We start from the raw sequence: 57,328 nt of genomic DNA, 5'->3' as shown, positions 1-57,328 counted from the left end.
CGGCGAGACCGACGACGACGAGTACCACGAGAACCGGCTCCTGCTCTGGATCGAGAAGCGCTTCCCGGCCACCAAGGAGTGGAACGGCACCCGCCTGACGGTGATCGAGAAAGGCAAGCGCCTCATCACGCCGATGCTCATCGTCATCCTCGCGCTCGGCACCACCGACCTGCTCTTCGCGCTCGACTCCATCCCGGCGATCTACGGCCTGACGAAGGAGCCCTTCCTCGTCCTGACGGCCAACATCTTCGCCCTCATGGGTCTGCGGCAGCTGTACTTCCTCATCGGCGGCCTGCTCAAGAAGCTCGTCTACCTCAGCATCGGGCTCGCTGTGCTGCTCGCCTTCATCGGCGTCAAGCTCGTCATGCACGCGCTGCACGAGAACAACCTGCCGTTCATCAACGGCGGGCAGCCCGTCGAGGGGGTCCCCGACATCCCGATCCTCGTCTCGCTCGGCGCGATCGTGCTCATCCTCGGCGTCACGACCATCGCGAGCCTGTGGAGGTCCAGCCGCGACGCCAAGCTCGAGGCGGCGCAGGCCGGTCCCCTCGGCAGCGGCCCCGACAGCAGCGTCGAGGGTGGGCCCGCCGGCAGCGTGGACAGCGCGGACCGCGCAGACCGCCCGGACGGCGCCGTCAGCGCCGGCGCCCCTGGCGACGCTCCGCGCGACGACGCGCCCTCGAGGGCGGCGACGCACGACGCGTCGTGACCTGACCTGACCTGACCTGACCTGATCTGGCTTGACCTGACCTGAACGGGTGCCGGTCGGACGTCGGGCGGCTAGGCGTGGTGCCCGGACAGCGGGGCGCGCATGGCGGCACGGTGCCGGCGCAGGCCCGCGACGACGAGCCGCTGCTGCCGGAGCAGCAGGCGCCGCTCCGGGTTGGTCACCAGGCGCCCGCCCAAGGGGACGAACGTCGGCAGGTGACGCAGTCGGTCCTCGATGGTGGTCAGCGCGCCGATGAGCTCGCGGATGCTCATGGCGGCCACGCTGGTCGCCGAGGACTCGCCGATGCTGGGCAGGGTGGGCGGGTCGAGCGGAAGGGTCATCAGGACTCCTGTGCCGAGCTGGGCACGGCCGGCGCTGAGCAAGGTGGGGGGAGCCGGCCGTCACGTCACATCCCGGTCGGGGTGGCGCTCGAGGTAGGTCGTGCCTGTGAAGGTACGTGCCCCCGGTGCCCGGCGACAGGGACCAAGGTCCCGAACCGGCCTCTAGCGCACCCGCGGCGCGACGACCCAGCCGACGAGGGCGGGCACGGCCATGACGACGAAGACGACGGCATACGCGCCCGGCACGGCCGAGCCCGCCGCCGCGAAGGCGATGGCCGACAGGGCGATGGCCGTGGCGGCCCCCGAGGAGTCCCCGATCTGCAGTGCGGAGCTGACGAGGCCCTGCTCGGTCGCGGAGGCCCGAGCCAGCGCCTGCGCGGTGACGCGCGGGTAGAGCGTCCCGATCCCGAGGCCCACGACGGGGAAGAGGGCGATGAGGACCCACGTAGGCGCTCCGAGCTCGACGGCGGCCGCGAGCGCGAGGAGGGAGAGCGTGATGGCGCCCAGCGACACGGAGGCGGTACGGCCGACCTCGAAGCGGCGATCCCAGCGGCCCTGCACCCACGACCCGGCGAACCACGTGACGCCCGTGGCCGTCAGGGCGACCCCGGCGAGGCTCGGGCTCAAGCCGTCGCGCTCCGTCAGCAGGCGCGGCAGGTAGACCTCGGCGCCGCTGAAGGCGGCGAAGGCCAGCGCGCGCAGGGCGATGTCGGTCGGCAGCCCGCGGGCCGCGCGCAGGGTCCCGCGAGGTGTGAGCGGCAGGAGGGTGAGTCCGACGACGACGAGCGCGACCACGCCCACCGCGATGCCCAGGGGGTCGAGGCGCTCGGCGGCTGCGTTGAGCCCGAGCACGGCGACCGCGAGGACGCCCGACGCCGCGATCGAGCGCGTGCGCCACGGCACGTCGACGACCTCCTGGCGCAGGCCGGTGAGGATGCGTCCGAGGAGCACGGCCGCCACGACGAGCACGACGAGGGCGAGGCCGAACACCCAACGCCACCCGATGGTCTGGGTGATGAGCCCGGCGACGAAGGGACCTGCGATGGAGGGAACGACCCAGGCCGCCGAGAAGCCTGCGAGGATCGCCGTGTGCAGGCGCTGCGGGTAGACGCGGGTGACGAGGACGTAGAGCGCCGTGCTCGTCATGCCGGCGCCGAGGCCCTGCACGACCCGTGCGGCGACGAGCATCCCCATCGAGGGCGCGAGCCCGGCGACGACGAGCCCGGTGGCGAAGAGCGCCAGCCCGAGCAGCAGCGGCGGGCGGGGACCGCGACGGTCGGCGAGGTTGCCGGACCAGACGATGCTGACGATGCCGGACGCGAGCGTCGCGGTGAAGGCCATCGCGTAGAGCGACGCGCCGTCGAGCTCCCGGGCGATGGTCGGCATGACGGTGGTGAGGGCGAGGGCCTCGAAGGCGTGGAGCGAGACGAGCGCCAGCACGCCGACCGTCGTGGCCCGCAGCGCCGGGGACATGATGCCGCCGCCCTCGTCGGGGACGGTCGAGGATGAGTCAGTGCGCATGGTGCCCGAGGTCATCCGGCGACGGTAGGACTTCGAGTCGACCTGAGGTCAAGCGCCAGTCGGTCGCCTGCATCAGCCCGGACCCATCCCGGCGTCCGCCGACTCGGGCCGGGACTGCGCGCCGAGCACGACCGCGCTGGCCAGCACGACGAGCGCCATGCCGGCCACCTGGGCGCGGTCGAGGACCTGGTGGAGCACCACGAGGCCGGCCAGCGCCGCGACGACGGGCTCGAGGCTGAGCAGGATGCCGAAGACGTGCTGGGCCAGGTGGCGCAGCGCGATGAGCTCCAGCGAGTAGGGCAGCACCGACGACAGGACGGCGATGCCGAGGCCCAGGGCGACGTCCCCGGGGGTCCACCGGTCCACCGAGGTCAGTCCCAGTGGCGCGACCGCGACGGTGGACACGATGAGCGCGAGCGCCAGCCCTTCGAGCCCCCCGAACGCGCGACCGGTGCGTTGGCTGAGGACGATGTAGGCCGCCCACATGACGCCCGCGAGCGCGGCGAACCCGACACCGACGACGTCGAGCCGGTCCCACGACGTGTGCAGCACCCCGGAGACGAGCAGCACGCCGACCGCGGCCGCCGCGACGGCGAGGACGTCCCGAGGACGTCGGCTCAACGCCGCCGCCAGCCCGAGCGGCCCGAGGAACTCGATGGTCACCGCGACGCCGATGGGCAGGTGTGCCAGGGAGGCGTAGAACGAGGTGTTCATCGCTGCCAGGGCCAGCCCGAACAGCACGACGGTGCCCCAGTCGGAGCGGCTGCGTCCACGCCACGAGGGCCGCGCGACGGCATACAGGATCACCATGGCGAAGAGCAGCCGCAGCAGCACCGAACCCGGCGCCCCGATGCGCGGGACGAGCGTGGCGGCGAAGGCTCCGCCGAACTGGACCGAGACGACGCCACCGAGGACGAGCAGGGGAGCGGTGCGGCGGTCGACGCTCACGGCATCGGCAGGCGCCCGGCGGCGACGAGGGTGGCGACGCGGTCGGCGGACAGGTCCTCCTCGACGAGCACGCCACCGGTCTCCGAGGCGTGGACCATGCGGCCGGGGCGCACGACGATGCCGACGTGGTGGATGCGCCGGCCGGGGCGCGCGAAGAAGTAGAGGTCGCCGGGACGGACCGACGCGATGTCGACGGGCGAGGCGAAGTCGGCCTGGGCGTAGGCGTCGCGCGCCACGACGACGCCCATGCGTCGCCACGTGTGCAGCACGAGCCCCGAGCAGTCGAAGCCGAGCGGCGAGATGCCCGACCACAGGTAGGGCAGGCCGATGTGGCGGCGGGCCTCGGCCACGGCAGGGTGCACCGCGTCGCCCGACGCAGAGACCGACGGGGACGCCGACGCCGTCGGCGTCCCGCCGAGCACCGGCGTCGGGTTGTCCAACGGTGAGACGTGGGGCGCGGGCGTCAGGTGCGCCGTAGGCACCCAGCCCGGGTAGCCGCGCTCGTCCTTGGGGGACCGCTGCCACGGGGCGACGACGTGCGACCACGAACCGGTTGCCTCGCCGTGGTGCGTCTGCGTCACGACCACGGGCTCACCGGCGAGCAGCTGCGTCTCGACCCGGCCGTGCAGCCCGAGCCGCCCGTCCCCCGACTCGTCGTGGGCTGCGTTCGCGTCGAGGGCGGCCAGCCACCCGACGTTGTCGGGCTCGGGTGCGACGGCCGGAGCGTCGACGGCTCGCGGGCTCTCGGGATCGGCCCAGACCGTCGTCACGGGGACACGGACGACGTGGGTCGCAGGGACGGTGGGGACGGCGACGGGCGAGCTCACGCCCGTCATCCTCGCACCACGACGCGCGCTGGCCGAGGCGGCCCACGCGGCGCGGCGCCGGCGCCGGCACCGGCGGGCGCCACTCGGGCGCGCGCCCACCCGTCGCCCGGCTTGTCTCTTCCCTCACGAATCGCCGCGGACCTGTCGCGGGTACTGGTCCGCGGGCGTCCGGAGCCGTAACGTCAGAGGTATGGAAGAGCGAGTCACCCTCGAGGGATTCGATCCCCCGACGAACCGACGTCACGGCCCCGACGGCGACCTCGTCGACGTCAAGGGGTGGCTCCATGCGCCGGTGGACTGGACCGGTGGGCCGCACCTCGAGCGCGCCTGGCGCGAGAAGCACGGGCGGTCCCGACTCGGCGTCGGCCTCGCGGTCGCCAACAACCCGAGGCGCCACATCCTCATGACGAACGTCCCGCCGGACATCGACTTCCTCCGCTCCGAGCTCGAGTCGCTCATCGCCGAGCTCGACAACGAGCCTGACGCGCAGTCCGACCTCGAGGACGCCCAGTAGGAGCGGCCGCAGCCGCAACCACAGACAGCACCGGCAGGTTCGATCGCGTCGGCGCCCCATGTGTCCGCTCTGTCCGGTGGCGCACCCCGGCCTCGCTCACCTCCAGCGGGTGAAGTGGCCCGACTTGCCCGCGCGGCAGGCGATCCGGCTCGTACGCTGAGGCCGTGGCCCGGCCCGCGATCATCACCGTGGACGACGACGCGCCCGTCTCGGCTGCGATCGCGAGAGACCTGCGCGCCCGCTACGGGGCCGAGCACCGCATCCTGCGGGCCTCCTCGGGCCCCGAGGCCCTCGACCTCGTCGCGCGGCTGGTGCTGCGCGGCCAACCGCTGGCCCTCGTCGCCTCCGACCAGCGGATGCCGTCGATGACCGGGATCGAGCTGCTCTCGCGGGTGCGGGCCGACGTCCCGGACGCCAAGCTCCTGCTGCTCACGGCGTACGCCGACACCGACGTCGCGATCTCGGCGATCAACGAGATCGGCCTCGACCACTACCTCCTGAAGCCCTGGGACCCTCCCGAGGAACGGCTCTACCCCGTCTGGACGACCTCCTCTCGGACTGGCACAACGCCCATCCCGAGCAGGGCAACGACGTCCGCGTCGTCGGCCACCGGTGGTCCGAGGGCAGCCACGTCGTCAAGACCTTCCTGACGAACAACCACGTGCCCTACGTCTGGCTCGACGTCGAGCGCGACGAGGAGGGCGCTCGGCTGCGCGACCTCGCCGGCGCCCGACCCGAGGACCTGCCGCTCGTGCTCGTCCCGGACGGCGAGACCCTGCGCGCCCCGACGCCGGTGGCCGTCGCGACGGCCCTGGGCCTGCGCACGCGCGCCGAGCGCGACCTCTACGACCTGTGCATCGTCGGCGGAGGTCCGGCCGGGCTCGCGGCCGCGGTCTACGCCGCGTCCGAGGGGCTCAGCACCGTCATCGTCGAGCACGACGCCCCCGGCGGGCAGGCCGGACAGAGCGCGGCCATCGAGAACTACCTCGGCTTCCCGCGGGGGCTCTCCGGCTCGGACCTCGCGCAGCGGGCCATCGCCCAGGCCAGGCGGTTCGGGGCGGAGATGGTCCTCGCGCGGGACGTCGTGGCCCTCGAGGCCCGTGGGCTCGCGCGCGCGGTGCGCCTCGACGGCGCCGAGGACATCGAGGCGCGCAGCGTCGTGCTGGCGACCGGTGTCTCGTACCGCCGGCTCGGGGCGCCGGGCCTCGACACCCTCGTCGGGCGCGGGGTCCAGTACGGCTCCAACGCCGGGCAGGCCGCCGCCTGCGCCGGTGACGAGGTCTACGTCGTCGGGGCGGCCAACTCCGCCGGACAGGCCGTCCTCAACCTCGCGCGCTACGCCGAGCGCGTCACGCTGGTCGTGCGCGGGGAGTCGCTCGAGGCCGGCATGTCGCAGTACCTCGTCGAGCGGATCCGGGCCGACCCTCGCATCCGGGTGCTGTGCACCACCGAGGTCGTGGGGGCGGACGGGGACGGCCACCTTGAGCGGCTGACGCTCTCGGACCGGCACACGGGTGCGTCGACGGAGGTCGACGCGGCCTGGCTCTTCGTCTACATCGGTGCCACGCCACGCACCGACTGGCTCGGCGCCGACATCGTGCGGGACGAGCACGGCTTCGTCGTGACGGGGCACGACCTCGTCACCGGCCCGCACGCCCGGGGCTGGACGCTGGCGCGGCCGCCCTTCGCCCTGGAGACGAGCCTGCCCGGCGTCTTCGCAGCAGGCGACGTCCGCTCCGACTCGATGAAGCGTGTCGCGTCGGCCGTCGGCGAGGGCTCGATGTCGGTCTACTTCGTCCACCGCTACCTCGCCACGATCTGACGGCCGACAGACGGGACCCGCGATGCTCGAGCTCTCCGACCTCCGGACGGTGCCGCTCTTCGACGGCCTGAGCGACGACCAGCTGGCGCAGCTGCTCGCCGCGGGCGCGGAGGTCGCGATCGCCCCCGGTGAGGTGATGTGGCTCGAGGGTGACCGGGCCGACCACTGGTGGGTCGTCGTCGACGGCACCCTCGACCTGTCCCGCCACGTCGGCCGGGAGGACGTCGTCGTCGGCCGGATGGACGTCCCCGGCCGGTGGGCCGGCGGCTTCCGGGCCTGGGACGAGCACGGCGTCTACCTCGCGACGGCTCGCGGCGTCACGCCGGGCCGGCTGCTGCGCGTCCCGGCCGAGCGGCTCCACGAGCTGGCCAACGACTGGTTCCCGTTCGCCGCCCACCTCGTCGCGGGCCTGTACGGCACGGCGCGGTCGATCGAGGCGACGGCCCGCCAACGCAGCGGGCTCGTGACGCTCGGGACGCTCGCGGCCGGACTGGCCCACGAGATCAACAACCCCGCGGCGGCCGCGGCCCGCTCGGCCGCCGAGCTCGAACGCGCCTGCGACGGGCTGCTCGAAGCCCTGCGGCAGATGGCGTCAAACGGCGTCTCGACGGCACAGTTCGCCCGGGTCGACGCCCTGCGTCGGGAGCTGCAGACGCCGACCACCCTGCCCGACCCGCTCGAGGCGGCCGACCGCGAGGACGAGCTGGGGGAGTGGCTCGACCACGCCGGCGTGCCCCGGCCGTGGGAGCTCGCGGCCTCCCTCGTCTCCGCCGGGGCCGACCTGGACTGGCTCGCCCGCGCGGCCGCGGCCAGCCCCGACGAGGGCCTCGCGGCCTCGCTCGGCTGGGTCGCGCGCACGATCGACGTGTCCTCGCTCCTCGCCGAGGTCCGCGAGTCCACGCGTCGCGTCTCCGAGCTCGTCGCCGGCATCAAGTCCTACTCCCAGATGGACCGCGCCTCCCACCAGCAGGTCGACCTCCGCGAGGGGCTCGAGAGCACGCTGCTCGTCATGGGTCCTCGCCTGCGGCCCGGGGTCACGGTCGTGCGCGACTGGGGGAGCGACGTGCCGCTCGTCGACGGGATGCCGGGCGAGCTCAACCAGGTCTGGACCAACCTCGTCGACAACGCCGTCGACGCCATGGACGGCGTCGGCACGCTCACGGTCACGACCCGCCGCGACGGGGACAGCGTGGTCGTCGAGATCGGCGACACGGGCGCCGGCATGAGCCCGGAGGTGCAGCAGCGCGCCTTCGAGGCCTTCTACACGACGAAGGACGTCGGACGCGGCACCGGGCTCGGCCTCGACATCGCCCACCGCATCGTCGTCGAGCGCCACGGCGGCTCGGTCGAGATCGAGTCCCGGCCGGGCGACACCCGACTGAGGGTGCGCCTGCCGATCCGCGCCGCGACGGCGCCGTCACGCTGACGCCCGGGCCGGCCCACGGCATACGCCATCGGTTCTGCTCGACTCCAGACCAGGTCACCGAGGGCGTATGCCGTGTGGCCCGGACCCGGCGTCACCAGCCGCGGGCGCGCCACTCGTCGAGGTGCGGCCGCTCGGCGCCCAGGGTCGAGTCGTCGCCGTGGCCGGGGTAGAACCACGTGTCGTCGTCGTAGACGTCGAAGACGCGGGTCGTGACGTCCTCGATGAGCGACGCGAAGCTCTGGCCGGGGTTCTTCGTGTTGCCGACGCCGCCGGGGAAGAGGCTGTCGCCCGTGAAGAGGTGGGTGTGCCCGTCGGGGTCGCCGTAGGCGAGGGCGATGGAGCCGGGGGTGTGGCCGCGCAGGTGCACGACATCGAGGGTCACGTCCCCGACGGTGACGGTGTCGCCGTGCGACACGCGCACGTCGACCGGGACGGGTAGGGCGTCGGCGTCGTCGGCGCCGGCCACCGTCCGCGCGCCCGTCGCGGCGACGACCTCGGCCAGGGCACCGACGTGGTCGTGGTGCTGGTGGGTCGTGACGACGGTGTCGAGGCCACCGCCCCCGGCGGACACGAGCTCGAGCAGACGCTCGGGCTCGGCGGCCGCGTCGACGAGCAGCTGAGCGCCGGTGGACCGGCAGGTGAGCAGGTAGGCGTTGTTGCCGAAGCCGCCGACCTCGAGCTTGCGAATCGTCAGCGCGGGCAGCTCGCGCACGCCGGCGGGGCCGCCGGCCGTGACGTGCCCGGTGTAGGTGTCGTCGTGGTGGTTCACGGTCAGCCTCCGAAGGGAAGGGTCGGGACGGGCCCGTCGACGTGGATGCCGTCGGTGCGTCCGCGGGCGAGCCACAGCAGCACGTCGGCGGCGGAGCCGGTCACGCGTGACGCACCGTCGCCGACGACGTGCTCCTCGCCCTCGGCGGTGACGACGTGCAGCGACGGGGGCGCGTCGTGGTGGGCGAGGCGGTTGACGGCGTCGCGCAGGAAGAGCGCCACGACGTCGGCGGGGGCGCTCGCGAAGGAGTAGCCCGCGTCGAGGTCGACGTGGTGGAAGACGAGCTCGCGCAGCCGCATGAAGGGCACCTTGCCGACGGCGATGGGGAAGCCACCCGGCGTCCGCTCGACCCGGACCTCGGCGTGCTCGGGGCGCAGCGCCTCCAGCCGGTCTGCCAGTCGGGCCGCGCTGTCGCGGATGTCGGTCGCGTGCTCGTGGGCCGACCGGCGGGCGCCGCGCTCGATGTCGGCGTCGCGCGACTCGACGTCGTCGTACATCGTGTCGGCGGCCCCGGTCAGGGCCACGTCGCACACCCGCACGAGGGCGTCGGCGTTGCGGGCGAGGTGCGCGAGCACGTGACCGCGCGACCAGCCCTCGCACAGCGACGGTGCGAGCACCGCGTCGTTGCGGAACGAGGCCGCCGTCGACAGGAGGCGCTCGGTCTCCGCCGCCACGAGGTCGGGTGTCACGTCAGCGTGCCGCATGCGTCGCCTCTCCGGTCGCCTTCGCCAGCGCCAGGGCGGCACCGACGAGTGTCAGGTGCGAGAACGCCTGGGGGAAGTTGCCCACCATGCGCTTCCCGATCGGGTCGTACTCCTCGGACAGCAGCCCCACGTCGTTGGTGAGGCTCACGAGCCGATCCATCAGTGCGGTGGCCTCCGTCGTCATACCCGCGTTGGCGTAGGCCGTCACGAGCCAGAACGAGCAGGCGAGGAAGGGGTGCTCGTCGCCGGCGAGCCCGTCGACGCCGGTGTCGGTGCGGTAGCGCATGACGAGCCCGTCCCGCATGAGGTCGGACTCCACCGCGGCGATGGTGCCGAGCATCCGCGGGTCGTCGCCGTCGACGAGGCCGATGGACGACAGGGTCAGCAGCGACGCGTCGACCTCGGTCGTGTCGTAGTGCTGGACGAAGGTGTTGCGCCCGGCGTCGAAACCCTTGCTCAGGACCTCCTCGCGCACGCGCTCGCGCAGCTCGCGCCACTGCTCGACGGGGCCGTCGAGGCCGTGCTGCTCGACGGCGCGGATGGCGCGGTCGAACGCCGCCCACACCATGGCGCGGGAGTGCGTGAAGTGGCGGAGCGGGCCGCGGATCTCCCAGAGGCCGTTGTCGGCCTCCTCCCAGTGGTCGGCGAGGTGGTTGACGAGGGCGCGCTGCAGGTGCCACGAGTCGTCGTTCTCCTCGAGCCCGCGCGAGCGGGCGTGGTCGAGCGAGATGAGGACCTCGCCGAGCACGTCGGTCTGGCGCTGGTCCACGGCGGCGTTGCCGACGCGCACGGGGCGCGACGCGGCATACCCCGGCAGGTGCTCGAGGACCCGCTCCGGGAGGTCACGCCCGCCGTCGACGCGGTACATGATCTGCATGTCCTCGGGGTCACCGGCGACGGCGCGCAGCAGCCAGTCGCGCCAGAGCGCGGTCTCCTCGACGTAGCCGCACCCGAGCAGCGCCTCGAGCGTCAGCGCCGCGTCGCGCAGCCAGCAGAAGCGGTAGTCCCAGTTGCGCTCGCCGCCGAACTCCTCGGGCAGGGAGGTCGTCGCGGCGGCCACGATGCCCCCGGTCTCCTGGTGGGTCAGGCCTCGCAGGACGAGGAGCGAGCGCGTCACGGCATCCGCGTACGGGCCGACGTAGTCGCTGCGGGCGGCGTACTCCTCGCTGCGCATGATCGTCTCGCGGATGCGCGCGCGGACCCGCAGCGGCGGCGGGATCTCGTCGTGGCTGCGGAACCACGTGGTGGAGAAGGTGAAGGTCTCGCCCGCGGCGACGTCGAACTCGTCGACGTGGTGGCCGTCCTGGGCGTGGGGCAGGCGGGCGCCGCGCAGGACGAGCATGTCCGGGCCGGCGATGGCCGTGATGATCTCGTCGGTGTGGTCCTCGCGGTCGTCGGTGTGCCGCGCCACCCACGGGCGGGTGCGGCCGTAGTTGAAGCGCACCGTCCACTCGTGGACCATTCGGACGCTGCCCTCCAGACCGTCGATCCGGCGGAGCAGGTCCGACCGCCCGTCGCCGAGCGGCATGAGGTCGGTGACGCGGACCCGCCCGGTGGGGGTCTCGTGGGTCGTCTCGAGCACGAACGAGTTGCCGACGTAGCGGCGCGTCGTCACGGCGTCGGGGTCGGCCGGGGCGATGAGCCAGCGCCCGTGCTCGGGCGTGCCGAGCAGCGCGGAGAAGCAGGCGCGCGAGTCGAAGCGGGGCAGGCAGAGCCAGTCGACCGAGCCACGACGGCTCACGAGGGCGGCGGTGCCGAGGTCGCCGAGCACGGCGTAGTCCTCGATCGGCGTGGGCACGTGCTCACTCATGGGTGCGAGTATGCCGTCCCGCCGGGTCGTCCGCGCCTGCCGCCCCACGCGCGTGGCGCGGTCCCGGAGCGGGGCCCTCGTGTCCAGCGTTGAGCCGCCGATGGGGGGACTGTCGGTGGCCCCACCTAGCATGTTGCGCGTGACTGTTACGCCCACCGGCAACGCCCATTCCCTCGTCGTCCGCGGCGCGCGCGAGCACAACCTGCGCGACGTGTCCGTCGACCTCCCGCGCGACAGCCTCATCGTCTTCACCGGGCTCTCGGGGTCGGGCAAGTCGAGCCTCGCGTTCGACACGATCTTCGCGGAGGGCCAGCGCCGCTACGTCGAGTCGCTCTCGGCCTACGCCCGGCAGTTCCTCGGGCAGATGGACAAGCCCGACGTCGACTTCATCGAGGGCCTGTCGCCCGCGGTCTCGATCGACCAGAAGTCGACCAACCGCAACCCGCGCTCGACGGTGGGCACGATCACCGAGGTCTACGACTACCTCCGCCTCCTCTTCGCCCGCGCCGGCCGGCCGCACTGCCCGGTCTGCGGCGAGCCGGTGACGCGCCAGTCGCCGCAGCAGATCGTCGACCAGCTGCTGACGCTCGAGGACCGCACCCGCTTCCAGGTGCTCGCGCCGGTCGTCCAGGGCCGCAAGGGCGAGTTCGTCGACCTCTTCGCCGAGCTGCAGACCAAGGGCTTCTCGCGCGCCCGCGTCGACGGCGAGGTCGTCTCGCTCGCCGAGCCGCCCGCCCTCGAGAAGCAGAAGAAGCACACCATCGAGGTCGTCGTCGACCGCCTCGTCGCCAAGGGCGACGACGCCGGCTCCAAGCGCCGCCTCACCGACTCCGTCGAGACGGCCCTCGGGCTCGCCGGCGGCATCGTCATCATCGACTTCGTCGACCGTGACGCCAAGGCCAAGGACCGCGAGCGGCGCTTCTCCGAGAAGATGGCCTGCCCCAACAACCACCCGCTCGGCATGGACGAGATCCAGCCGCGCTCCTTCTCGTTCAACTCGCCGTTCGGCGCGTGCCCGGAGTGCACCGGCATCGGCACCGAGCTGGAGGTCGACCCCGAGCTCGTCGTGCCCGACGACGACCTGTCGCTGGCCGAGGGCGCCATCGCTCCGTGGGCCCAGGGGTCGGGCTCGGCCGAGTACTTCCAGCGCGTCATGGGCGCCCTCGCCGAGGACATGAAGTTCTCGATGGACGCCCCGTGGCGGGCCCTGCCGGCGCGTGCCAAGGAGGCGCTGCTGCACGGCCAGAACTACAAGGTCCACGTCAAGTACAAGAACCGCTACGGCCGCGACCGCTCCTACACGACCGGCTTCGAGGGCGTCGTCCCGTTCATCAAGCGCCGCCACTCCGAGACCGACTCCGAGTGGAGCCGCGACCGCTACGAGGGCTTCATGCGCGAGGTCCCGTGCCCGGTCTGCAAGGGCGCCCGCCTCAAGCCCGAGTCGCTCGCGGTCCTCCTCGGCGGCAAGAACATCTCCGAGGTCTGCGGTCTCGCGATCAGCGAGGCGGCGGGCTTCCTCGACACCGTCGACTTCACGGCGCGCGAGAAGCAGATTGCCGAGCGCGTCATCAAGGAGATCGACGCACGCCTCGGCTTCCTGCTCGACGTGGGCCTCGACTACCTCTCGCTCGACCGGCCCGCGGGCACGCTGTCGGGTGGCGAGGCCCAGCGCATCCGTCTCGCCACGCAGATCGGCTCCGGCCTCGTCGGGGTGCTCTACGTCCTCGACGAGCCGTCCATCGGCCTGCACCAGCGCGACAACCACCGGCTCATCGAGACGCTGACGCGCCTGCGCGACCTCGGCAACACCCTCATCGTCGTCGAGCACGACGAGGACACCATCGCCACGGCCGACTGGGTCGTCGACATCGGTCCGGGCGCCGGCGAGCACGGCGGTCACGTCGTGCACTCCGGTCCCGTCAAGGGCCTGCTCGAGCACCCCGACTCGCTGACCGGCATGTACCTCTCCGGTCGGCGCGAGATCCCGTCGCCCGAGGTGCGTCGTGGCCACGACGGCCGCCAGATCACGGTGAGCGGCGCCCGCGAGAACAACCTGCAGAACGTCTCGGTGAACTTCCCCCTCGGCAACCTCGTCGCGGTCACCGGCGTCTCCGGCTCGGGCAAGTCGACCCTCGTCAACGACATCCTCTACAACGTCCTCGCCAACAAGCTCAACGGCGCGCGTCACGTGCCCGGACGGCACAAGACCGTCACCGGCCTCGACCAGCTCGACAAGGTCGTGCACGTCGACCAGAGCCCGATCGGGCGCACCCCCCGGTCGAACCCAGCCACCTACACCGGCGTCTTCGACAACATGCGCAAGCTCTTCGCCGAGACGACCGAGGCCAAGGTTCGCGGCTACCAGCCGGGCCGGTTCTCCTTCAACGTCAAGGGCGGCCGCTGCGACGCGTGCTCCGGCGACGGCACGATCAAGATCGAGATGAACTTCCTGCCGGACGTCTACGTCCCGTGCGAGGTGTGCCACGGCGCCCGCTACAACCGCGAGACGCTCGAGGTGCACTTCAAGGGCAAGACCATCGCCGACGTGCTCGACATGCCGATCGAGGAGGCCGCGACGTTCTTCGAGGCGGTCCCCGCGATCGCGCGCCACCTGAAGACGCTCAACGACGTCGGCCTGGGCTACGTCCGCCTCGGCCAGCCCGCGCCGACCCTCTCCGGTGGTGAGGCCCAGCGCGTCAAGCTCGCGAGCGAGCTGCAGAAGCGCTCGACCGGGCGCACCATCTACGTCCTCGACGAGCCGACGACCGGCCTGCACTTCGAGGACATCCGCAAGCTGCTCGACGTCCTGCAGGGCCTCGTCGACAAGGGCAACACCGTCATCGTCATCGAGCACAACCTCGACGTCATCAAGAACGCCGACTGGATCATCGACATGGGGCCCGAGGGTGGCTCCGGTGGCGGCACGGTCATCGCGGAGGGCACCCCCGAGCACGTCGCGGGGGTGGAGGGCAGCCACACCGGACGGTTCCTCAAGCCCATCCTCGAGCGCACCGCCCGCACGACGACCCGGGGGACCGCTGCCAGCCGCGCCAAGAAGTCCGCGAGTTCTGCGGGCTCCCAGCCATCTGACGGTGCGCGCACAACGAAGCCCCGCACAGTGAAGGCGTCGAAGACCGCCGCGCCGACCACGGCGAGCGGTCGCTCCCGAGGAGGTGCCACCACGGCTGCCGCGAAGAAGAGCACGTCGAGCACGACCGTGAGCAAGACGAGGACCTCCACCACGACCCGGAAGAGGAACGCATGACGCAGGGCAGCCCCGCCGACCCGACCCAGCCGACCAGCAGCCCGGACACCGCCACGAGCGCACCCGCATCCGTCCTCGACGAGCGGGTCGCGGTCCTCACCGACCGACGCGGGGTGCTCAAGGTGGCCGGTGTCGTCGGCGTCGCGGTCGGCGCCGGAGCCCTGGCCGCCTGCAGCAGCCCGCCCGTGCCGAGCAGCCCTGCAGGCGGGTCCTCGAGCGCCGCAGCCGCGGGTGGTGCGTCCTCGAGCGGTGGTGCCACGGCGTCGAACCCGGCCGGAGGCGGCACCCCGACGTCCGAGATCCCGGTCGGCGGCGGCAAGGTCTTCCCCGACAGCCAGACCGTCGTCACCCAGCCGACAGCCGGCACCTTCAAGGCGTTCGACGCCATCTGCCCCCACCAGGGCTGCACCGTCGACTCGGTCGAGGGCGGGCAGATCATCTGCCCGTGCCACCAGAGCCACTTCGACGCCACGACGGGCGACCGCGTCTCGGGCCCGGCGCCGACGGGCCTGACCGCCAAGACCATCACCGTCTCGGGCGGGAGCTTCACCGTCAGCTGACGGCCGCGCGGGCGGCGTTCGGCGCCGTCGGTGGCCCGACATAGGGTGGGAGCGTGGCGGACCCGACGACCTACCGACCGAAGCCGGGGGAGATCCCGACCGACCCGGGCGTCTACCGTTTCCGTGACGCGCACGGCCGGGTCATCTACGTCGGCAAGGCCAAGTCGCTGCGACCGCGGCTGTCGTCCTACTTCCAGGACATCACGGCGCTGCACCCGCGCACCGCGACGATGGTCACGACCGCGGCGTCGGTCGAGTGGACCGTCGTCCGCACCGAGGTCGAGGCCCTCCAGCTCGAGTACTCCTGGATCAAGGAGTTCGACCCGCGCTTCAACGTCAAGTACCGCGACGACAAGTCCTACCCCTTCCTCGCGGTCACCATGGGCGAGGAGTTCCCCCGCGCGCAGGTGCTGCGTGGCGCGAAGCGCAAGGGCACCCGCTACTTCGGTCCCTACGGCCACGCCTGGGCGATCCGCGAGACCCTCGACCTGCTGCTGCGCGTCTTCCCCGTCCGCACCTGCTCGGCCGGCGTCTTCAAGCGTGCGGCCGCGAGCGGCCGCCCCTGCCTGCTCGGCTACATCGACAAGTGTTCGGCGCCCTGCGTCGGCCGGGTGACGCCCGACGAGCACCGCGCCATCGCGGAGGACTTCTGCGACTTCATGCCCGGCAACACCGCACGCTTCGCCAAGCGGCTCGAGACGCGGATGAAGGAGGCTGCGGCCGAGCTCGACTTCGAGCAGGCCGCCCGCCTGCGCGACGACATCGGGGCACTGACCAAGGCGCTCGAGAAGCAGACCGTCGTGCTCGGCGACGCCACCGACGCCGACGTCTTCGCCCTCGCTGACGACGACCTCGAGGCAGCGGTGCAGGTCTTCCACGTCCGCGGCGGCCGCATCCGCGGCCAGCGCGGATGGGTCGTGGAGAAGGAGAGCGAGGACGTCCCCACGCTGGTCGAGCACCTGCTCCTGCAGGTCTACGGCGACGCCGACCGCGAGACGGTCCCGCGCGAGGTGCTCGTGCCCACCCTCCCCGCCGACGTCGAGGCGGTCACCGAGTGGCTCTCGTCGGTCCGTGGCTCGGCTGTCAGCGTGCGGGTGCCCCAGCGCGGCGACAAACGCACGCTGATGGAGACCGTCCGACGCAACGCCGACCAGTCGCTCGCCCGCCACAAGGTGGCCCGTGCCGGTGACCTGACGCTCCGGAGCAAGGCGCTGCAGGAGCTGCAGGACTACCTCGGTCTCGACGACGCCCCGCTCCGCATCGAGTGCTACGACGTCAGCCACGTCCAGGGCACCAACGTCGTCGCGTCGATGGTGGTCTTCGAGGACGGCTTGGCCCGCAAGAGCGAGTACCGCCGCTTCATCGTCCGCGGAGCCACGACGGGCGAGGAGGGCGACGAGCCCGTCACCGTCGACGACACCGCCGCGATGCGCGAGGTGCTGACCCGGCGCTTCCGCCGCTACCTCGAGGACGCCGAGGGGGCCGGTGACCTCGACCTCTCGACCGGCGTCGTCGGGGAGTCGTCGGGGCCGCGGGCCGAGGCGTCGAACGGTGGCTCGAACGGTGCATCTAACGGTGCATCTAACGGTGCATCGAACGGGGCACTGAACGGAGCCACGGATGACGACGACTCGCCGTCCTCCGGGCCCATCGACCCCGAGACGGGAAGGCCGCGCCGCTTCGCCTACCCGCCCAGTCTCGTCGTCGTCGACGGCGGCCTGCCGCAGGTCAACGCCGCGCAGGCCGTGCTCGACGAGCTGGGCATCGAGGAGGTCGCCCTCGTCGGCCTCGCGAAGCGCCTCGAGGAGGTGTGGCTGCCCCGCGACGACCACCCCGTCATCCTCCCGCGCACGAGCGAGGGCCTCTACCTGCTCCAGCGGCTGCGCGACGAGGCCCACCGGTTCGCGATCACCTTCCACCGCCAGCGGCGGTCCAAGGCCATGACGACCTCCCAGCTCGACGGCATACCCGGTCTCGGCGCGAGCCGACAGAAGGTCCTGCTGCGCCACTTCGGTTCGGTCAAACGACTTCGCGCAGCGGACGTAACGGACATCATGGCCGTACCTGGCTTCGGCCAGTCGCTTGCGTCAGCCGTTGTCAGCCACTTGGCTGAAGGTGCACCGCAGCAGCCAGCCGTGAACCTCACGACGGGAGAAGTGCTCGAATGACCGCCGACAGCAGGCGCACACCGCAGACGCCCCTGGCCGACGCGCCCATCGTCATCGTCACCGGCATGAGCGGGGCCGGGCGCAGCACGACGGCCAACGTCCTCGAGGACCTCGGGTGGCTCGTCGTCGACAACCTGCCGCCGCAGCTGCTCACGCACCTCGCGGAGCTGCGCGACGAGGCTCGCGCGCAGCACCCGGAGGAGCACCTGCAGCAGGTGGCCGTCGTCGTCGACGTGCGCTCACGCGGCTGGTTCGCCCAGCTCGAGGGCGCGATCGGTGCGGCTCGCGAGCGGGGGGAGCGGCCCAGCCTCGTCTTCCTCGACGCGACCGACGAGGCGCTCGTGCGCCGTTTCGAGAGCGTGCGCCGGCCGCACCCGCTCCAGGGCGACGGGCGGCTGCTCGACGGCATCCAGCGCGAGCGCGAGCTGCTCCTCGACCTCAGGTCCTCGGCCGACGTCGTCATCGACAGCTCGGGCCTCAACGTGCACCAGCTGAGCGCCAAGCTGTCCTCGCTGTTCGCGGGGGACCGGCGCGTCCAGCTGCGCATCGCCGTCATGTCCTTCGGGTTCAAGTACGGTCTGCCGCTCGATGCCGACGTCGTCTTCGACATGCGCTTCCTGCCCAACCCGTACTGGGTGCCCGAGCTGCGCTCCCTGACCGGGCGAGACACTCCCGTCAGCGAGTTCGTCATGCGCCAGGAGGGCGCCGACGAGTTCCTCGACCGAGCCGGCAACCTGCTCGACACGATGATCGACGGCTACGTCCGCGAGGGGCGCCGCTACGTCACGGTCGCCGTCGGCTGCACCGGCGGCAAGCACCGGTCCGTGGCCATCGGGGAGGCCCTCAGCGAGCGCCTCGGCGGCCGCGACCGCGTCGACACCTTCGTCGTCCACCGTGACCTGGGCCGCGAGTGAACGGGTGACAGGGACCCGTCCCGTGACAGCTCCGCGCCTACCCCTCGGCTCTCCCCAGCGGCGCATCGTCGCGCTCGGCGGCGGGCACGGGCTCGCTGCTGCCCTGACCGCGCTGCGGCTGCTCACCGACCACGTCACCGCCGTGGTGACGGTCGCCGACGACGGCGGCTCGAGCGGCCGCCTGCGCGAGGAGTTCGACGTCCTCCCCCCGGGAGACCTGCGCATGGCGCTGTCGGCGCTCTGCGACGACAGCGACTGGGGGCACACCTGGCGCGACGTCCTGCAGCACCGCTTCGCCGGCACCGGCGACCTCAAGGGCCACGCCCTGGGCAATCTCATGATCGTCTCGATCTGGGAGCTGCTCGGCGACACCGTCCAGGGCCTCGACCTCGTCGGTCGGCTCCTCGGCGCCCGCGGTCGTGTACTGCCGATGGCCGCCGAGCCGCTCGAGATCGTCGCCGAGATCCGCGGTCACGACCCTGAGCGGCCCGACGAGACCGTCGAGGTGCGCGGACAGCACCGGGTGGCGTCCTCGCCGGGCATCGTCTCCTCGATCGGCATCATCCCGACGTGTCCCGAGCCCTGCCACGAGGCGTTGGCCGGCGTGCGCGAGGCCGACTGGGTGATGCTCGGCCCCGGCTCGTGGTTCACCTCCGTCATGCCGCACCTGCTCGTCCCGGCCCTCGCCGACGCGCTCGTCACGACCCCGGCCAAGCGGCTGCTCAACCTCAACCTCGAGGTGCACAAGGGTGAGACGCGCGACTTCCGCGCCGAGGACCACCTCGCCTCGTTCGCGGCCAACGCGCCCGAGCTGCGGCTCGACGTCGTGCTCGCCGACCCCAGCGTCGTGCCCGACGGCGCGTCGTTGCGGGCCGCCGCCGCCGAACTCGGCGCCGAGCTCGTCGTCGCCCCGGTGGCCGCGAGGGGGGAGCCGGGGGTCCACGACCCCCTGCGTCTCGCGGCCGCGCTGCGCGACGTCATCTCCTGACGGCTCCGTCGTCACCGAGCGGCGACCCCCTCGCGCCGACGGGACGACCCCGGGCAGTCGGAGGGCGCAGGCACTCCCGCGCGAGGGTGCTTGATCGGGGTGGCAGGATGTCGCCCATGGCCATGACAGCAAAGGTGAAGGACGAGCTCTCGCGCCTCGAGGTGACCAAGCCCTGCTGTCGCAAGGCCGAGGTGTCCACGATGCTCCGCTTCGCCGGAGGCCTGCACATCATCGGCGGACAGATCGTCGTCGAGGCCGAGCTCGACACCGCCAACGCCGCACGGCGCCTGCGCCGCAACATCGCCGAGGTCTACGGCCACAAGAGCGACATGCTCGTGCTCGCTGCCGGTGGCCTGCGCCGCGGGTCGCGCTACGTGGTCCGCGTCGTCGAGGACGGCGCGACCCTCGCCCGCCAGACCGGGCTCATCGACACCCGCGGGCGACCCGTCCGCGGCCTGCCGCCCAAGGTCGTCAGCGCGGCGACGTGCGACTCCGAGGCGGCCTGGCGCGGGGCCTTCCTCGCGCACGGGTCGCTCACCGAGCCGGGTCGCTCGTCGGCGATGGAGGTGACCTGCCCGGGGCCGGAGGCCGCTCTCGCCCTCGTCGGTGCGGCGCGTCGTCTCGGCATCCAGTCCAAGGCGCGCGAGGTCCGGGGCGTCGACCGGGTCGTCATCCGCGACGGTGACGCCATCGGCGCGATGCTGACGCGCCTGGGCGCCCACGACGCCGTCATGGCCTGGGAGGAGCGCCGCATGCGGCGCGAGGTGCGGGCCACCGCCAACCGCCTGGCCAACTTCGACGACGCCAACCTGCGCCGGTCGGCGCGCGCCGCGGTCGCCGCCGGTGCCCGCGTCGAGCGGGCCATGGAGCTGCTCGGCGAGGACATCCCCGACCACCTGCGCGAGGCCGGCGTGCTGCGCCTCGAGCACAAGCAGGCGAGCCTCGAGGAGCTCGGCCAGCTCGCGAAGCCGCCGATGACCAAGGACGCCGTCGCCGGTCGCATCCGGCGCCTGCTCGCCATGGCCGACAAGCGCGCCGAGGAGCTCGGTGTCGCCGGCACCGACGCGAACCTCACGCCCGACATGCTGGAGAGCTGAGCCCCAGCCGCACGACGAGCGCCGTCCCCGGCACTCCGGCCCTCCGGGCGCCGCCCCGTCGCGGGCTGAGCGCGTGCTCACCCGACGCTGAGACTGCCCCTCGCCGCTGCGGGGGACGCACTAGGGTGGGTGTGATCACGGTCGCAACGGGGCGGCCCGCGGTCTGGCTTTTCCGTCCGAAACAGTCTCACCGAAGAGGTGCACAGCAGTGACCGTTCGCGTTGGTATCAACGGCTTTGGCCGCATCGGCCGCAACTTCTTCCGCGCCATCGTGGCGTCCGGAGCCGACATCGAGGTCGTGGCCACCAACGACCTCATGGACAACAAGACCCTCGCCCACCTGCTCAAGTACGACTCGATCCTGGGTCGCTTCCCCGGTGAGGTCTCCTACGACGACACGTCGATCATCGTGGACGGCAAGTCCATCCGCGTCTTCGAGGAGCGCGACCCGGCCGCCATCGACTGGGCCGGCGTGGGTGCCGACGTCATCGTCGAGTCCACCGGCTTCTTCACCGACGCGCAGAAGGCCAAGGCCCACATCGACGGCGGCGCCAAGAAGGTCATCATCTCGGCCCCGGCCAAGAACGAGGACATCACCATCGTCATGGGCGTCAACCACGACCTCTACGACGCCGACAAGCACACGGTCATCTCCAACGCGTCGTGCACGACCAACTGCCTCGCCCCGATGGCCAAGGCGCTCAACGACGAGTTCGGCATCGTCAAGGGCCTCATGACGACGATCCACGCCTACACGCAGGACCAGAACCTGCAGGACGCGCCGCACAAGGACCTGCGTCGTGCGCGCGCCGCCGCCCTCAACATCGTCCCGACGACGACGGGCGCCGCCAAGGCCGTCTCCCTCGTCCTGCCGGAGCTCAAGGGCAAGCTCGACGGCTACGCCCTGCGCGTCCCGGTGCCCACGGGCTCGGCGACGGACCTGACGTTCGAGGCCGGCCGTGAGACGACGGTCGAGGAGGTCAACGCCGCGGTCAAGGCCGCGGCCGAGGGCCCCCTCAAGGGCTTCCTCGTCTACACCGAGGACGAGATCGTCTCCAAGGACATCGAGACCGACCCCGCGTCGTGCATCTTCGACGCCGGCCTCACCAAGGTCATCGGCAACCAGGTCAAGGTCGTCGGCTGGTACGACAACGAGTGGGGCTACTCCAACCGCCTCGTCGACCTCGTCGCGCTCGTCGGCAAGTCCCTCTGAGCCTCCCGGCCACCGCCCCATGGCGCTCCTGCGAGCGCCTCGGGGCGGTGGCCGCCTCCATGCCCGGCTGCACCACCAACTGACGAAGAGGCATCCCGCGTGAAGACCACCACCGACCTCGGGGACCTGCGCGGCAAGCGCGTCCTCGTCCGGTCCGACCTCAACGTGCCGCTCGACGGCACCACCATCACCGACGACGGGCGCATCCGCGCCTCGGCCCCGACGATCAAGGGCCTGGCCGACGCCGGCGCCCGCGTCATCGTCTGCGCCCACCTCGGCCGCCCCAAGGGCGCTCCCGAGGCGAAGTACTCCCTCGCCCCCGTCGCGAAGCGCCTCGGTGAGGTGCTCGGCTCCGACGTCGTCTTCGCCGACGACACCGTCGGTGACGACGCCAAGGCCAAGGCCGCCGCCCTCGAGGACGGCCAGGTGCTGCTCCTCGAGAACCTCCGCTTCAACGCCGGCGAGACCGCCAAGACCGACGAGGAGCGCGCCGAGTTCGCCGGCGAGCTCGCCTCTCTCGCAGACGTCTTCGTCTCCGACGGCTTCGGCGTCGTGCACCGCAAGCAGGCGTCCGTCTACGACGTCGCCCGCCTGCTGCCGCACGCCACGGGCGACCTCGTCTCGACCGAGGTCGACGTGCTCCGCCGCCTGACCAAGGACCCCGAGCGCCCGTATGCCGTCGTGCTCGGTGGTGCCAAGGTGTCCGACAAGCTCGGCGTCATCGGCAACCTGCTCGGCACGGCAGACCGTCTCCTCATCGGTGGCGGCATGGTCTTCACCTTCCTCGCGGCCCAGGGTCACGAGGTGGGCAAGAGCCTGCTCGAGTCCGACCAGGTCGACACCGTCAAGGGCTACCTCGAGCGTGCCGAGAAGGAGGGCGTCGAGATCGTCCTGCCCGTCGACGTCGTCGCGGCCGACGCGTTCAGCGCCGACGCCGACCACGAGGTCGTCGCCGTCGACGCGATCCCGGCCGACCGGATGGGTCTCGACATCGGCCCCGAGTCGAGCGCGCTGTTCGCCGACAAGCTCGCCGACTGCCGCACGGTCTTCTGGAACGGCCCGATGGGCGCGTTCGAGATGGAGCCCTACGCCGCCGGCACCAAGGCCCTCGCCGAGGCGCTCGTCGACATCACCGCGCGCGGTGCGCTCACCGTCGTCGGTGGCGGGGACTCCGCGGCCGCGGTCCGCCAGCTCGGCTTCCGGGACGAACAGTTCGGCCACATCTCCACCGGCGGCGGCGCGAGCCTCGAGTACCTCGAGGGCAAGGAGCTGCCCGGTCTGACCGTGCTCGAGGAGGGTGACGCCTGATGGCCAAGGACACCAAGCCGGTGGGGCGCGTGCCGCTCATGGCCGGCAACTGGAAGATGAACCTCGACCACCTGCAGGCCACGCACCTCGTGCAGAAGCTCGACTGGACGCTGCGGGACGCCAAGCACGACCACGCGGCCGTCGAGGTCGCCGTGCTCCCGCCGTTCACCGACCTGCGCTCGGTCCAGACCCTCGTCGAGGGCGACAAGCTCGACCTCAGGTACGGCGCGCAGGACCTGTCTCCGCACGCCTCGGGCGCCTACACCGGTGACATCTCGGGCGCCTTCCTCGCCAAGCTCGGCTGCACCTACGTCGCCGTCGGCCACAGCGAGCGTCGTGAGGGCCACGGAGAGACCGACGCCGTGGTCAACGCGAAGGTCAAGGCGGCATACGCCCACGGCCTGACGCCCATCCTGTGCTGCGGCGAGGGGCTCGACGTGCGCAAGGAGGGCCGACAGGTCGAGCACGTCGTCGCGCAGCTGCGCGAGAACCTCGACGGCGTCACCAAGGAGCAGGCCGCGTCGATCGTCATCGCCTACGAGCCCATCTGGGCCATCGGCACCGGCGAGGTCGCGACCCCCGACGACGCGCAGGAGGTCTGCGCGGCCATCCGCACCCTGCTCGCCGAGCTCTACAGCGGCGACGTCGCCGACGGCGTCCGCGTGCTCTACGGCGGCAGCGTCAAGGCGAACAACGTCGCCGCGATCATGGCCCAGGAGGACGTCGACGGCGCGCTCGTCGGCGGCGCCTCGATCGACCCGGCCGAGTTCGCGTCGATCTGTCGCTACCGCGACCACCTCGCGACGTCCTGAGCACAGCCGTCGACCGGACGGACCCCTGACGGGCCCCTGACGGGCCCCTGACGGGCCCCTGACGGGCCCCTGACGGAACCCGCGAGGTCCGTTCGGTCGATGGGCACTCGGGCAGGTATCCTTGCCCGAGCCCCGGAACATGTGGGGGAGGGGCCGACCGGCCCCACCGAACCCCGGGACCCCGACGATTTGGAGTGACCACGTGGATGCGGTTCGCATCGTGCTGCAGGTCCTGCTGGTGCTGTCCAGCATGGTCCTGACCCTGTTCATCCTGCTGCACAAGGGCAAGGGTGGCGGCCTGTCCGACATGTTCGGCGGGGGCATGTCCACCTCCCTCGGTGGCTCGTCGGTCGCCGAGCGCAACCTCGACCGCTTCACCGTGGCCGTGGCCTCGGTGTGGGCGGCGTCCATCATCGGTCTGGGCCTGCTGGCCCGCTTCGTGAGCTGACAGGAGACGTAGATGGCCAGCGGTAACGCCATTCGTGGAAGCCGGGTCGGCGCCGGCCCGATGGGCGAGGCCGAGCGCGGTGACACCGCCCCTCGCGTCCACATCTCCTACTGGTGCTCCAACGGGCACGAGACGCGCCCGAGCTTCGCCGAGGAGCCCGGCATGGTCCTGCCCGAGACGTGGGACTGCCCGCGCTGCGGCTTCCCGGCCGGCCAGGACAAGGAGAACCCTCCCGCCCCGCCGAAGGTCGAGCCCTACAAGACGCACCTCGCCTACGTGAAGGAGCGTCGCAGCGACGCCGACGGCGCCGCGATCCTCGACGAGGCGCTGAGCACGCTCCGCGAGCGTGGTCTCATCCAGTGACGTGACCTGCGCGCCCGCCGTCGCGGTGGGCCGTGCATGACGAAGGGCCCGGGAGGATCTCCCGGGCCCTTCGTCGTGCCCGTGCGACCGATGGCGTATGCCGTCCGGCCGGCCGGGTGGGGTCGTGCGGTCAGCCGATGCCCGAGGCGGCGTCGGCGTCGACGAGCCACAGGGTCGCGTCGCTGCCGCGAGGACCGGCCGCCGGGACGTCCCAGCGGTCGGCGCCCGGTGCCAGGGCCGCAGCGACGGCCTCGGCCTTGTCGGCGCCGGAGACGAGGAACCACACCTGGTGGCTGCGCTCGAAGCACTCGAACGTGAGGCTCACCCGGTCCGGCGGCGGCTTGGGCGAGTCGTGCACCGCCACGGCGATCGCATCGGTGATGCGCTGCGCCGGGTGGTGCGGGAAGAGCGAGGCGACGTGCCCGTCCGGGCCGACACCGAACAGCACGACGTCCCACGAGCCCTGTCCGTGCTCCCGGATGGCCTCGCCGTAGGCGAGCGCGCTCGCCTCCGGCGACTCGGAGCTGTCCGGGCCAGCCACGCGGTGCACGTGCTCGGCCGGGATCCCGAAGGAGGCCAGGCCGGCCTCGTCGTTCTGGGTGTCGTTGCGGTCGGCGTCACCGGCCGGGAGGTAGCGCTCGTCGCCCCACCAGAGGTGCAGCCGCGTGGGGTCGATGGCGAGCCGACCCGGCACGGCGGCGAGGGACGCGATGATCGCCGAGCCCATCGACCCGCCGGTCAGGGCCACGTGCGCCACCCCGCGCTCGGCTTGGGCGTCGACGATCGCACCGACGAGGCGCGCCGCGGCGGCGTCGGCCAGGATCTGCTTGCTCGGGTGCACCACGACCCGGGGGGCGGCCGTCACGACGACGCGCTCCCGGTCTGCTTGGCGGCGGTCCTCGTGGCGGCCTTCTTCGCCGTGGCCCTGCGGGTCCCGGCCGTGACGCGCGTCGTGGCCTTCTTGGCCGTGGCCTTCCGCGCGGTGGCCGTGGTCGAGGCCTTCTTGGCGGTGGACTTCGTCGTGGCCCGCTTCGCCGCGCTCTTCGTCGTCGACGTCGACGCGGTCCGCGAGGTGGACTTCTTCGCCGTGGTCTTCGCCGTGGCCTTCGCAGTCGTCGGCGTCGCGCCGGTCGTGGTTGTGGACGCGTCGCTCGAGGAGTTCGACGAGGCCGACTTCTTGCGGTCCTTGGCGGCCTGCTTCTCGCGCGGCGTGCGCTTGCCGGCGAGCTTGCGGGCGGTGGCCGCGTGCACGTCCTCGGTCTCGGCGTGCTCGGGAGCCGGAGGCGCCGTGATCATGGCGCTGGCCTCCTGGGCCGACTCGTCCCGGCCCAGGCGCGCGGCGAGGCGGCGCGACTCCGCCGGGTCGGGAGCCTTGCCGGCCTTGGCCGCCGCCGCTGCGGTGAGGCGCACCGGCTGCAGGGCCCCGAGGCCGTGCAGGAGCGCGTCCTCGTAGGCGTCGTCGGGGTCGAGGCGGCGCAGCTCATCGGCGAGGCACTCCGGGAGCTCGCGACGGGGCAGGCTGATCCGGCGGTCGGGCTGACCCGTCTGCGACAGCGTCGCGACGACGTCACCGGGGCGCACAAGGTCGATCGGGCCGCTCTTGCGCTCCAGGCGGACCGAGCCGATGCCCGAGCCGCGCGGCGTCGACACCCGGTGCACCGGCACGTGCAGGCGTCGCGAGAGCCACGCCGCCAGCAGGTCGGACGACGGCGAGTCGGGGGCGCCGCTGACGACGGCACCGGTGATCGGCTCGTAGGGCGGCTGGTCGAGCGCGGCGGCGAGCAGCCCCCGCCAGCGGGTGATGCGGGTCCACGCGAGGTCGGTGTCGCCGGGGGCGTAGCTGGCAGCCCGCTTCTTCAGCATGAGGCGCGGGTTGCGGTGCTGGGCGACGTCGGTGATGCGGCGCTGGGCCATCGCCCCGATGGGGTCCTTGGCGACGTCGGCCGGTGCCTCGCCGGGCCACCAGGCCACGATGGGGGAGTCCGGCAGCAGGAGCGGGACGACGACGCTCGGGCCGTGGTTGGCCAGGGCGCCGTAGAGGCGCAGCACGACGATCTCGCTCGCGCCGGCGTCACCGCCGAGGCGGATCTGCGCGTCGAGGCGGTTCTTGCCGCGGCGGTCGCCGGCGATGACGACGATGATGCGGCAGGGGTGCTGCCGGCTCGCCTGGTTGGCCACCTCGATGGCGTTGCCGGCGTCGGTGTCCTCGACGACGACCACGAGGGTCAGCACCCGGCCGAGGGCCAGCGCGCCGACCTCGTTGCGCAGGCGCACCAGGGTCTTGCTGATCCCCGTCGTCGTGGTGTCGGTCAGGTCCCGGATCACGGCATCCTCCACGTACGTCCGTCGCGTTCGAGCATGCGGTCGGCCGAGGGGGGACCCCACGTGCCGGCCGTGTAGGGCTCCGGCTTGCCGGACTTGGCCCAGTGCTTCATGAGCGGGTCGAGGATCCGCCAGGACGACTCGACCTCCTCGTGGCGCGGGAAGAGCGGCGGGTCGCCGAGCAGCACGTCGAGGATGAGGCGTTCGTACGCCTCGGGCGAGGCCTCGGTGAACGACGAGCCGTAGCCGAAGTCCATCGTGACGTCGCGGACCTCCATCTGCGCGCCCGGCACCTTGGATCCGAAGCGCAGGGTGATGCCCTCGTCGGGCTGGACGCGGATGACGATGGCGTTCTGCCCGAGCTCCTCCGTCGCGGTATGCTCGAACGGCAGGTGCGGGGCCTTCTTGAAGACGACCGCGATCTCGGTGACGCGCTTGCCGAGGCGCTTGCCGGTGCGCAGGTAGAAGGGGACGCCCGCCCAGCGGCGGGTGTCGACCTCGAGCGTCACGGCTGCGAAGGTCTCCGTGACCGACTTGGGGTCGACGCCGTCCTCCTCGAGGTAGCCGACGACCTCCTCGGCGCCCTGCCAGCCACCGGCGTACTGCCCGCGCGCAGCGCCCTTGTCGAGGTCCGCGGGGAGGCGGACGGCCGAGAGCACCTTCTCCTTCTCGGCGCGAAGGTCCTTGGCGTCGAAGGAGACCGGCTCCTCCATCGCCGTCAGCGCGAGCAGCTGCAGCAGGTGGTTCTGGATGACGTCGCGTGCCGCGCCGATGCCGTCGTAGTAGCCCGCGCGACCCGCGATGCCGATGTCCTCGGCCATGGTGATCTGCACGTGGTCGACGTAGTTGGCGTTCCACACCGGCTCGAAGAGCTGGTTGGCGAAGCGGAGCGCCAGGAGGTTCTGGACCGTCTCCTTGCCGAGGTAGTGGTCGATGCGGAAGACCGAGTCGGGTGGGAAGACGCCCTCGACGATCTCGTTGAGCTCCTGGGCGCTCTTGAGGTCGTGGCCGAAGGGCTTCTCGATGATGACGCGGCGCCAGCTGTCACCCTCGGCCTTGGTCAGGCCGCACCGCTCGAGCTGCTCGCACACGGTGGCGAAGAAGCCCGGGGGGATCGAGAGGTAGAAGGCGTGGTTGCCCCCGGTCCCGCGGTCCTCGTCGAGCTCGGCGACCGTCTTGGCGAGCAGGTCGAACGCCGCCGGGTCGTCGAACGTGCCGGGCACGAAGCGGAAGCCCTCGGAGAGGTTGCGCCACACGTCCTCGCTGAAGGGCGTGCGGGCGTGCTGCTTGACCGCGTCGTGCACGACCTGGCCGAAGTCCTGCGCCGCCCAGTCACGGCGGGCGAAGCCGATGAGCGAGAAGCCCGGCGGCAGCAGACCACGGTTGGCGAGGTCGTAGATCGCCGGCATGAGCTTCTTGCGGGCGAGGTCGCCCGTCACCCCGAAGAGCACGAGGCCGCAGGGCCCCGCGATGCGCGGGATGCGCTTGTCCTCGGCCGTGCGGAGCGGGTTGTGCCCGTGCGAGATGCGCGCCGGACTCATGCAGTCCCTCCTGCCAGCAGCGCCTCGTGCAGCTGCGCGAGACCTGCGTCGTGGTCGGTCAGGTGCAGCTGGAGCACGGGACGCCCGTGGTCGGCGAGGACCGCGGCGTCACCGCCGGCCTGCGAGGCGATGAAGTCACCGAAGCTGAACTCGCGCCCCGGGATCGAGAGGTCCTCCTTGGGCGCGGCCGTCACCTGGACGTAGACGCCGACGGCGGGGCCACCCTTGTGGAACTGCCCCGTCGAGTGCAGGAAGCGCGGGCCCCAGCCGAAGGTCGTCGGCCGTCCGGTGCGACGGGCCAGCGCCACGCGGCACTTAGCCAGGTCGACGTCGGCGAGCCGGTCGAGGTAGGCCATCACCGCGACGTAGCCGTGCTCGGGGTCGAGCTGCGCAAGGAGCGCGTCGAGGGCCGCGGGCACCGTGGTCGCGTCACCGAGCCAGTCGGAGGGGCCGCCGAGCGTGCGGATCTCGACGGCGCCGTCGGTGGCGGCCGCCTCGGAAGTCGCGCCGGTGCCCTGGTCGAGCAGGGCACGAGCCGCCTTCTTGGCGCTCTCGACGTCGGGCTGGTCGAACGGGTTGATGTCGAGCAGGCGGCCCGCGACGGCGGTCGCCACCTCCCACAGGAGCAACTGGGCACCCAGGGCGCCGCTCACGCGTACCTCCGAGGCCGCGTCGGCGGCGGGGGAGGACTCGTCGTCGACGGCCACGAGGCGGGCCACCGTGGTGTCGGACGCGGGCCGGGCCACCTCGGGGTCCTCGTCGCTGCCGGCGACGACCGGCAGGACGCCGGTGCCGTTCTTGCCGGTGGACTCGGCGATGAGCTGCTCGGCCCAGTCGGCGAAGCCGACGATGCCGGAGCCGTCGTCGACGAGCACGAGCTTGTCGCGCAGCGGCTCGGTGCCGCCCATGGCGGCGCCGAGGCGCAGACCCGGGTTGGCGTCGTCGTCGGCGGCGAGCAGGTCGGCGACCGACTCGGCCTCGTCGAGGAGCGCCTCGACGTCGACGCCGGCGAGGCCGCTCGGCACGAGACCGAAGGCGGTCAGGGCCGAGTAGCGCCCACCGACCTCGGGGTCGGCGTTGATGACCCGGTAGCCCTTGCCGCGCGACTCCTCGTCGAGCGGGCTGCCGGGGTCGGTGACGACGACGATGCGTGACGCGGGGTCGATCCCGGCGTCGGTGAACGCCTGCTCGTAGGCGCGGCGCTGGGAGTCGGTCTCGACGGTGGAGCCGGACTTGCTCGAGACGACGACGACCGTGTGCTCGAGGTCGTCCTCGAGGGCGCGACGGACGTAGTCGGGCTCGGACGAGTCGAGCACGACGAGCGGCTTGCCGGCCGTGGCACAGATGACCTCCGGCGCGAGCGAGGACCCGCCCATGCCACAGAGCACGACGTGGGTCAGGCCCTCCTCGGCGAAGGAGTCGCGCAGGGCGGCGATCTCACCGACGAGCGGGCGCGACGAGCGGGGGAGACCCACCCAGGACAGGCGGATCCGCGACTCGGGCTCTGCCTCCGGCCCCCACAGCGTGGCGTCCTTGGCGAAGAGTCGGCTGGCGACGGCGTCGTCGACGAGGGTCGGCACGTGCCGCCCGATCGCGTCCGCCGCTGCTCCCGATGCGCTGACGGACAGCGAGCTCATGCCGTCACCTTCTCCATCTCCGCGGTGACGCCGTCCAGCAGCTCGCCCCACGCCTTCTCGAACTTGTCGACGCCCTCGGTCTCGAGGAGGTCGACGACCTCGGTGTAGGAGACGCCGACGCGCTCGAGGTCGTCGAGCAGGTTGCTCGCCAGCTCGTAGCCGCCGGTGACGGTGTCGCCGTGGATGTCGCCGTGGTCGGCGGTCGCCTCGAGCGTCTTGCCGGGCATCGTGTTGACGACGTCGGCCGCGACGAGCTCGGTGACGTACATCGTGTCGGGGTAGGCCGGGTCCTTGACGCCGGTGGACGCCCACAGCGGGCGCTGCAGGTTGGCGCCGGCCTCGGCGAGGGTGCCCCAGCGCGGGGTCGAGAAGACCTCCTCGAAGGCCTGGTAGGCCAGGCGTGCGTTGGCGAGGCCGGCCTTGCCCTTGAGCCCCTTGGCCTCGTCGGTGCCGATGGCGTCGAGACGCTTGTCGATCTCGGTGTCGACGCGCGAGACGAAGAACGACGCGACCGAGTGGATCTTCGACAGGTCGTGACCGGCGGCGTGCGCCTTCTCTAGCCCCTCGAGGTAGGCGTTCATGACGGCCCGGTAGCGGTCGAGGGAGAAGATCAGGGTCACGTTGACGCTGATGCCCTCGGCGATCGTCGCCGTGATGGCCGGCAGACCGGCCTTCGTGGCGGGGATCTTGATGAGGACGTTGGGCCGGTCGATGTCGGCATGCAGCTGCTTGGCCTGCTCGACGGTCTTGTCGGTGTCGTGCGCGAGACGCGGGTCCACCTCGATGGACACGCGACCGTCGACGCCCTTGGTCGACTCGTAGAGCGGGAGGAACAGGTCACAGGCGCTGCGCACGTCGGACGTCGTGAGCTCGTGCACGACCTCGTCGACGCCCCTGCCGGCCTTGGTCAGCGCGGACAGGTCGTCGTTGTAGCGCTCGCCCTTGGACAGGGCGGCCTGGAAGATCGACGGGTTGGAGGTGACTCCGACGACGTTGCGCTCGGTGATGAGGTCGGAGATCTTGCCGGTCTCGATGAGCTCGCGGGACAGGTCGTCGAGCCAGATCGAGACGCCTGCCTCGGAGAGGGCCTGGGTGTTCGGGTTGGTCATGCTGGTCACTTCCCCTTGCTCGGTGCGGAGGCGGCGGCTGCGCGGGCGGCGTTGCCGCTGCCGGTCTGCGCGTCGGCGCCCATGACGTCGGTGGAGGCGCTCTGGACGGCTCGGGCCGGGTTGGTCTCGGTGACCCCGGGCGCCTTGGTGGCGGAGCCCTTCGCGGCCTTGATCGAGTCCTTGGCGGCCCTGACGACCGCCTCGGCGGTGATGCCGAACTCGCGGAAGAGCGTCGCCTGGTCGGCGGAGGCGCCGAAGTGCTCGATGCTGACGATGCGTCCGGCGTCGCCGACGACGTCGTGCCAGCCCATCGAGATCCCCGCCTCGACGCTGACGCGGGCCCGGACTGCCGGCGGCAGAACCTTGTCCTGGTAGGAACGGCTCTGCTTCTCGAACCATTCCCGGCAGGGCATCGACACGACGCGGGTGGCGATGCGCGACTTCTCGAGCTTCTCGGCGGCCTGGACCGCGAGCTGCACCTCGGAGCCGGTGGCGACGAGGACGACGTCCGGGTCGCCGGCGCGGGACTCCTCGACGAGGACGTAGGCACCCTTGGCGACGCCGCTGGTCTTGCCGTACTGCTTGCGGTCCCACGTCGGCACGGGCTGGCGGGTCAGGCACAGTGCCGCCGGGCCGTCGGTGTTGGACAGGATCTGCACCCAGGCGGCAGCGGTCTCGTTGGCGTCGGCGGGCCGCACGACGTCGAGGCCGGGGATGGCGCGCAGGGCCGCGAGGTGCTCGATCGGCTGGTGCGTCGGGCCGTCCTCGCCGAGGCCGATGGAGTCGTGCGTCCAGACGTAGGTCACGGGCGCCTGCTGGATGGCGGCGAGACGCACGGCGGGGCGCATGTAGTCGGAGAAGACGAGGAAGGTGCCGCCGTAGGGACGGGTCAGGCCCTCGAGCGCGATCCCGTTGAGGATCATGCCCATCCCGTTCTCGCGGATGCCGAAGTGCAGCGTGCGGCCGAAGGGGCCGCCCTTCCACTCACGGGTCTGCTTGCCGCTCGGGATGAAGGAGGGCTGCCCCTCCATCGTCGTGTTGTTGGACTCGGCGAGGTCGGCCGAGCCGCCCCACAGCTCGGGCATGACGTCGGCGAGGGCCGTGAGGACCTTGCCGGACGCCGCGCGCGTGGCCACGCCCTTCGCGTCGGCGGGGAAGGTGGGCACGGCCTTGGCGAGGCCGGCAGGGGACTTGCCCGCAAGGATGCGGTCGAGCAGGTCGGCGCGGTCCGGGTTGGCCTTGCGCCAGGCCTTGTATGCCTTGTCCCACTCGCGGTGGGCGGCCTTGCCGCGCTTGACGACGTCACGGGCGTGCTTGAGGACGGCGGGCTCGACGGCGAAGGTCTTCTTCGGGTCGAAGCCGAGCAGCTCCTTGGTCGCGCCGATCTCCTCGTCACCGAGGGCCGAGCCGTGCGACTTGCCGGTGTTCTGCTTGGTCGGCGCGGGCCACGCGATGATCGTGTGCAGCACGACGAGGGTCGGCTTGTCGGTCACCTTGTCGCCGGAGCGGATGGCCGCGAGGAGGGCGTCGACGTCCTCGACATAGGTGGCGCCGTCGGCGTCCTGGCGCCAGTCGACCTCGACGACGTGCCAGCCGTACGCCTCGAAGCGGGCGGCGACGTCCTCGCTGAAGGCGATGTCGGTGTCGTCCTCGATGGAGATCTGGTTGGCGTCGTAGACGACGGTGAGGTTGCCGAGCTCCTGGTGGCCCGCGAGGGCGCACGCCTCGTGGGAGACGCCCTCCTGCATGTCGCCGTCGGAGGCGATGACGTAGACGTGGTGGTCGAACGGGCTCGTGCCGGGCTTGGCGTCCGGGTCGAAGAGGCCGCGCTGGCGGCGCTGGGCCATGGCCATGCCGACGGCGGACGCGAGGCCCGAGCCGAGGGGGCCGGTCGTGATCTCGACGCCGGGGGTGTGGTGCACCTCGGGGTGGCCGGGCGTCAGCGAGCCCCACGTGCGCAGCGACTTGAGGTCGTCGAGCGAGAGGCCGTAGCCGCTGAGGTAGAGCTGGATGTACTGCGTCAGGCTCGAGTGCCCGCAGGAGAGCACGAACCGGTCGCGGCCGAGCCAGGCCGGGTCGGAGGGGTCGTGCGTCATGACGTTCTGGTAGAGCAGGTAGGCGAGCGGGGCCAGCGACATGGCCGTGCCGGGGTGGCCGTTGCCGACCTTCTGCACGGCGTCGGCGGCGAGCAGGCGGGTCGTGTCGACCGCGCGCACGTCGAGGTCGCTCCAGCCGGCCTTCTTCGCCAGAGGGCGCGGCAGACCCGGGTCGCGCTGTGCCAGCAGGCCCTTCGTCTTCGCCGTGGTGCCGGATCGGGTGGGCTTCTTCGCCTTCGTGGCGGTGCTGGACGCAGCAGTGGGCACGGAACGGGTCTCCTTCAACAAGGGTTGATCACGTACGGCCACGAGCCTAGCCCCCACGCTGTGAGGCACGACACCTCGCCCGGGGGTCGGTACGCGGCCCTGCCGGTGCGGTGCCGGCCGTCGTCGGCGACGGTCTAGACTTGCGACGCAATGCTCACGTACCCCACGGGTCGGAGCGACGTACCAGCGGTGAGGATCTTCGTGACAACGGTGGACCCCCGCGCCGACCTCTCGGCGCTGCACGGTCCGGACGGCAGTGGGGTGAAGTTCCTCGTCGGACAGTACGTCTCACTGATGAAGCCGCGGATCATCGAGCTGCTCCTCATCACGACCATCCCCGTGATGTTCCTCGCCGAGCAGGGCGTGCCGGACCTCTGGCTCGTCGTGGCCACGGTCGTCGGCGGCACGCTGTCCGCCGGCGCCGCCAACACCCTCAACTGCTACATCGACCGCGACATCGACGCCGTCATGCACCGCACGAGCCGTCGGCCGCTCGTGACCGGCACGGTCAGCCCGAGGGGCGCCCTCGTCTTCGGGATCTCCCTCGCGGTCGTGTCGACGGTGTGGCTGGGCCTGCTCGTCAACTGGCTGAGCGCGTGGCTCGCCCTCGGCGCGCTGCTCTTCTACGTCTTCGGCTACACGCTGCTGCTCAAGCGCCGCACGGCCCAGAACATCGTGTGGGGGGGCGCCGCGGGCTGCATGCCGGTCCTCATCGGCTGGTCCGCCGTCACCGGCTCGCTCAGCTGGTCGGCGTTCATCCTCTTCCTCGTCATCTTCTTCTGGACGCCGCCGCACTACTGGCCGCTGTCGCTGCGCTACAAGGACGACTACGCCACGGCCCACGTGCCGATGCTGCCGGTCGTCGAGCGCTTCGTCGTCGTCGCGCGCCAGATCGTCGCCTACTCCTGGGCCATGGTGCTGACGTCTCTCGCGCTCCTCCCGGTCCAGCACGTCGGCTGGGTCTACACCGTCGCCGCGGTCGTCGCGGGTGGCCTCTTCCTCACCGAGGCGCACCGCCTGCTCGCCAAGGCGCGCGCCGGCGCGGCCGAGGACGTCCTCAAGCCGATGCGCCTGTTCCACTTCTCGATCACCTACCTCACGGTGCTCTTCGTGGGCGTGGCGCTCGACCCGATCTGGCACCTGCCGCTCCCGTTCCTCTCCTGAGGGCACCGAGGGCGTATGCCGTTCGGCGCGCTCAGGCGGTCGGGGTGCCGTCCTCGAGGTAGATCGTGCCCCCGTCGTGCGCGTGCAGGGCGGTGAGCAGCCGGACGTTGTAGGGGGCGACCCGCCCGTCCCAGTCCTCGGGCCGGGTCCAGTGGACGTCGCGGATCTCGCGCTGCTGCAGGTGCGCCCGCTCGATCACGTCGGTGTCGACGGTACCGAGGTCGAAGACGAAGACGGTGGCGTCGCCCCACCCGTGCAGGGCGGGCAGCCAGTTGACGGCGAGCAGCGGCCCCGCGGTGACGACGAGGTCGAGCTCCTCGCGGACCTCCCGCACGACGCAGGCGGCGGGGGACTCGTGGCGGTCGACCCCACCTCCGGGGAGGTCCCACTCGCGCTTGTAGACGAGCTCGCAGAGCAGCACGTGGCCGGAGACCGACCGGAGGACGCCCTGGGCGATCGCGCGCTTGGTCGGCAGGGTCGAGTCGAGCATCGCGGTGAAGCCGTCCCGGGTGTCGGGGTGGGCGTCGTCGCGGCGTCGCCCGAGCACGAGCGTGTCCTGCCGCACGCCCGCGAGGCTGGCGTTGCCGCGCAGGCGGCCCTCGCGACGCAGGCCGGCGCGCAGCGCGGTGCTCACCGAGGCGCGGTTGTCCGGGTTGACATGGGCCTCGACGCGCTCGAGGCCCAGCTCGTCGAAGGCCCACTCGACGAGCAGGCGCACGGCGCGCCATGCGAGGCCGCTACCGCGGAAGGGCGCGTAGACGGCCCACGACAGCACGCCCACGCCCGGGTCCTGCACCCGCACGTCCACGGTGCCGACGGCCTGACCCTGCCACTGCACGACAAAGGTCACCTTGCTCCGGTCGGACCACTCGACGTGCGTGCGCCGGATCCAGTCGCGGTGCTCGTCAGCCGTCGGCGTGACGGCGGGGACGTCGAACCAGCGGGCGATCTCGTCGTCGTGGAGGGGGCGGGTGACGTCGCTGTCGTCGAGCGTCCACGGTCGCAGCACGAGGTCGCCGTCTCGCAGCGTCGGCTGGTCGGTCACGACCCCCAGCCTAGGGACGGGGGTCGGGCCGGGCATCGAGGAGGGGGAGGGTGAGCTCGAACCGGCACCCCGGGCCGGTGTTGGCGACCGTCACGTCGCCGCCGTGGGCGCGGGCGATGCCTCGCGCGACGGCGAGGCCGAGGCCGGCACCCACGCCGTCGGCCGGGGTGCGGGCGCTGGTGCCGCGCCAGCCCGGCTCGAACAGGCGGTCGAGCTCGTCCTCGGGGATGCCCCCGCACCCGTCGGAGACCGCGATGCGCGCGACGCCGGTGCCGTCCGGGGCCGGGGTGCCGCTCCCGTCCCTGCCGTGCGCCACGACCCCGACGCTGTGGCCGTGCTCGTCGTCCTTGTGGCCATGGCAGTCCGGAGCGGGCTCGGTGGCGAGCGAGATGTCGACGGTGCCACCGGCGTCGGTGTGCGTTAGGGCGTTGGTCACGAGGTTGGCCAGGGCCCGGGACAGCTCACCGACGTCGGCGGAGGTCGTCACGGCCACGGGCGGGGCCGACCCGGTCACGTGCACGCCGCGGCGGTCGGCGAGCACCCGGGCGGACGCGACGGCGTCGGACACGAGGTCGCCCACGTCGACGGGCGCGCGGTCGAGGCGCAGCGTGCCGGACTGCAGCCGCGAGAGGGCGAGCAGGCCGCCGACCATGTCGGACATCCGGTCGGCCTCGGACCGGATCCGCGCGGGGTAGGAGCCGTCCGCGGGTGCGTGACCGTCCTCGAGGGCCTCGGCCATGGCGCGGATGCCGGCGAGCGGGGTGCGCAGGTCGTGCGAGACCCAGGCCACGAGCTCGCGGCGGCTCTGCTCGATCTGTCGGTCCCGGTCCCGCTGCGCGGTCTCCTGCGCGGACGCGCGCATCAGCTCCTGGACGCGTCGGGCGATGAGCCAGCCGAAGACGGCGGCGATGGGCAGCGACGTCGCGGTGACGACGAGGACCACGGCCTGGTCGTGGTCGTTGATGAACATCGCACGGGCGGTGACGACCACTCCGACGGCGACGCTGAGGATGACGACGAGAGGGGCGACGACGGCCGCGGCGACGAGCGACCGCGCCGCGAGGGCACGGACGACGAGGGCGCCCACTGCACCGACGGCGACGGCCGCCAGGGCGGCCAGCAGGGCCGCCTCGGTGATCACGACCTCTCCTCGGTGTGCGGGCCGGAGCCGGCCGGCGGCGCGGGCACCAGCACGCTCACGGAGCCGGTCACGGCCGTCCGTTCGCGGTCGTGCCGTCCCAGCGGTAGCCGACGCCCCAGACGGTCTGGAGCCGGACCGGCTGCGCCGGGTCGACCTCGACCTTCTCGCGCAGGCGACGCACGTGGACGGTCACCGTGGACTCGTCGCCGTACTCCCAGCCCCACACCTGCTCCATCAGCTCCCGCCGTGAGAAGGCCGTGCCGGGATGGCTCATGAGGTGGGCGAGCAGGTCGAACTCGCGGCTCGTCAGGGCGAGGGGGTCGCTCCCGAGCCACGCCTGGTGGCGCCGGGTGTCGACGCGCAGGTCGGCATCGACGAGCGTGGTGCTGCCGGTCGTCGCGACGGGTGCGGCCCGGCGCAGGATGGACTGGATGCGCAGCACGAGCTCGCGGCTGCTGAACGGCTTGGTCACGTAGTCGTCGGCGCCGATCTCGAGCCCGAGCACCCGGTCCGACTCCTCGCCCCGGGCCGTCAGCATGACGACCGGCAGGTCGCCGCGCTCCGAGCGCAGCCGGCGGAAGACCTCGAGCCCGTCGAGCCCCGGCAGGGTGAGGTCCAGCACGACGAGGTCGGGGGAGTGCTCGCGGGCGACGGCCAGCGCCGCCAGCCCGTCCTCTGCCTCGACGACATCGAGGCCGGCGCGCACGAGGTAGCCGGAGACGACCTCGCGCAGGGTGAGGTCGTCGTCGACGACGAGAACGGTGGGCACCGCTCCAGCCTAGGCAGCGCACCGCCGCTCGACCTGCGAAAGTCCTTGCGATCCGGTGACGTCCGGGCCGGGCGATGCCGGAGGTTCAGACCGGGTGGCGTCGGGTTGAGAGCACGCCGAAGGTCAGGGCGACGACGAGCAGGCTGGCGCCGAGCATGTGCACGAGGACGAGCAGCTCGGGCAGCTTCGTGAAGTACTGCACGTAGCCGATGAGGCCCTGCGCGAGGGTGACGACGAGGACCATGGTCCACGCGCGGCGGGCCTCGTCGGTCTGCGCCGTGATGCGCACCGCGACGAGCGTGGCGATGACGAGCCCGCAGAAGAGCATGACGGCGTCGGCGTGCATCCACGAGACGAACCGCGGGTCGAAGCCGGTGCGCGCGGGTCGGTCCGCGTCGCCGGAGTGCGGTCCCGACCCGGTCACGACGACCCCGAGCAGGAGCACGACCGCGCCGACCGCGCTCGTGCCGAGGGCCAGCGTGCGCGCGAGCGGGTGGACGACGAGCTCGCCGGGACCGGAGACCTCGTCCTGCGCTCCGCGCACCAGGGCCGCCGAGAGCGCGACGAGCACCATCGAGAGCAGGAAGTGCGACATGACGGTCCACGGGTTGAGCCCGGTCAGGACGGTGATGCCGCCGAGGACGGCCTGCGCCGGGATGCCGGCGAGCACGCCGACCGAGACGAGGTGCAGACGCCGGCGCTGCGGCCACCGGGTCAGGACCACCCAGAGTGAGACGAGGGCCAGGATGCCCACGACGCCGGTCAGCGTGCGGTTCCCGAACTCGACGAGGTCGTGGTAGGCGCTCTCGGGCGTGCGCACCGGCGTGAACGAGCCCGGCTGACACTCCGGCCACGTGCTGCACCCGAGACCGCTGCCGGTCAGGCGCACGATGCCGCCGGTGACGACGATCCCGACCTCGCCGACGAGGTTGGCCAGCAGGAGCGGCCGCACCCAGGACGACGGGACGGTGGGGAGGCGACCCGCGGCGCGGGCGAGACGGCTCGTGCCGGTCGGGCGGTCGACGTCGGTCACGATAGGCGTGGAGGACACCCCGCAAGGGTATGCCGCGTGGCGCGCTCCACCCGAATCGCCCGGTCGTGCTGTCCGGGGTTCTCCGGCGGTCCCCGGCGCCGCCCTGCAGGTGCCCCCGCGGTCAGGCCAGGTCGTTCCAGACGACGGCCGACCCGGCGTGGCCGGCCAGCACGACGGTCACGACGGCGGCGACGGCGGACAGCACGACGAGGGTGCCGACGAGCACGTCGAAGGCGTGCCCGCGCGGCGACTCCTCGTCGGGCGGCCGGGCGAACCAGAGGGCGACGAGGGTCAGGGCCATGAACAGCAGGCAGAGCAGCTTGGCGCGGTCGCCCCACTCGACGTGGTCGTTCAGCATCTGGGCGTCGAAGGAGCCGGCGCGCACCCGGGTCACCCGACGCTGCAGTGCCTCACCGCTCTCGGCGGCGACGAAGGCCGAGACGCCGGAGACCACGGCGCTGGCTGCCGTCGGCCAGCGCAGCACGCGGCGCCACCCGGGTCGGACGACGTAGGCGATCGCGGACAGCGCGGAGAGGGGCACGAGCACGACGACCGCGTGGATGACCAGGGCGTGCATCGGCAGTCCGAAGATGTAGTCGAACACGTCGCCTCCAGGCCGTTCGGGTCAGCGGATGTCGTGCGGTGCGGCCAGTCTCGTGCGTTCAGTCGTCGAAACGGAAGAGCCGCGCCGCGAGGGCCGTGGCGACCACTCCCCACGCGAGGACGACGCCGAGGGCGGCGAGGTTCAGCTGCCCGTCCACGAGCGCCGACCGGAGCCCGTCGGAGAGGCCCGCGGAGGGGAGGTACGCCGCGACGTGGGAGACGCCGGCGGGCAGCTCGGTGCGCGGCACGATGACACCGCCGAGCCCGAGCAGCAGCACCCACACGAGGTTGGCGATGGCGAGCACCGCCTCGGCACGCAGGGTGCCGGCGAGCAGGAGGGCCAGCGCCACGAAGGCCCACGTGCCGACGACGACGAAGAGCACGGCATACGCGATCCCGGAGACGTCCGGTCGCCAGCCGAGCACGAGACCCAGCGCTGCGATGACGCCGACCTGGACGACCTCGACGGCGAGCGTGGCGAGCACCTTGGCGGCCACGAGACCGGAGCGCCCCAGCGGCGTGACGCCGAGGTAGCGCAGCACCGCGTAGCGCCGGTCGAAGCCGGTCGAGATGGCCTGCGCGGTGAAGGCTGCGGAGATGACGCAGAGGCCGATGACCCCCGGAGTCGCGACGTCGATGCGGGTGCCCGGACCCAGCGACGGCGAGCTCGTCAGGCTGAGGCCGACGAGCGCCATGGCGGGCAGGACGAGGGAGACGAGCAGCTGCTCGCCGTTGCGCAGCAGGCTGCCGACCTCGAACGCCGCCTGGGCGAGGACGCGACGGCGCGGGGTGGCCGCGCGCGTGGTGGTCGAGGTGCGGGGCGTGGTCGGGGTGGTCACGCGGCTCCCTTGCGGGTCAGGCTGAAGTAGACGTCCTCGAGGGAGCGCCCGCCGGTCACGTCACCGGGCGCACCCTCCGCGACGGTGCGTCCGGCGTTCATGATGACGAGGTGGTCGGCGAGCCGCTCGGCCTCCTCGAAGGAGTGGGTCGTCACGATGACGGTGGTGCCGGCGTCGCGCTGCTCCGCCACGAGGTCCCACACGTCCAGGCGCCCGTGGGGGTCGAGGCCCGCCGCGGGCTCGTCGAGGAAGAGCACCTCGGGACGCCCCAGCAGCGACGCCGCGAGCGCGAGGCGCTGCTTCTGGCCGCCGGAGAGGCGCCGCACGGTCGTGGACGCGAAGTCCGTCACACCGAGGCGACGTGCCACCGCGTCGACGTCGACTGGGTCGGCGTAGAGCCGGGCCAGGTGGTGGAGCAGGCGCAGCGGCTTGGTGCCGTTGGGCAGCCCGCCCGCCTGGAGCATGACCCCGACGCGGGCCCGGTGGTCTGCGCTGGCCTGCCAGGGGTCGGTGCCGAGGACGCGGACCTCGCCGCGGTCGGGACGGCCGAGCCCGACGGCGCACTCGATCGCGGTCGTCTTGCCCGCCCCGTTGGGACCGAGCACCGCGGTGATGCGTCCGGCGGGCGCCGTCCACGTCAGCCCGTCGAGCGCCGCGACCGGACCGAAGGTGCGGTGGAGGTCGGACAGTGTCACCGCATCGGTCATGGCTCATGAGTCTAGGCTCGGTCCCGACGACCCCGGTCACCGCACCTCGGTCGCCACCGGCGTACCCCTCCGCCGTCCCCGCTCCGCCCGCCCGCTTCCACTCGACCCTGACGGAGAACCCCACCCGTGAAGATCGACCCAGCCGCCAAGCCCTTCACCGCCATGGCCGCCGTGCCGACGGTGATCGCCGCGCTGGCCCGCCGACCGCGCACGACCGCCGCCCTCGGCCTGCTGACCGCGGGGGTGACGCTCTTCTTCCGCGACCCCGACCGGACGCCGGACCACACGCCCGTGTCGGACCCCGACGTCGTGCTCGCGCCGGCCGACGGCATCGTCATGCACGTGGGGGAGCCCCAGCCGGGCATCGCGCCTCCCGGTGAGTGGCAGCAGGTCAGCATCTTCCTGTCGCTGCTCGACGTCCACATGAACCGCTCGCCCTACGGCGGCCGTGTCATCGACGTCACCCACACCCCCGGACGGTTCCTCGCGGCCTACCGCGCCGAGAGCGCCACGAAGAACGAGCGCAGCGAGATCATCGTGGAGCGGGTCGTCGACGGGCGCCCGCGGCGGGTCGTCTACCGCCAGCTCGTGGGCCAGCTCGCGCGCCGCATCGTCACGCGCATCGAGCCGGGCGACGAGGTCCCCACCGGCGCGCGGATGGGGCTGATGAAGTTCGGCTCCCGCATGGACGTCTTCGTGCCGCCGGAGGTGCAGCTCGAGATCTCCAAGGGCAAGCGCGCCATCGGGGGAGAGACGGTCCTCGGTCGGTTCCCCGCGGCGGCCCAGTCGTGAGTGGCGACCCGTCCGCGTCCGCCGACGAGCGTCCGCGTCGGCGCGACCGCGTCAGCCGGCGCATTCGCCTCGTCTCGGCGACCGGCGCACGTGTCATCCCGCTCGACCGGCTCAACCCGCGCGTCCGCGCCCGGGCCACGCTGCCGAGCCTCTTCACGCTCGGCAACATGCTCTGCGGCTTCTCCTCGGTGCTGCTCTCGTTCCAGGGGCACTTCCGCACGGCCGCCGTCCTCGTGGCCATCTCCATCGTCCTCGACATCTGCGACGGCGCCGTGGCGCGCGCGGTCGGGGCGATCACGCCCTTCGGCCTCCAGTTCGACTCGCTCGCCGACCTCATCTCGTTCGGGATCGCACCGGCCGTCCTCGTCTACACGTGGGCGCTGCCGGCCTATCCCGTCTGGGCGTGGGCGGGCGCGATGTTCTGGCTGGCCTGCGCGGCCTACCGCCTCGCCCGCTTCAACGTCACCATCGACCCGCTCGCCGACAAGCGCTACTTCGTCGGCCTCGCGAGCCCGGGCGCGGCGGGCGTCGTCATCTCCACCGTGCTCGCCATCGGCGACCCGCTCTACGACTGGGCGCCGCTCGTCCCGGTCGCTGCCGGCGTCGTGCCGGCCGCGCTCATGGCCTCCTCGTTCCGCTTCCGCTCCTTCCGTGACCTCCTCTCGCCGCGGCACCTGCGGATCACGGTGCCGCTCGGCATCCTCATCGCCCTGGGACTCGCGCTCTTCCCCGGGGCGACGGGGATGGCGCTCGCCTACGGCTACGTGCTCACCTGCCCGCTGGGCTGGGTCACGGCGCCCCTGCGCCGACGCTGGTTCGGGGACGATGCCGTCGCCCCTCCGCGCACCCGGATGCCGTCGGTGATCATGCCGCCGGAGTCCGAGGACGACGGGGACGACGACGTCGACGGCAGGGACGACGACGGGGACGATCTCGACATCGACGACGACCTCGACGGGCGGGGCTGCCGGTAAGGACCTCCTAACTGGAGCAGGAGGCCCATTTACGTCACAATGGTGTGGTGTTTATCGGAGAGCACGCACCGCGTGAGACGAAGGACGGCGAGGACGTCCAACACGTCTCGCCGCTCGAGTCGCGCACGCGCTCGCGGGTGCTCCACATGGTCTCCGCCGACGGGCCCATCACGGCGGCCGAGCTCGGCCGCCACCTCGACCTGACACCGGCCGCGGTCCGCCGCCACCTCGACGCCCTCGTCGAGCAGGGGGCGGTCGTCCCGCACGAGCCCACCGGCGGCCGTCGCGGTCGCGGGCGACCCGCCCGGGCCTACGTCGTCTCCGACGCCGGGCACAGTGCCCTCGAGGCCGACTACGACTCGCTCGCCGTCGAGGTGCTCCGCTACCTCGAGGCCCACGCGGGCCCGGCCGCCGTGGGCGACTTCGCCCGCAACCGCGTGGCCGCCCTCGAGGAGCGGTATGCCGCCCGCCTCGCCGCCGCCGGCGACGCACCCGCCGCTCGCACGGAGGCGCTCGTCGAGGCGCTGAGCGAGGACGGCTTCGCCGCCACGGCCCGCCCCGTCGGGGCCGGGGGCCTGACCGGCGTCCAGCTGTGCCAGGGCCACTGCCCCGTCCAGCACGTCGCGGCCGAGTTCCCGGCCTTCTGCGAGGCCGAGACCGACGCCTTCTCGCGCCTGCTCGGCGTCCACGTCCAGCGCCTCGCGACCCTCGCCGGCGGCCACCACGTCTGCACCACGTTCGTCCCGACCGGTGGGATCGGCGCTCGCCCCCGGAAGACCACGCAGCCCTCGGGTGTTGACCCGGAGGCTGCCCTGCTCAGCACGAGCACCAGTACGAGCACCAGTACGAGCACCAGTACGAGCACCACCACGAGCACCACCGACACGCTCACGCACGTCAAGGAAGGTTCCTCATGACCACCCACATCGAAGAGCTGAACCCCGGCCTCAAGGGCATCGGCACCTATGAGTACGGCTGGGCCGACAGCGACGTGGCCGGCGCCACGGCGCGTCGTGGGCTCAACGAGGACGTCGTGCGCGACATCTCGGCCCGCAAGAACGAGCCCGAGTGGATGACCAAGCTGCGCCTGAAGAGCCTCAGCCTCTTCGGCAAGAAGCCCATGCCGGCGTGGGGCTCGGACCTCACGGGCATCGACTTCCAGAACATCAAGTACTTCGTGAAGTCCACCGAGAAGCAGGCCGCCACGTGGGACGACCTGCCCGAGGACATCAAGAACACCTACGACCGCCTGGGCATCCCCGAGGCCGAGAAGCAGCGCCTCGTCTCGGGTGTCGCCGCCCAGTACGAGTCCGAGGTCGTCTACCACCAGATCCGTGAGGACCTCGAGGCCCAGGGCGTCATCTTCCTCGACACCGACACGGCCCTGAAGGAGCACGAGGACCTCTTCCGCGAGCACTTCGCGACGGTCATCCCCGCCGGCGACAACAAGTTCGCGGCGCTCAACACCGCGGTGTGGTCGGGTGGCTCGTTCATCTACGTGCCCAAGGGTGTCCACGTCGACATCCCGCTCCAGGCGTACTTCCGCATCAACACCGAGAACATGGGCCAGTTCGAGCGGACGCTGATCATCGCCGACGAGGGCTCCTACGTGCACTACGTCGAGGGTTGCACCGCGCCGATCTACAAGTCGGACTCGCTGCACTCGGCCGTCGTCGAGATCATCGTCAAGAAGAACGCCCGCGTGCGCTACACGACGATCCAGAACTGGTCCAACAACGTCTACAACCTCGTCACCAAGCGCGCGACGTGCGAGGCCGGCGCGACGATGGAGTGGGTGGACGGCAACATCGGCTCCAAGGTGACGATGAAGTACCCCGCCGTCTTCCTCATGGGCGAGCACGCCAAGGGCGAGACGCTCTCGATCGCCTTCGCCGGCGAGGGCCAGCACCAGGACACCGGCTCCAAGATGGTCCACGCGGCGCCCAACACCAAGAGCTCGATCATCAGCAAGTCGGTCGCCCGCGGCGGCGGACGCGCGAGCTACCGCGGCCTCGTGCAGGTGCTCGAGGGCGCCTCGCACTCGGCCTCGACGGTCCGCTGCGACGCCCTGCTCGTCGACACGATCAGCCGCTCCGACACCTACCCCTACGTCGACATCCGCGAGGACGACGTCTCGATGGGTCACGAGGCCACGGTCTCGAAGGTGTCCGAGGACCAGCTCTTCTACCTCATGTCGCGCGGCATGGCCGAGGACGAGGCGATGGCGATGATCGTGCGCGGCTTCATCGAGCCCATCGCGCGTGAGCTGCCGATGGAGTACGCCCTCGAGCTCAACCGCCTCATCGAGCTGCAGATGGAAGGAGCCGTCGGCTGATGAGCCTTCTGGCTGACACGACCACCGACACGCCCGACACCACCGAGACCCAGCAGAGCGAGACCACGGTGCCCGACGCCGCCCCCACCGCAACCCTCCCCGGCGCAGCAGCCCACACCGACTCGGCCGCGGCCTTCGTGCCCGACCAGTCGCGTGCCGAGCGCACGGCGTCCTTCGACGTCGCCGACTTCCCCGTGCCCGGCGGGCGCGAGGAGGACTGGCGCTTCACGCCGGTCAAGAAGCTCGCGGTCCTGCTGGCCGACGGCGCGACCGGCCGGCTCGAGTGGAGCTCGAAGCTGCCGGAGGGCGTGACCACCTCGACGATCACGTCCGCCGAGGCCCAGGGGCTCGGCATCCTCCCGCCGCAGGACCGCGCGGCCGTCGTCGCCGGCGCTGCCGCCGACGGCGCCCTGCTCCTCGACATCCCGGCCGAGGCCGAGCTCGACGAGCCGGTGCGCCTCTCCCTCGTCGGCCAGGGCGGCGAGCCCGTGCACGGCCACCTCGTCGTGCGGGCCGGCCGCTTCTCCAAGGCGACCGTCGTCGTCGAGCACACCGGCTCGGCCCGCTACTCCCAGCTCGTCTCCGTCGTCACCGACGACGGCTCCGACCTGACGGTCGTCTCCGTCCAGCGCTGGGCCGACGACGCCCAGCACCTGGCGCAGCACGACGCGCTCGTCGGCCGCGACGCCCGCTACAAGCACCTCTCGGTGACGCTCGGCGGCGAGGTCGTCCGCGTCAACGCCAACGTGCGCTACGCCGGCCCCGGCGGCGACGCGACCCTCCTCGGCGTCTACTTCGCCGACGCGGGCCAGCACCTCGAGCACCGCTCGTACATCGACCACAACGCGCCGCACTGCAAGAGCCGCGTCACCTACAAGGGCGCGCTCCAGGGCGAGACCGCCCGCACGGTGTGGGTCGGCGACGTGCTCATCCGGGCCGAGGCCGAGGGCACCGACACCTACGAGCTCAACCGCAACCTCGTGCTCACCGACGGCGCCCGCGCCGACTCGGTGCCCAACCTCGAGATCGAGACCGGTGAGATCGAGGGGGCCGGGCACGCCTCCGCGACAGGCCGTTTCGACGACCTGCAGCTGTTCTACCTCCAGTCGCGCGGCATCAGCGAGGACGAGGCCAAGCGTCTCGTCGTGCGAGGCTTCTTCGCCGACATCATCCGTGAGATCCCGCTCGCCGACCTGCGCGACGAGATCACCGCGGCGATCGAGGAGGAGCTCGCCTCGACGGCATACGCGGCTCCCACCCAGCAGACCCCCAGCATCCCCAGCACCAACAAGGAGAACTGACCCATGAGCACGCTCGAGATCAAGGGACTGACGGTCTCGGTCGAGACCGAGGACGGCCCCAAGGAGATCCTGCGCGGGGTCGACCTCACCGTGAAGTCGGGGGAGACCCACGCGATCATGGGGCCCAACGGCTCCGGCAAGTCGACGCTGGCCTACAGCATCGCCGGCCACCCCAAGTACACCGTCACCGGCGGCACCGTGACGCTCGACGGCGAGGACGTCCTCGCGATGAGCGTCGACGAGCGCGCCCGTGCGGGCCTGTTCCTCGCGATGCAGTACCCCGTCGAGGTCCCCGGCGTGACGGTCAGCAACTTCCTGCGCACCGCCAAGACGGCCATCGACGGCGAGGCGCCCAAGCTGCGCACGTGGGTCAAGGACGTCAAGGAGGCCATGGGCAACCTGCGCATGGACCCCGTGTTCGCCGAGCGCAACGTCAACGAGGGCTTCTCCGGTGGCGAGAAGAAGCGCCACGAGATCCTCCAGATGGAGCTGCTCAAGCCCAAGGTGGCCATCCTCGACGAGACCGACTCCGGCCTCGACGTCGACGCGCTCAAGATCGTCTCCGAGGGCGTCAACCGCGCCAAGGACTCGAGCGACCTCGGCGTGCTGCTCATCACGCACTACACGCGCATCCTGCGCTACATCAAGCCCGACTTCGTCCACGTCTTCGTCGACGGCAAGGTCGTCGAGCAGGGCGGCCCCGAGCTGGCCGACCGCCTCGAGGACGAGGGCTACGACCGCTACCTCGCCGGGGCCTCCGCGGCCGAGCCGGTCCAGGCCTGAGCCGGATGGGCGACGTCCTGCCGTTCACGGACGGGGAGCTCACCGCGATCCGCGGTGACTTCCCCATCCTGACGCGCACGGTGCGTGACGGCAGGCCGCTCGTCTACCTCGACTCGGGGGCGACGTCGCACAAGCCGACGCCGGTCCTCGATGCCGAGCGGGCGTTCTACGAGCAGCACAACGCCGCCGTCCACCGCGGCGCGCACCAGCTCGCCGAGGAGGCGACCGACGACTTCGAAGCGGCCCGCGCGACCGTCGCGTCGTTCATCGGGGCTCCCGCCCACGAGGTCGTCTTCACCAAGAACGCCACCGAGGCGCTCAACCTCGTCGCGTACGCCTTCTCCAACGCCGCCCCGACCGACGAGCCCAAGGACGAGCGTTTCGTGCTCGGTCCCGGGGACGAGATCCTCGTGACCGAGATGGAGCACCACGCCAACCTCGTCCCGTGGCAGGAGCTCGCCCGTCGCACGGGCGCGACCTTGCGCTGGGTGCCGGTCGACGCCGACGGCGCGCTCGACCTCTCCGGGCTCGACGACCTGCTCACCGAGCGCACCAAGGTCTTCGCGTTCACGCACGTCTCCAACGTGCTGGGCACGGTCAACCCGGTCACCGAGCTCGCCGAGCGCGCGCACGCCGTCGGGGCGCTCGTCGTCGTCGACGCCTGCCAGTCGGTGCCGCACCTCGCGGTCGACGTGGCGACGCTCGGGGCGGACTTCATCGCCTTCAGCGGCCACAAGATGTACGGCCCGATGGGGGTCGGCGTCCTCTGGGGTCGCGCCGAGCTGCTCGAGGTCATGCCGCCGTTCCTGACGGGTGGCTCGATGATCGAGCTCGTCACCATGGAGCGCTCGACGTACGCGCCGGCTCCGCAGAAGTTCGAGGCCGGCGTGCCCAACGCCGCGCAGGCCGTGGGCCTGGCGGCCGCGGTGCGCTGGATCGAGGCGATCGGCATCGAGCGCATCCACGCCCACGAGGCATCCCTCGTCGACCGGCTCCAGCGCAGCCTCGCCGAGCGTCCGTGGGTGCGCGTCGTCGGTCCCGCGGTCGGCACGCCCCGCGGCGGCGCCGTCGCCTTCGTCGTGGACGGCGTGCACGCCCACGACGTCGGGCAGGTGCTCGACGACGCCGGCGTGGCCGTTCGCGTGGGACACCACTGCGCGTGGCCACTGCACCGCGCCCTCGCAGCCGCGGCAACGACCCGCGCGTCGTTCGCCGTCCACAACACGCCCGCGGACGTCGACGCGCTGCTCGCGGCCCTCGACCGCGTGCCGGCGATCTTCGGGCTCGACACCCACCGGGAGGCGAGCTGATGGACCTCTACCAGGAGCTGATCCTCGAGCACTCCAAGCGGCCGCACCACGCAGGTCTGCGTGAGCCGTTCGACGCCGAGGTGCACCACATCAACCCGACGTGCGGCGACGAGGTGACCCTGCGGGTCGACGTCACCGGCACGGGTCCGGACGCCGTCGTCACCGACATCTCCTACGAGGCGCAGGGCTGCTCGATCTCCGTCGCGAGCTCGTCCGTCCTCGCCGAGGAGGTCATCGGCCACCCGGTGTCCGAGGCCCTCCAGACCTTCGAGGCCATGCGCGCCATGCTGACCTCGCGCGGCACGGTCACCGGTGACGAGACCGTCATCGGCGACGGCGTCGCCTTCGCCGGCGTGTCCAAGTACCCCGCTCGCGTCAAGTGCGCGCTGCTCGGCTGGACCGCCTTCACCGACGCCCTCGCCCGAGCCGGCGTCGACATCTCTTCCACGAGTTCGCCCTCCCCGCAAGGAGCTTCGTCATGAGCCAGACCGCCACCCCGCCCAACGTGGCCGACGTCGAGGAGGCCATGCGCGACGTGGTCGACCCCGAGCTCGGCATCAACGTCGTCGACCTCGGCCTGGTCTACGGCATCACCGTCGACGCCCAGGCCCACGCCGTCATCGACATGACGCTGACGTCGGCGGCGTGCCCGCTCACCGACGTCATCGAGGACCAGACCGCCCAGGCGCTCGAGGGCCTCGTCACGACGCACCGCATCAACTGGGTGTGGATGCCGCCGTGGGGCCCCGACAAGATCACCGAGGACGGCCGCGAGCAGCTGCGCGCCCTCGGCTTCAACCTCTGAGCCAGCAGCACCCGCGCTCGTGACGACGCGCGTCATCGAGGTCGACCCGCAGAGGTTCGACCGCTGGATGGCCGGCTTCGCCGAGCGACACGGCCCCTACGACGCCGCCGAGGAGTCCACTCCCGGCGGCGTCGTCGTGTCCGCACGCGCCGCGGACGGATCCACCGTCGTGGCAACGCCGTTCGCGCACGAGCCGCTCGGGGTCGTCCTCGTGCGACGGGGAGGGTATGCCGTGGGCCTGGCTCTCGGGGGCTCGTTCACCGCGTCCAAGGTGGGCACCCGCCACGTGCAGTCGCGCACGGCAGCCGGCGGCTGGTCGCAGCAGCGATTCGCGCGCCGGCGGGGCAAGCAGGCCGACGAGCTCGTCGACGCCGTCGTCGGGCACGCCCGGCGGGTGCTGCTCGGGGACGACGAGAGCCCACGGGCCGGTGCGGACGGCATACCCCACGGGTTGGTCGTCGGCGGCGACCGCACCCTCGTGCGTGAGGTCCTCGACGCGAGCGCGCTGCGCGCGCTCGCCGGGTTGCCGCTGCGCGAGCTCTACGACCTGCCCGACCCGAAGCGGGACGTGCTGGAGACCGCGCTGCGGCGTGGCCGTGCCGTCCGCCTCGAGCTCACGGAGACGAGGCCTGAGACGGAGACGGAGACGGGGCCGGGGTCGCTCAGCTGACCGTGTCGACGCCGAAGGTGTTGCACTGGTTGATGTCGCCGGTCTCGTAGCCCTGCGAGAACCAGTTCATGCGCGCCTGCGCCGAGCCGTGGGTCCAGTTCTCCGGCGTGACCCGGCCCTGCATCTTCTCCTGGATGCGGTCGTCGCCCACCGCCGAGGCGGCCGAGAGCGCCGACTTGATGTCGCTCTCGGTGATGGCCTTGAGCAGTGGTGTGCCGTTGGCGTCGGTCGTCTCGGTCGCGTGCTTGACCCACGTGCCGGCGAGGCAGTCGGCCATGAGCTCGACGCGGACGGCGCCGGAGTTGGCGCCCTGCGGGTCCTGCTGCGCGCGGTTCAGCAGGCCGAGGAGGTCCTGGACGTGGTGGCCGTACTCGTGGGCGATGACGTACTCCTTGGCGAGCTGGCCGCCGTCGGCGCCGAACTTGCTCTGGAGCTCCTGGAAGAAGCTCGCGTCGACGTAGACCTTCTTGTCGAGGGGGCAGTAGAACGGGCCCACCTGCGAGTTGGCGGTGCCGCATCCCGAGGGCGTCTGGCCCTGGTAGATCACGGTCTTCACCGGCTCGTAGTTCATCTGGTACTTCGGCAGGGTCTTGGACCAGTAGTCCTGGACGCTGTTGACCGTCGCGACGATGAGGCACACGTCGTTCTTGTTGGCGTCGGCGCCGGTCTTGCACTGGGAGAACTGGTTCTGGTCGACCTGGCCGGCCGCGGCGACCTGGTCGCTCTGGAGCTGCTGGGAGGGCAGGCCACCGGTGGTGCTGCCGGAGTCGCCGCCGCCGAGGATCTTGCCGCCGCCGAAGATGAGCATCAGCACGAGCAGGATGAGGCCGCCGATGCCGCCGCCGACCTGGATGCCGCCGGGGAAGCCTCCGCCTCCGCCGCCCCCACCGCTGCCGCCGCTCTGCACCTGGGAGGTGTCGAGCTGGGCGTTGTCGTTGAAGCTCATCGTGCCGCTCCTCGGGTCGGGACCGGGGACTGCCCCGGTCCGGTCGGGATCACCCTAGTGCGCGGGGACCTCGGTTCGTCTGCTGCTGGACCTGCCGGACCTCGCGGTCCGGCGGTGACGTACCCGCTGGGGGCGTGTCGGCGATGGTCGGCGGGGTGGGGGCAGGTCCGGCGCTGCCGGCGGCCTTGACCAGGCGTGCCGCGAGGTCCTCGGTGGCCTGCACGAGGGCGGGCGAGCCGACCACCTCGAAGGCCAGCGGCGTGTTGGCGAGCTGGCGGGCGTACCAGTCGGGGTCATCGGTGGTGGCCAGCAGCCGGATGCCGCCGTCGACCACCTCGAGGCGTCCGAGGCTTCGCGGGAGCCACCGTGTCGCCTCGTCGAGGTCGGCGCGCAGGAGCACGTCCACCTCGTGCCGCCACCCCTGCGAGAGGTGCTCCTCGAGGGCGCGCAGGGCGTCGAGGTCCTCCGGCGCCGTGAAGCACTGCGAGGTGACGAAGACCGACAGCACCCGGTCGATGCGGAGGGCGCGCTGCGCGTCGCTCGTGTGCGACCAGCACAGGAGGTACCACCGTCCGTGGCGCAGCACGACCGCCCACGGGTCCACCTCCATGGGCCGCTCGCGCCCGTCCTCGAGGCGGTAATCGAGGCGCACACGGCGGGACGACGTCCAGGCCTCGACGAGCCGGGCGGTGAGGACGGGGTCGACGCGCAGGCTCGGGTCAGGTGGTGGGCCGGTGATGTGCCGGACGGCCCGGACCGGTTCGGCGACCTGCTGCGGGAGGGCGCGCAGGATCTTGGACAGGGCGGCGCCGACGAGCTCGGTCGGGTCCGCCGCCCCGCGGTGTCCCTCGAGGACGGCCATGACGAGGCCGAGCGCCTCGGGGGCCGTGAACATCAGGGGCGGCAGGCGCAGGCCCCGGCCGACGCGGTAGCCCCCGTGCGGCCCGGTGACCGACTCGATGGGCAGCTCGGCCTCGCGCAGGATGGCGACGTAGCGCCGGGCCGCCCGCTCGGTGACCCCGAGGTGGTCACCGAGGCGCTGGGCCGTGATACCGGGGGAGTCCTGGATGGCCTCGAGCGCGAGGAGCGCCCGCGCGGTCGGGCTCGTGTCGTAGCGCACCATTGACCTCCCCGGACGGCGTACGGCACGACCGTACCGCCCGGAGGTGACGGCATACCTCCTCCGAGCGCCATGGCGTGCGGCTCCGACGCGTCGCTACTGTCGGGCCCATGGACACCACGAGCGGCCTCGAGACCCTCCTGCCCCGGCTCAGGGACGTCTACCGCGACCTGCACGCGCATCCCGAGCTGTCGTTCGCCGAGCACCGCACGGCCGGCATCGCAGCTGCCTGGCTGCGCGAGCTCGGCCTCACCGTGACCGAGGGTGTGGGCGGCACGGGCGTGACGGGAGTGCTGCCCCGTGGCGAGGGCCCCGTCGTGCTGCTGCGGGCCGACATGGACGGGCTGCCCGTGGCCGAGGCGACGGGACTCGCGTATGCGTCGAGTGCCCGCGGCGTCGACCCTGACGGTCGCGACGTCCCCGTCATGCACGCCTGCGGTCACGACGTGCACGTCACCTGCCTGCTGGGGGCGCTGTCGGTGCTCGCGGCCGACGACTCGTGGACGGGCACCGTCGTCGCGGTCCTCCAGCCCGCCGAGGAGGTGGCCCGGGGCGCCGCAGCGATGGTCGAGGACGGCCTCTACGGGACGGTGCCGCGCCCCGACGTCGTGCTGGGACAGCACGTCGCGCCGCTGCCCGCCGGCACCATCGGACTGCGGGCCGGTCCGTCCTTCGCAGCCACCGACAGTCTGCGCATCACGCTCTTCGGCGAGGGAGGCCACGGCTCGAGGCCAGAGGCCACCGTCGACCCGGTCGTCCTGGCGGCCGCGACGGTGCTGCGGCTGCAGACCGTCGTCTCGCGCGAGATCGCCGGCACCGAGACGGCGGTGCTCACCGTGGCGTCGGTCCAGGCGGGCACGAAGTCGAACATCATCCCCGACGAGGCGGTCCTGCTGCTCAACCTGCGCACCTACGACGTGCGGGTGCGCGACACGGCACTCGCCGCCATCCGCCGGATCGTCGAGGGCGAGGCCGCCACGGCCGGAGCGCGTCGAACACCGCTCATCGAGCCGATCGAGCAGGCGCCCGCCGTCGTCAACGACGCGGCGGGGGTCGAGCGCACCCGACCGGCGCTCGAGGCCATCGTCGGCGCGGCCCGCGTCGTCGACCCCGGACCGATCACCGGGAGCGAGGACGTCGGGGTGCTGGCCGAGGCGGCCGGGGCGCCCTGCGTCTTCTGGCTGCTCGGGGGCGCCGACCCGACGGCCTTCGCCGGGACGCACGACCTCGAGGGCATTCGGGCGGTGCTCGCGTCGCTGCCGTCGAACCACTCGCCGCTCTACGCGCCGGTCATCGACCCGACCCTCGAGCTCGGGGTGCAGGCTCTCGTCGGCGCGGCGCGGTCCTGGCTCCACCGGGCTAGGGACTGCGGCCGGCCGCGAGCATCATCTCTGGCAGCGCCTCGGCGCTGAGACACGTCGGACTTGCGGCGATCTTGCGGAAACCCTGCGGACAACTGGCGCCTTCTGGACAATTGCACCTCAAGCCGTCCTCAGCCCCGGAGTCCTCATGCGCCACAGTCCCCGCAGCGCCCGCGTCCTCGCCTCGGTGCTCGCCCTGACCGGGGTCACCGCGGTGGCCCTGGCCCTCGCGCCCGGGGCGGCTGCAGCACCTTCGTCCAAGCCCGCGGTCGCTCCCGCGTCGACCTCGACGGCGGCCGGCGCGGACACCCGCGCGATGTGGGTGTGGGACACGAGCACCCCGGCGGCCACCGTCGACCTTGCCGTCGCCTCCGGCGTCGACCAGCTCTTCGTCGCCGTGCCGCCGAACGTCGCGACCTCGCCGCAGCTGCCCGACCTGCGCACTCTCTCGCAGCTGGCCCGGGCGGCCGGCATCCGCGTCGACGCCCTGGGCGGCGACCCCGGATGGGTCGACAACCCGAGCTGGGTCGTCACCTACTGGCTCAAGCCCGCCCGCAACACCGGGCTCTTCACCGGGATCCACGTCGACGTCGAGCCCTACACGACCTCGGCGTGGACCACGAGCCAGTCGACGGTGGTCGCGAAGTACCTGACCCTGCTCGACAAGCTCAAGGCGAACGCCGGCACGTCGCCCGTCGAGGCCGACATCCCCTTCTGGTTCAACGAGGTCCACGCACTGTCGAGCAGCGGCGGCGCCTCCACGCTGGACCGCGAGATCATGCGCCGCACCGCCGGCGTGACCGTGATGGCCTACCGCAACACCGCCACCGGCACCGACGGGACGCTCGACATCGCGGCCGCGGCCCTCGCCGCAGGTGCGGCCCTCGGCAAGCCGGTGCGCATCGGGCAGGAGACGACCTACCTCGGCGACACGGCCGTCGACGCGAAGCAGACCTTCTTCGGGTGGTCGCGCACCGCGATGGAGACGCAGCTCGCGCAGGTGGCTTCGGGGGCGTCGTCGTACGCGTCGTACGCCGGCATCGCGATCCACAGCGCTGCCGGGTATGCCGCCATGGCCCCCTGAGAGCCCGTCAGCCACTCTCGTCAGCCATGCCGGGAGCGTGCTCGCGCCAGGCAGGGTCGTCGTCCGGCATCCACGCGGGAGCCCGAGCCGGGTCCCGGGTGGCGTCGAGCCACGCGTGCTCGTCGGCCACGCCGAGGGCCACCTCGACGAGGCGGGTCGTCGCGGGAGCCGTGTCGTCGCTGCGCCAGGCCAGGGACCACGGGTAGTAGGGCTGGAGCTCCAGCGGCCACGACATCCTCATGCCGACGTCGACGTACTTCTCGGCGTAGCTGACGAACTCGAGGTAGCGCACGTCGACGGGACCGCGCCGCACGTGCGCGACGCAGAAGCTGAAGGCCCCCGGCGTGCCGAGCCACTGCATCTGCAGACCCAGCCGGTGCTCCAGGGCGGTGACGTACTGGCCGTGGGCGTTGTAGGTCCCGGAGTCCGGTGGGTCGGCGAAGACGTGCAGGGGTCGCTCGTGCAGCGATGCGACCCGTGTGTGGCCGTGCCGCGCGTCGCCCGTGGAGATCGCGCCGTCCGGGTCAGGCATCTCGCCCGGTGACTCGATGAGCACGAGTGGCTCCAGACGGAGCAGCCGGTGGCGCCAGCCTGCAGGATGGGCGAGCAGCATCCGTGGCGTGACCCGGAGGATCGCGACGTCGAGGCGCCCGTGCAGGAGGGCGTTGAGCTGCGTGATGCTGTCCATCGCGTGCTCGCGAAGGGGGATGTCCGGCTCGGCCCGGGTGAAGGCGTCGGCGACCATCCGGCTCGTGGAGAGCTCGAAGACGTGTGCGGTGCTGACCCCCGGCTGTGCTGTCCGCTGGGTCATGCTCTCGGCGAGGGCGAGCAGGCGCCGGGAGTCCTCGAGGAACTGCTGCCCTCGGGCCGTCAGCGTGACGTGGCGGCTGTCGCGCACGAGGAGGGTCTCGCCGAGCTGGTCCTCGAGCTTGCGGATCTGCCGGGAGAGGGCCGGCTGGCTCAGGTAGAGCTGGGCGGCGGCCCGACCGAAGTGCAGCTCGTCGGCGACCGCGACGAAGTAGCGCACCAGGCGAAGGTCCAGCTCCATCAGGTCTCCCCGCGGCGCGTCGTGGGTCAGTCGGGACCGTCGCCCGCCTGGGCTCTCCACGCTAGTGACCCGGCGTGCCGAGCGGAACTCCTCGCGGTTATCGATCGGTGCCCAAACGGTCTTGGACGCCGGGCGTCGCAGGCGGCCAGCCTTGGGAGGTCGCCGTCCGCGACACCACGGTCCGCACTCCACCCGCGGGCCCCGGCGAAAGGCACCCCATGACCGCACACGAGCGCCCCGTCGTCTTCATCCACGGTCTCTGGCTCCATGCCACGAGCTGGGACCCGTGGGTCGAGCTCTTCCGCGAGGCGGGCTACGCGCCGAGCGCCCCGGGGTGGCCGGGAGAGGCCGACACCGTCGACGCGGCTCGGGAGCGGGCGGACGACGTCGCCGGCCTCGGCATCGACGACGTCACGAACCACTACGCGGCCGTCATCGACGGCCTCCCGCAGGCGCCGGTCCTCGTCGGGCACTCGTTCGGAGGTCTCATCGCCGAGAAGCTGCTCGGCCAGGGCAAGGCCGCCGCCGCGGTCGCCATCGACCCGGCGCAGATCAAGGGCGTCCTGCCGCTGCCGCTCGCGCAGCTCCGCGCCGGGCTGCCGGCGCTCGGCAACCCGGCGAACCGGAACCGTGCGGTCTCCCTGACCGCCAAGGAGTTCCGCTTCGGGTTCGGCAACGCCGTCAGCGAGGAGGAGTCCGACGCCCTCTTCGAGCGGTGGACGATTCCGTCGCCGGCCAAGCCACTCTTCCAGGCAGCGGCGGCCAACTTCTCGCTGCACTCCGAGGCTGCGGTCGACACCGACAACAGCACGCGCGGTCCGCTGCTGCTCATCTCAGGGCTCGAGGACCACACGGTCCCGGACGTCGTGACGCGCTCGACGCTCAAGCAGTACCGCGGCTCGACAGCCGTGACCGAGCTGAAGCAGTTCGAGGGCCGGGGGCACTCGCTCACCATCGACGCCGGGTGGACCGAGGTCGCCAAGGCCGTGCTGGGCTGGCTCGACGAGCACGGGCTCTGACCGTGGACCTCGGTCTGGCCGGCAAGGTCGCCATCGTCACGGGTGCGAGCAAGGGCATCGGGCTCTCCATCACGCGCGTGCTCGTCGACGAGGGTGTCGCGGTCGTCGCCGGCGCGCGTGACGCCTCCGCCGAGCTCGACGCACTGAGTCGTTCTGGCAGCGTGACCTTCGTGGCCGCGGACCTCGGCGACCCGGACGGCGTGGCGCACGTCGTCGACGCGGCAGCCGGTCTGGGACGGCTCGACATGCTCGTGAACAACGTCGGGGCTGTGTCGCCGCGGCTGGACGGCTTCCTGGCAGTCACGGACGAGCAGTGGACCACGTCCTACACGCTGAACCTCATGGCTGCCGTCCGCACCACGCGAGCGGCCCTGCCCCTGATGCTCGCTCGTGGTCGAGGAACCATCGTGGCGACGTGCTCGGTCAACGCGACGCTGGCCGACCCCTCGGTCATCGACTACAGCGCCGCCAAGGCAGCCCTGCGCAGCTTCTGCAAGTCTCTCTCCAAGGAGCTCGGGCCGCAGGGCATCCGCGTCAACACCGTCAGTCCCGGGCCGGTCTCGACCGACCTGTGGCTCGGCAGCGACGGCGTCGCGGCTGCCGTGGCGGCCCGGCAGGGGAGTGACCCGTCGGCGGTGGCCGCAGCGGCCGCGCGCGACTCGGTGACGGGCCGCTTCACCCACCCCGACGAGGTGGCCAGGCTCGTCGCCTTCCTCGCCAGCGACGCCGCCGGCAACATCACCGGTACAGACGTCACCATCGACGGTGGGCTCATCCCCACGACCTGAGCCGGGGGAGCGCCGCATCGACCCGCTCACGCGCAGGCGCGGTATGCCGTGCCTGCGGGTGCGGCGAGCAACCCCGGGGGCCTTCTTCGTGCGGAGTGTGCATGCCCATTCGCGGCTACTAGACGATTGTCGGTAGGGCCGGTGTCTGGCCAGACTCGGTTCAGGTGATCGGCGGGAGGCTCTCTATGCGGC

General features: G+C 72.2%; 54 protein-coding genes (1 of these 54 cut by a window edge). 31 read left to right on the top strand and 23 right to left on the bottom strand.

The features are described 5' to 3' along the window. On the top strand, positions 1-709 hold the 3' portion of the coding sequence (locus IEY30_RS17590; RefSeq protein ID WP_030202078.1) for a TerC family protein. It extends 449 nt beyond the left edge of the window; 709 of the gene's 1,158 nt are visible here — the last part of the coding sequence; the start codon falls outside the window, past its left edge; it ends in the stop codon at positions 707-709. Positions 710-780: 71 nt separating this feature from the next. On the opposite strand, the gene IEY30_RS17585 is transcribed toward IEY30_RS17590, so the two are convergent. From IEY30_RS17585 to IEY30_RS17570, 4 genes are all read right to left on the bottom strand, one after another. Continuing rightward, positions 781-1,050 (bottom strand): hypothetical protein, encoded by a 270-nt coding sequence (locus tag IEY30_RS17585; RefSeq protein ID WP_030202081.1) that lies wholly within the window; start codon positions 1,048-1,050, stop codon positions 781-783. 162 nt (positions 1,051-1,212) lie between these two features. After that, positions 1,213-2,586, bottom strand: coding sequence for an MFS transporter (locus IEY30_RS17580; protein WP_052358882.1), 1,374 nt, complete (start codon positions 2,584-2,586; stop codon positions 1,213-1,215). Positions 2,587-2,643: 57 nt separating this feature from the next. Continuing rightward, positions 2,644-3,519: an EamA family transporter gene (locus IEY30_RS17575; protein WP_030202088.1), complete on the bottom strand. Its 876-nt coding sequence runs from the start codon at positions 3,517-3,519 to the stop codon at positions 2,644-2,646. Beyond that, complete coding sequence (locus IEY30_RS17570) at positions 3,516-4,346, bottom strand: C40 family peptidase (protein WP_229675073.1); 831 nt, start codon at positions 4,344-4,346, stop codon at positions 3,516-3,518. The genes IEY30_RS17575 and IEY30_RS17570 overlap by 4 nt, the downstream gene beginning before the upstream one ends. Before the next feature lie 190 nt (positions 4,347-4,536). On the opposite strand from IEY30_RS17570, the gene IEY30_RS17565 reads away from it, so the two are divergent. From IEY30_RS17565 to IEY30_RS17555, 4 genes are all read left to right on the top strand, one after another. Next, entirely contained in the window at positions 4,537-4,860 is a 324-nt protein-coding gene (locus IEY30_RS17565) for a hypothetical protein (protein ID WP_030202094.1), read from the top strand. A 164-nt stretch (positions 4,861-5,024) separates the two neighbouring features. After that, positions 5,025-5,510, top strand: coding sequence for a response regulator (locus IEY30_RS21985; protein WP_229675072.1), 486 nt, complete (start codon positions 5,025-5,027; stop codon positions 5,508-5,510). Positions 5,511-5,521: 11 nt separating this feature from the next. Then, positions 5,522-6,682 (top strand): NAD(P)/FAD-dependent oxidoreductase, encoded by a 1,161-nt coding sequence (locus IEY30_RS17560; protein WP_229675071.1) that lies wholly within the window; start codon positions 5,522-5,524, stop codon positions 6,680-6,682. Positions 6,683-6,704: 22 nt separating this feature from the next. Continuing rightward, positions 6,705-8,108 (top strand): sensor histidine kinase, encoded by a 1,404-nt coding sequence (locus IEY30_RS17555; protein ID WP_030202096.1) that lies wholly within the window; start codon positions 6,705-6,707, stop codon positions 8,106-8,108. Positions 8,109-8,199: 91 nt separating this feature from the next. On the opposite strand, the gene IEY30_RS17550 is transcribed toward IEY30_RS17555, so the two are convergent. The 3 genes from IEY30_RS17550 to IEY30_RS17540 are packed head-to-tail and all read right to left on the bottom strand — an operon-like array spanning position 8,200 to position 11,391. Then, a complete protein-coding gene (locus IEY30_RS17550) occupies positions 8,200-8,877 on the bottom strand; it encodes an MBL fold metallo-hydrolase (RefSeq protein ID WP_030202100.1) in 678 nt (225 codons plus the stop codon). Positions 8,878-8,879: 2 nt separating this feature from the next. Beyond that, entirely contained in the window at positions 8,880-9,581 is a 702-nt protein-coding gene (locus IEY30_RS17545; protein ID WP_043417263.1) for a maleylpyruvate isomerase family mycothiol-dependent enzyme, read from the bottom strand. After that, positions 9,568-11,391, bottom strand: a complete 1,824-nt coding sequence (locus IEY30_RS17540; RefSeq protein ID WP_030202106.1) for a glycoside hydrolase family 15 protein — start codon at positions 11,389-11,391, stop codon at positions 9,568-9,570. Before IEY30_RS17540 ends, IEY30_RS17545 begins: the two co-directional genes overlap by 14 nt. A 130-nt stretch (positions 11,392-11,521) precedes the next feature. On the opposite strand from IEY30_RS17540, the gene uvrA reads away from it, so the two are divergent. From uvrA to IEY30_RS17485, 11 genes are all read left to right on the top strand, one after another. After that, positions 11,522-14,656: an excinuclease ABC subunit UvrA gene (uvrA, locus tag IEY30_RS17535; protein ID WP_052358884.1), complete on the top strand. Its 3,135-nt coding sequence runs from the start codon at positions 11,522-11,524 to the stop codon at positions 14,654-14,656. Beyond that, the gene (locus IEY30_RS17530; RefSeq protein ID WP_081920627.1) at positions 14,653-15,216 is read left to right on the top strand and encodes a Rieske (2Fe-2S) protein; all 564 of its coding nucleotides are present in this window, start codon (positions 14,653-14,655) and stop codon (positions 15,214-15,216) included. Before uvrA ends, IEY30_RS17530 begins: the two co-directional genes overlap by 4 nt. Before the next feature lie 53 nt (positions 15,217-15,269). Continuing rightward, positions 15,270-17,384, top strand: a complete 2,115-nt coding sequence (gene uvrC, locus IEY30_RS17525; protein ID WP_188960169.1) for an excinuclease ABC subunit UvrC — start codon at positions 15,270-15,272, stop codon at positions 17,382-17,384. Further along, a complete protein-coding gene (gene rapZ, locus IEY30_RS17520; protein ID WP_030202120.1) occupies positions 17,381-18,298 on the top strand; it encodes an RNase adapter RapZ in 918 nt (305 codons plus the stop codon). The genes uvrC and rapZ overlap by 4 nt, the downstream gene beginning before the upstream one ends. Before the next feature lie 22 nt (positions 18,299-18,320). After that, positions 18,321-19,286: a gluconeogenesis factor YvcK family protein gene (locus IEY30_RS17515; protein WP_229675070.1), complete on the top strand. Its 966-nt coding sequence runs from the start codon at positions 18,321-18,323 to the stop codon at positions 19,284-19,286. Between the two features lie 116 nt (positions 19,287-19,402). Continuing rightward, positions 19,403-20,383: a DNA-binding protein WhiA gene (gene whiA / locus IEY30_RS17510; protein WP_030202127.1), complete on the top strand. Its 981-nt coding sequence runs from the start codon at positions 19,403-19,405 to the stop codon at positions 20,381-20,383. Positions 20,384-20,591: 208 nt separating this feature from the next. Further along, entirely contained in the window at positions 20,592-21,596 is a 1,005-nt protein-coding gene (gene gap, locus IEY30_RS17505) for a type I glyceraldehyde-3-phosphate dehydrogenase (RefSeq protein WP_030202130.1), read from the top strand. Between the two features lie 99 nt (positions 21,597-21,695). After that, the gene (locus IEY30_RS17500; RefSeq protein ID WP_030202133.1) at positions 21,696-22,904 is read left to right on the top strand and encodes a phosphoglycerate kinase; all 1,209 of its coding nucleotides are present in this window, start codon (positions 21,696-21,698) and stop codon (positions 22,902-22,904) included. Beyond that, positions 22,904-23,716, top strand: coding sequence for a triose-phosphate isomerase (gene tpiA, locus IEY30_RS17495; RefSeq protein WP_030202138.1), 813 nt, complete (start codon positions 22,904-22,906; stop codon positions 23,714-23,716). Before IEY30_RS17500 ends, tpiA begins: the two co-directional genes overlap by 1 nt. Before the next feature lie 202 nt (positions 23,717-23,918). After that, complete coding sequence (gene secG / locus IEY30_RS17490; protein ID WP_030202140.1) at positions 23,919-24,164, top strand: preprotein translocase subunit SecG; 246 nt, start codon at positions 23,919-23,921, stop codon at positions 24,162-24,164. A 12-nt stretch (positions 24,165-24,176) separates the two neighbouring features. Continuing rightward, complete coding sequence (locus IEY30_RS17485; protein ID WP_081920628.1) at positions 24,177-24,527, top strand: RNA polymerase-binding protein RbpA; 351 nt, start codon at positions 24,177-24,179, stop codon at positions 24,525-24,527. 130 nt (positions 24,528-24,657) lie between these two features. Here the strand turns inward: IEY30_RS17485 and pgl are convergent, their stop codons facing one another. Genes pgl through tkt form a run of 6 tightly spaced genes read right to left on the bottom strand, consistent with a single transcriptional unit; the run spans position 24,658 to position 33,499 of the window. Then, entirely contained in the window at positions 24,658-25,392 is a 735-nt protein-coding gene (gene pgl / locus IEY30_RS17480; RefSeq protein ID WP_030202147.1) for a 6-phosphogluconolactonase, read from the bottom strand. Next, entirely contained in the window at positions 25,389-26,852 is a 1,464-nt protein-coding gene (locus tag IEY30_RS22150) for a glucose-6-phosphate dehydrogenase assembly protein OpcA (protein WP_081920634.1), read from the bottom strand. The genes pgl and IEY30_RS22150 overlap by 4 nt, the downstream gene beginning before the upstream one ends. Further along, positions 26,849-28,390: a glucose-6-phosphate dehydrogenase gene (gene zwf, locus IEY30_RS17470; RefSeq protein WP_030202153.1), complete on the bottom strand. Its 1,542-nt coding sequence runs from the start codon at positions 28,388-28,390 to the stop codon at positions 26,849-26,851. Before zwf ends, IEY30_RS22150 begins: the two co-directional genes overlap by 4 nt. Then, complete coding sequence (locus tag IEY30_RS17465; protein WP_030202156.1) at positions 28,387-30,027, bottom strand: phosphoglucose isomerase-related protein; 1,641 nt, start codon at positions 30,025-30,027, stop codon at positions 28,387-28,389. The genes zwf and IEY30_RS17465 overlap by 4 nt, the downstream gene beginning before the upstream one ends. Further along, positions 30,024-31,136 (bottom strand): transaldolase, encoded by a 1,113-nt coding sequence (gene tal / locus IEY30_RS17460; protein ID WP_030202159.1) that lies wholly within the window; start codon positions 31,134-31,136, stop codon positions 30,024-30,026. Before tal ends, IEY30_RS17465 begins: the two co-directional genes overlap by 4 nt. A gap of 5 nt (positions 31,137-31,141) precedes the next feature. Next, positions 31,142-33,499, bottom strand: a complete 2,358-nt coding sequence (gene tkt / locus IEY30_RS17455) for a transketolase (RefSeq protein WP_030202163.1) — start codon at positions 33,497-33,499, stop codon at positions 31,142-31,144. Between the two features lie 189 nt (positions 33,500-33,688). On the opposite strand from tkt, the gene IEY30_RS17450 reads away from it, so the two are divergent. Continuing rightward, positions 33,689-34,663, top strand: a complete 975-nt coding sequence (locus tag IEY30_RS17450; RefSeq protein ID WP_373286736.1) for a heme o synthase — start codon at positions 33,689-33,691, stop codon at positions 34,661-34,663. A 31-nt stretch (positions 34,664-34,694) separates the two neighbouring features. Here IEY30_RS17450 and IEY30_RS17445 read toward each other — a convergent pair whose 3' ends face one another. The 7 genes from IEY30_RS17445 to IEY30_RS17415 form a co-directional block, all read right to left on the bottom strand. Then, a complete protein-coding gene (locus IEY30_RS17445; RefSeq protein ID WP_030202169.1) occupies positions 34,695-35,708 on the bottom strand; it encodes an NUDIX hydrolase in 1,014 nt (337 codons plus the stop codon). Between the two features lie 10 nt (positions 35,709-35,718). Then, positions 35,719-36,849, bottom strand: a complete 1,131-nt coding sequence (locus tag IEY30_RS17440; protein ID WP_052358885.1) for a sensor histidine kinase — start codon at positions 36,847-36,849, stop codon at positions 35,719-35,721. A gap of 67 nt (positions 36,850-36,916) precedes the next feature. Next, positions 36,917-37,618 (bottom strand): response regulator transcription factor, encoded by a 702-nt coding sequence (locus IEY30_RS17435; RefSeq protein ID WP_030202175.1) that lies wholly within the window; start codon positions 37,616-37,618, stop codon positions 36,917-36,919. Between the two features lie 85 nt (positions 37,619-37,703). Continuing rightward, positions 37,704-38,669: a COX15/CtaA family protein gene (locus IEY30_RS17430; protein ID WP_229675069.1), complete on the bottom strand. Its 966-nt coding sequence runs from the start codon at positions 38,667-38,669 to the stop codon at positions 37,704-37,706. A gap of 103 nt (positions 38,670-38,772) precedes the next feature. Next, entirely contained in the window at positions 38,773-39,255 is a 483-nt protein-coding gene (locus IEY30_RS17425; RefSeq protein ID WP_030202181.1) for a DUF2231 domain-containing protein, read from the bottom strand. Between the two features lie 58 nt (positions 39,256-39,313). Beyond that, positions 39,314-40,093: an ABC transporter permease gene (locus tag IEY30_RS17420; protein WP_030202183.1), complete on the bottom strand. Its 780-nt coding sequence runs from the start codon at positions 40,091-40,093 to the stop codon at positions 39,314-39,316. Continuing rightward, positions 40,090-40,800: an ABC transporter ATP-binding protein gene (locus IEY30_RS17415; protein ID WP_030202189.1), complete on the bottom strand. Its 711-nt coding sequence runs from the start codon at positions 40,798-40,800 to the stop codon at positions 40,090-40,092. The genes IEY30_RS17420 and IEY30_RS17415 overlap by 4 nt, the downstream gene beginning before the upstream one ends. 126 nt (positions 40,801-40,926) lie before the next feature. Here IEY30_RS17415 and IEY30_RS17410 point away from each other — a divergent pair, with 126 nt between their 5' ends. The 10 genes from IEY30_RS17410 to IEY30_RS17365 are packed head-to-tail and all read left to right on the top strand — an operon-like array spanning position 40,927 to position 49,770. Then, positions 40,927-41,592, top strand: coding sequence for a phosphatidylserine decarboxylase (locus tag IEY30_RS17410; RefSeq protein ID WP_030202192.1), 666 nt, complete (start codon positions 40,927-40,929; stop codon positions 41,590-41,592). Continuing rightward, on the top strand, positions 41,589-42,566 hold the full coding sequence (locus tag IEY30_RS17405; protein ID WP_052358886.1) for a CDP-alcohol phosphatidyltransferase family protein: 978 nt from the start codon (positions 41,589-41,591) through the stop codon (positions 42,564-42,566). Before IEY30_RS17410 ends, IEY30_RS17405 begins: the two co-directional genes overlap by 4 nt. Before the next feature lie 44 nt (positions 42,567-42,610). Then, positions 42,611-43,483 (top strand): helix-turn-helix transcriptional regulator, encoded by an 873-nt coding sequence (locus IEY30_RS17400; RefSeq protein ID WP_030202199.1) that lies wholly within the window; start codon positions 42,611-42,613, stop codon positions 43,481-43,483. Then, a complete protein-coding gene (gene sufB, locus IEY30_RS17395) occupies positions 43,480-44,901 on the top strand; it encodes a Fe-S cluster assembly protein SufB (RefSeq protein ID WP_030202201.1) in 1,422 nt (473 codons plus the stop codon). Before IEY30_RS17400 ends, sufB begins: the two co-directional genes overlap by 4 nt. Further along, the gene (gene sufD, locus IEY30_RS17390; protein ID WP_373286734.1) at positions 44,901-46,202 is read left to right on the top strand and encodes a Fe-S cluster assembly protein SufD; all 1,302 of its coding nucleotides are present in this window, start codon (positions 44,901-44,903) and stop codon (positions 46,200-46,202) included. Before sufB ends, sufD begins: the two co-directional genes overlap by 1 nt. Positions 46,203-46,205: 3 nt before the next feature. Continuing rightward, on the top strand, positions 46,206-46,985 hold the full coding sequence (gene sufC, locus IEY30_RS17385; RefSeq protein ID WP_030202206.1) for a Fe-S cluster assembly ATPase SufC: 780 nt from the start codon (positions 46,206-46,208) through the stop codon (positions 46,983-46,985). A 5-nt stretch (positions 46,986-46,990) separates the two neighbouring features. Further along, entirely contained in the window at positions 46,991-48,295 is a 1,305-nt protein-coding gene (locus IEY30_RS17380) for a SufS family cysteine desulfurase (protein WP_043417267.1), read from the top strand. Beyond that, on the top strand, positions 48,295-48,777 hold the full coding sequence (sufU, locus tag IEY30_RS17375) for a Fe-S cluster assembly sulfur transfer protein SufU (protein ID WP_030202217.1): 483 nt from the start codon (positions 48,295-48,297) through the stop codon (positions 48,775-48,777). The genes IEY30_RS17380 and sufU overlap by 1 nt, the downstream gene beginning before the upstream one ends. After that, positions 48,774-49,100 (top strand): metal-sulfur cluster assembly factor, encoded by a 327-nt coding sequence (locus IEY30_RS17370; RefSeq protein WP_030202221.1) that lies wholly within the window; start codon positions 48,774-48,776, stop codon positions 49,098-49,100. Before sufU ends, IEY30_RS17370 begins: the two co-directional genes overlap by 4 nt. Positions 49,101-49,119: 19 nt before the next feature. Next, a complete protein-coding gene (locus tag IEY30_RS17365) occupies positions 49,120-49,770 on the top strand; it encodes an acVLRF1 family peptidyl-tRNA hydrolase (RefSeq protein ID WP_052358887.1) in 651 nt (216 codons plus the stop codon). On the opposite strand, the gene ypfJ is transcribed toward IEY30_RS17365, so the two are convergent. Both ypfJ and IEY30_RS17355 read right to left on the bottom strand, forming a co-directional pair. Beyond that, entirely contained in the window at positions 49,763-50,716 is a 954-nt protein-coding gene (gene ypfJ, locus IEY30_RS17360) for a KPN_02809 family neutral zinc metallopeptidase (protein ID WP_030202226.1), read from the bottom strand. The genes IEY30_RS17365 and ypfJ overlap by 8 nt on opposite strands. 49 nt (positions 50,717-50,765) lie before the next feature. Next, positions 50,766-51,836: a helix-turn-helix transcriptional regulator gene (locus IEY30_RS17355; RefSeq protein ID WP_081920635.1), complete on the bottom strand. Its 1,071-nt coding sequence runs from the start codon at positions 51,834-51,836 to the stop codon at positions 50,766-50,768. A 110-nt stretch (positions 51,837-51,946) separates the two neighbouring features. On the opposite strand from IEY30_RS17355, the gene IEY30_RS17350 reads away from it, so the two are divergent. Together IEY30_RS17350 and IEY30_RS17345 are read left to right on the top strand one after the other, a co-directional pair. Further along, complete coding sequence (locus IEY30_RS17350; protein ID WP_052358888.1) at positions 51,947-53,248, top strand: amidohydrolase; 1,302 nt, start codon at positions 51,947-51,949, stop codon at positions 53,246-53,248. 97 nt (positions 53,249-53,345) lie between these two features. After that, positions 53,346-54,281 (top strand): hypothetical protein, encoded by a 936-nt coding sequence (locus tag IEY30_RS17345; RefSeq protein WP_030202238.1) that lies wholly within the window; start codon positions 53,346-53,348, stop codon positions 54,279-54,281. Positions 54,282-54,288: 7 nt separating this feature from the next. On the opposite strand, the gene IEY30_RS22190 is transcribed toward IEY30_RS17345, so the two are convergent. Further along, on the bottom strand, positions 54,289-55,329 hold the full coding sequence (locus tag IEY30_RS22190) for a LysR family transcriptional regulator (protein ID WP_052358889.1): 1,041 nt from the start codon (positions 55,327-55,329) through the stop codon (positions 54,289-54,291). Between the two features lie 218 nt (positions 55,330-55,547). Between IEY30_RS22190 and IEY30_RS17335 the strand changes: the two genes are divergently transcribed. Together IEY30_RS17335 and IEY30_RS17330 are read left to right on the top strand one after the other, a co-directional pair. Continuing rightward, entirely contained in the window at positions 55,548-56,348 is an 801-nt protein-coding gene (locus IEY30_RS17335; RefSeq protein ID WP_030202243.1) for an alpha/beta hydrolase, read from the top strand. A gap of 2 nt (positions 56,349-56,350) precedes the next feature. Beyond that, a complete protein-coding gene (locus IEY30_RS17330) occupies positions 56,351-57,136 on the top strand; it encodes an oxidoreductase (protein WP_030202247.1) in 786 nt (261 codons plus the stop codon). The last annotated feature ends 192 nt before the right edge of the window (positions 57,137-57,328 follow it).

Source organism: Terrabacter tumescens, from assembly GCF_014646815.1.
Classification (GTDB): Bacteria; Actinomycetota; Actinomycetes; order Actinomycetales; family Dermatophilaceae; genus Terrabacter; species Terrabacter tumescens.
This window is presented reverse-complemented; position numbering and strand designations above follow the sequence as displayed.

Excerpts from the sequence above, each read along its gene's own strand:
- IEY30_RS17350 (WP_052358888.1), top strand. The coding sequence starts at position 51,947 with ATGGACACCACGAGCGGCCTCGAGACCCTCCTGCCCCGGCTCAGGGAC.
- IEY30_RS17580 (WP_052358882.1), bottom strand. The coding sequence starts at position 2,586 with ATGACCTCGGGCACCATGCGCACTGACTCATCCTCGACCGTCCCCGAC.
- IEY30_RS17555 (WP_030202096.1), top strand. The coding sequence starts at position 6,705 with ATGCTCGAGCTCTCCGACCTCCGGACGGTGCCGCTCTTCGACGGCCTG.
- IEY30_RS17335 (WP_030202243.1), top strand. The coding sequence starts at position 55,548 with ATGACCGCACACGAGCGCCCCGTCGTCTTCATCCACGGTCTCTGGCTC.
- ypfJ (WP_030202226.1), bottom strand. The coding sequence starts at position 50,716 with ATGAGCTTCAACGACAACGCCCAGCTCGACACCTCCCAGGTGCAGAGC.
- IEY30_RS17485 (WP_081920628.1), top strand. The coding sequence starts at position 24,177 with ATGGCCAGCGGTAACGCCATTCGTGGAAGCCGGGTCGGCGCCGGCCCG.
- sufB (WP_030202201.1), top strand. The coding sequence starts at position 43,480 with ATGACCACCCACATCGAAGAGCTGAACCCCGGCCTCAAGGGCATCGGC.
- IEY30_RS17530 (WP_081920627.1), top strand. The coding sequence starts at position 14,653 with ATGACGCAGGGCAGCCCCGCCGACCCGACCCAGCCGACCAGCAGCCCG.
- tpiA (WP_030202138.1), top strand. The coding sequence starts at position 22,904 with ATGGCCAAGGACACCAAGCCGGTGGGGCGCGTGCCGCTCATGGCCGGC.
- sufU (WP_030202217.1), top strand. The coding sequence starts at position 48,295 with ATGGACCTCTACCAGGAGCTGATCCTCGAGCACTCCAAGCGGCCGCAC.
- sufD (WP_373286734.1), top strand. The coding sequence starts at position 44,901 with ATGAGCCTTCTGGCTGACACGACCACCGACACGCCCGACACCACCGAG.
- IEY30_RS17370 (WP_030202221.1), top strand. The coding sequence starts at position 48,774 with ATGAGCCAGACCGCCACCCCGCCCAACGTGGCCGACGTCGAGGAGGCC.
- IEY30_RS17465 (WP_030202156.1), bottom strand. The coding sequence starts at position 30,027 with ATGAGCTCGCTGTCCGTCAGCGCATCGGGAGCAGCGGCGGACGCGATC.
- IEY30_RS17545 (WP_043417263.1), bottom strand. The coding sequence starts at position 9,581 with ATGCGGCACGCTGACGTGACACCCGACCTCGTGGCGGCGGAGACCGAG.
- IEY30_RS17380 (WP_043417267.1), top strand. The coding sequence starts at position 46,991 with ATGGGCGACGTCCTGCCGTTCACGGACGGGGAGCTCACCGCGATCCGC.
- rapZ (WP_030202120.1), top strand. The coding sequence starts at position 17,381 with ATGACCGCCGACAGCAGGCGCACACCGCAGACGCCCCTGGCCGACGCG.
- sufC (WP_030202206.1), top strand. The coding sequence starts at position 46,206 with ATGAGCACGCTCGAGATCAAGGGACTGACGGTCTCGGTCGAGACCGAG.
- zwf (WP_030202153.1), bottom strand. The coding sequence starts at position 28,390 with ATGAGTCCGGCGCGCATCTCGCACGGGCACAACCCGCTCCGCACGGCC.
- IEY30_RS17540 (WP_030202106.1), bottom strand. The coding sequence starts at position 11,391 with ATGAGTGAGCACGTGCCCACGCCGATCGAGGACTACGCCGTGCTCGGC.
- whiA (WP_030202127.1), top strand. The coding sequence starts at position 19,403 with ATGGCCATGACAGCAAAGGTGAAGGACGAGCTCTCGCGCCTCGAGGTG.
- IEY30_RS17345 (WP_030202238.1), top strand. The coding sequence starts at position 53,346 with ATGCGCCACAGTCCCCGCAGCGCCCGCGTCCTCGCCTCGGTGCTCGCC.
- IEY30_RS17585 (WP_030202081.1), bottom strand. The coding sequence starts at position 1,050 with ATGACCCTTCCGCTCGACCCGCCCACCCTGCCCAGCATCGGCGAGTCC.
- tal (WP_030202159.1), bottom strand. The coding sequence starts at position 31,136 with ATGACCAACCCGAACACCCAGGCCCTCTCCGAGGCAGGCGTCTCGATC.
- IEY30_RS17565 (WP_030202094.1), top strand. The coding sequence starts at position 4,537 with ATGGAAGAGCGAGTCACCCTCGAGGGATTCGATCCCCCGACGAACCGA.
- IEY30_RS22190 (WP_052358889.1), bottom strand. The coding sequence starts at position 55,329 with ATGGAGCTGGACCTTCGCCTGGTGCGCTACTTCGTCGCGGTCGCCGAC.
- uvrA (WP_052358884.1), top strand. The coding sequence starts at position 11,522 with ATGTTGCGCGTGACTGTTACGCCCACCGGCAACGCCCATTCCCTCGTC.
- IEY30_RS17415 (WP_030202189.1), bottom strand. The coding sequence starts at position 40,800 with ATGACCGATGCGGTGACACTGTCCGACCTCCACCGCACCTTCGGTCCG.